Annotated in this window: 44 protein-coding genes and 5 pseudogenes (1 of these 49 running past the window's edge); 19 read left to right on the plus strand and 30 right to left on the minus strand. The window is 53.1% G+C overall.

Features of this window, described 5'->3' with window-relative positions; translation table 11 throughout:
* Positions 1–991: 991 nt before the first annotated feature.
* The 4 genes and pseudogenes from DK510_RS00710 to DK510_RS00725 all read left to right on the plus strand — a co-directional run.
* Positions 992–8,383, plus strand: a complete 7,392-nt coding sequence (locus DK510_RS00710) for a GAF domain-containing protein (RefSeq protein WP_160116417.1) — start codon at positions 992–994, stop codon at positions 8,381–8,383.
* A gap of 3 nt (positions 8,384–8,386) precedes the next feature.
* Positions 8,387–8,728 (plus strand): Hpt domain-containing protein, encoded by a 342-nt coding sequence (locus tag DK510_RS00715; RefSeq protein ID WP_109310482.1) that lies wholly within the window; start codon positions 8,387–8,389, stop codon positions 8,726–8,728.
* Positions 8,721–9,746: an adenylate/guanylate cyclase domain-containing protein gene (locus tag DK510_RS00720; RefSeq protein WP_109310483.1), complete on the plus strand. Its 1,026-nt coding sequence runs from the start codon at positions 8,721–8,723 to the stop codon at positions 9,744–9,746. Before DK510_RS00715 ends, DK510_RS00720 begins: the two co-directional genes overlap by 8 nt.
* Positions 9,747–9,869: 123 nt before the next feature.
* Positions 9,870–10,067: pseudogene (locus tag DK510_RS00725) on the plus strand (transposase); the annotation flags it as partial.
* 44 nt (positions 10,068–10,111) lie between these two features.
* Here DK510_RS00725 and DK510_RS00730 read toward each other — a convergent pair.
* The 8 genes and pseudogenes from DK510_RS00730 to DK510_RS00760 form a co-directional block, all read right to left on the minus strand.
* Positions 10,112–11,002: a DUF2950 family protein gene (locus tag DK510_RS00730; RefSeq protein ID WP_109310484.1), complete on the minus strand. Its 891-nt coding sequence runs from the start codon at positions 11,000–11,002 to the stop codon at positions 10,112–10,114.
* Between the two features lies 1 nt (position 11,003).
* Positions 11,004–12,332 carry a DUF3300 domain-containing protein gene (locus DK510_RS00735; RefSeq protein ID WP_109310485.1) on the minus strand — a complete coding sequence of 443 codons (1,329 nt, stop codon included), beginning with the start codon at positions 12,330–12,332 and terminating at the stop codon, positions 11,004–11,006.
* 322 nt (positions 12,333–12,654) lie between these two features.
* Positions 12,655–12,795 carry a hypothetical protein gene (locus DK510_RS22705; protein ID WP_160116418.1) on the minus strand — a complete coding sequence of 47 codons (141 nt, stop codon included), beginning with the start codon at positions 12,793–12,795 and terminating at the stop codon, positions 12,655–12,657.
* A 200-nt stretch (positions 12,796–12,995) separates the two neighbouring features.
* Positions 12,996–13,271: pseudogene (locus DK510_RS23055) on the minus strand (IS6 family transposase); the annotation flags it as partial.
* A 64-nt stretch (positions 13,272–13,335) separates the two neighbouring features.
* Positions 13,336–13,788 (minus strand): GNAT family N-acetyltransferase, encoded by a 453-nt coding sequence (locus DK510_RS00745; RefSeq protein ID WP_109310486.1) that lies wholly within the window; start codon positions 13,786–13,788, stop codon positions 13,336–13,338.
* A gap of 54 nt (positions 13,789–13,842) precedes the next feature.
* On the minus strand, positions 13,843–15,909 hold the full coding sequence (locus DK510_RS00750; RefSeq protein ID WP_109310487.1) for an NAD(P)-binding protein: 2,067 nt from the start codon (positions 15,907–15,909) through the stop codon (positions 13,843–13,845).
* 74 nt (positions 15,910–15,983) lie between these two features.
* Positions 15,984–16,667, minus strand: a complete 684-nt coding sequence (locus DK510_RS00755; RefSeq protein ID WP_109310488.1) for a TetR family transcriptional regulator C-terminal domain-containing protein — start codon at positions 16,665–16,667, stop codon at positions 15,984–15,986.
* A 158-nt stretch (positions 16,668–16,825) separates the two neighbouring features.
* On the minus strand, positions 16,826–17,155 hold the full coding sequence (locus tag DK510_RS00760; protein ID WP_109310489.1) for a DUF6614 family protein: 330 nt from the start codon (positions 17,153–17,155) through the stop codon (positions 16,826–16,828).
* 78 nt (positions 17,156–17,233) lie between these two features.
* On the opposite strand from DK510_RS00760, the gene DK510_RS00765 reads away from it, so the two are divergent.
* Complete coding sequence (locus DK510_RS00765) at positions 17,234–18,001, plus strand: FAD-binding oxidoreductase (RefSeq protein WP_109310490.1); 768 nt, start codon at positions 17,234–17,236, stop codon at positions 17,999–18,001.
* Positions 18,002–18,017: 16 nt separating this feature from the next.
* Positions 18,018–18,227 (plus strand): hypothetical protein, encoded by a 210-nt coding sequence (locus DK510_RS00770; protein WP_109310491.1) that lies wholly within the window; start codon positions 18,018–18,020, stop codon positions 18,225–18,227.
* A gap of 18 nt (positions 18,228–18,245) precedes the next feature.
* On the opposite strand, the gene DK510_RS00775 is transcribed toward DK510_RS00770, so the two are convergent.
* A complete protein-coding gene (locus DK510_RS00775; protein WP_234998836.1) occupies positions 18,246–19,547 on the minus strand; it encodes an MATE family efflux transporter in 1,302 nt (433 codons plus the stop codon).
* 78 nt (positions 19,548–19,625) lie between these two features.
* On the minus strand, positions 19,626–20,264 hold the full coding sequence (locus DK510_RS00780; protein ID WP_109310493.1) for a TetR family transcriptional regulator C-terminal domain-containing protein: 639 nt from the start codon (positions 20,262–20,264) through the stop codon (positions 19,626–19,628).
* Positions 20,265–20,403: 139 nt separating this feature from the next.
* On the opposite strand from DK510_RS00780, the gene DK510_RS00785 reads away from it, so the two are divergent.
* The 4 genes from DK510_RS00785 to DK510_RS00800 are packed head-to-tail and all read left to right on the plus strand — an operon-like array spanning position 20,404 to position 26,135.
* Positions 20,404–22,041, plus strand: coding sequence for an NAD(P)/FAD-dependent oxidoreductase (locus tag DK510_RS00785; RefSeq protein WP_109310494.1), 1,638 nt, complete (start codon positions 20,404–20,406; stop codon positions 22,039–22,041).
* Positions 22,038–23,570, plus strand: a complete 1,533-nt coding sequence (locus DK510_RS00790; protein WP_109310495.1) for an NAD(P)/FAD-dependent oxidoreductase — start codon at positions 22,038–22,040, stop codon at positions 23,568–23,570. Before DK510_RS00785 ends, DK510_RS00790 begins: the two co-directional genes overlap by 4 nt.
* Complete coding sequence (locus DK510_RS00795; protein ID WP_109310496.1) at positions 23,567–24,742, plus strand: aminomethyltransferase family protein; 1,176 nt, start codon at positions 23,567–23,569, stop codon at positions 24,740–24,742. Before DK510_RS00790 ends, DK510_RS00795 begins: the two co-directional genes overlap by 4 nt.
* Before the next feature lie 13 nt (positions 24,743–24,755).
* On the plus strand, positions 24,756–26,135 hold the full coding sequence (locus tag DK510_RS00800) for an aminotransferase (protein WP_109310497.1): 1,380 nt from the start codon (positions 24,756–24,758) through the stop codon (positions 26,133–26,135).
* 33 nt (positions 26,136–26,168) lie between these two features.
* On the opposite strand, the gene DK510_RS00805 is transcribed toward DK510_RS00800, so the two are convergent.
* Positions 26,169–26,948, minus strand: coding sequence for a class I SAM-dependent methyltransferase (locus tag DK510_RS00805; protein ID WP_109310498.1), 780 nt, complete (start codon positions 26,946–26,948; stop codon positions 26,169–26,171).
* A 187-nt stretch (positions 26,949–27,135) separates the two neighbouring features.
* On the opposite strand from DK510_RS00805, the gene DK510_RS00810 reads away from it, so the two are divergent.
* On the plus strand, positions 27,136–29,595 hold the full coding sequence (locus tag DK510_RS00810) for an FAD-dependent oxidoreductase (RefSeq protein WP_109310499.1): 2,460 nt from the start codon (positions 27,136–27,138) through the stop codon (positions 29,593–29,595).
* Positions 29,596–29,619: 24 nt separating this feature from the next.
* Here DK510_RS00810 and DK510_RS00815 read toward each other — a convergent pair whose 3' ends face one another.
* From DK510_RS00815 to DK510_RS00835, 5 genes are all read right to left on the minus strand, one after another.
* Complete coding sequence (locus tag DK510_RS00815; protein WP_109310500.1) at positions 29,620–30,252, minus strand: TetR/AcrR family transcriptional regulator; 633 nt, start codon at positions 30,250–30,252, stop codon at positions 29,620–29,622.
* Between the two features lies 1 nt (position 30,253).
* On the minus strand, positions 30,254–31,096 hold the full coding sequence (locus tag DK510_RS00820) for an ABC transporter permease subunit (RefSeq protein ID WP_109310501.1): 843 nt from the start codon (positions 31,094–31,096) through the stop codon (positions 30,254–30,256).
* Entirely contained in the window at positions 31,097–31,990 is an 894-nt protein-coding gene (locus DK510_RS00825) for an ABC transporter permease subunit (protein ID WP_234998847.1), read from the minus strand.
* 65 nt (positions 31,991–32,055) lie between these two features.
* Positions 32,056–33,198 carry an ABC transporter ATP-binding protein gene (locus tag DK510_RS00830; protein ID WP_109310503.1) on the minus strand — a complete coding sequence of 381 codons (1,143 nt, stop codon included), beginning with the start codon at positions 33,196–33,198 and terminating at the stop codon, positions 32,056–32,058.
* A gap of 87 nt (positions 33,199–33,285) precedes the next feature.
* Positions 33,286–34,395, minus strand: coding sequence for an extracellular solute-binding protein (locus tag DK510_RS00835; RefSeq protein ID WP_109310504.1), 1,110 nt, complete (start codon positions 34,393–34,395; stop codon positions 33,286–33,288).
* 309 nt (positions 34,396–34,704) lie between these two features.
* On the opposite strand from DK510_RS00835, the gene DK510_RS00840 reads away from it, so the two are divergent.
* The 3 genes from DK510_RS00840 (at position 34,705) to DK510_RS00850 (ending at position 37,731) form a co-directional block, all read left to right on the plus strand.
* Positions 34,705–36,075 (plus strand): aromatic ring-hydroxylating dioxygenase subunit alpha, encoded by a 1,371-nt coding sequence (locus DK510_RS00840; RefSeq protein ID WP_234998837.1) that lies wholly within the window; start codon positions 34,705–34,707, stop codon positions 36,073–36,075.
* The gene (locus DK510_RS00845; protein ID WP_109310505.1) at positions 36,072–36,353 is read left to right on the plus strand and encodes a hypothetical protein; all 282 of its coding nucleotides are present in this window, start codon (positions 36,072–36,074) and stop codon (positions 36,351–36,353) included. Before DK510_RS00840 ends, DK510_RS00845 begins: the two co-directional genes overlap by 4 nt.
* A gap of 112 nt (positions 36,354–36,465) precedes the next feature.
* Positions 36,466–37,731, plus strand: a complete 1,266-nt coding sequence (locus DK510_RS00850) for an NAD(P)/FAD-dependent oxidoreductase (RefSeq protein ID WP_234998838.1) — start codon at positions 36,466–36,468, stop codon at positions 37,729–37,731.
* A gap of 513 nt (positions 37,732–38,244) precedes the next feature.
* On the opposite strand, the gene DK510_RS23555 is transcribed toward DK510_RS00850, so the two are convergent.
* The 3 genes from DK510_RS23555 to DK510_RS00865 all read right to left on the minus strand — a co-directional run bounded on the left by DK510_RS23555 (position 38,245) and on the right by DK510_RS00865 (position 39,872).
* Entirely contained in the window at positions 38,245–38,400 is a 156-nt protein-coding gene (locus DK510_RS23555; RefSeq protein ID WP_160116420.1) for a GNAT family N-acetyltransferase, read from the minus strand.
* Positions 38,401–38,960: 560 nt separating this feature from the next.
* Positions 38,961–39,044 (minus strand): LuxR C-terminal-related transcriptional regulator, encoded by an 84-nt coding sequence (locus DK510_RS23060; protein ID WP_370246093.1) that lies wholly within the window; start codon positions 39,042–39,044, stop codon positions 38,961–38,963.
* A 600-nt stretch (positions 39,045–39,644) separates the two neighbouring features.
* Positions 39,645–39,872, minus strand: coding sequence for a hypothetical protein (locus DK510_RS00865; protein WP_109310508.1), 228 nt, complete (start codon positions 39,870–39,872; stop codon positions 39,645–39,647).
* Between the two features lie 215 nt (positions 39,873–40,087).
* Here DK510_RS00865 and DK510_RS00870 point away from each other — a divergent pair, with 215 nt between their 5' ends.
* Complete coding sequence (locus DK510_RS00870) at positions 40,088–40,546, plus strand: hypothetical protein (RefSeq protein WP_109310509.1); 459 nt, start codon at positions 40,088–40,090, stop codon at positions 40,544–40,546.
* 242 nt (positions 40,547–40,788) lie between these two features.
* Here DK510_RS00870 and DK510_RS00875 read toward each other — a convergent pair.
* Positions 40,789–41,394: pseudogene (locus DK510_RS00875) on the minus strand (IS6 family transposase); the annotation flags it as partial.
* Positions 41,395–41,678: 284 nt separating this feature from the next.
* Here DK510_RS00875 and DK510_RS00880 point away from each other — a divergent pair.
* Positions 41,679–42,470: an inositol monophosphatase family protein gene (locus DK510_RS00880; RefSeq protein WP_109310510.1), complete on the plus strand. Its 792-nt coding sequence runs from the start codon at positions 41,679–41,681 to the stop codon at positions 42,468–42,470.
* Between the two features lie 6 nt (positions 42,471–42,476).
* Here DK510_RS00880 and DK510_RS00885 read toward each other — a convergent pair whose 3' ends face one another.
* The 7 genes from DK510_RS00885 to DK510_RS00915 all read right to left on the minus strand — a co-directional run bounded on the left by DK510_RS00885 (position 42,477) and on the right by DK510_RS00915 (position 52,923).
* Entirely contained in the window at positions 42,477–43,043 is a 567-nt protein-coding gene (locus DK510_RS00885; RefSeq protein WP_109310511.1) for a histidine phosphatase family protein, read from the minus strand.
* A 1-nt stretch (position 43,044) separates the two neighbouring features.
* Positions 43,045–44,118 carry an ABC transporter ATP-binding protein gene (locus tag DK510_RS00890; RefSeq protein WP_109310512.1) on the minus strand — a complete coding sequence of 358 codons (1,074 nt, stop codon included), beginning with the start codon at positions 44,116–44,118 and terminating at the stop codon, positions 43,045–43,047.
* On the minus strand, positions 44,115–46,331 hold the full coding sequence (locus tag DK510_RS00895) for an iron ABC transporter permease (protein WP_109310513.1): 2,217 nt from the start codon (positions 46,329–46,331) through the stop codon (positions 44,115–44,117). The genes DK510_RS00890 and DK510_RS00895 overlap by 4 nt, the downstream gene beginning before the upstream one ends.
* Positions 46,332–47,357, minus strand: a complete 1,026-nt coding sequence (locus tag DK510_RS00900) for an ABC transporter substrate-binding protein (protein WP_109310514.1) — start codon at positions 47,355–47,357, stop codon at positions 46,332–46,334.
* 914 nt (positions 47,358–48,271) lie between these two features.
* Positions 48,272–49,657 (minus strand): aldehyde dehydrogenase family protein, encoded by a 1,386-nt coding sequence (locus DK510_RS00905; protein ID WP_109310515.1) that lies wholly within the window; start codon positions 49,655–49,657, stop codon positions 48,272–48,274.
* Positions 49,654–51,327: an acetolactate synthase large subunit gene (locus tag DK510_RS00910; protein WP_109310516.1), complete on the minus strand. Its 1,674-nt coding sequence runs from the start codon at positions 51,325–51,327 to the stop codon at positions 49,654–49,656. Before DK510_RS00910 ends, DK510_RS00905 begins: the two co-directional genes overlap by 4 nt.
* A gap of 87 nt (positions 51,328–51,414) precedes the next feature.
* Positions 51,415–52,923 (minus strand): FMN-binding glutamate synthase family protein, encoded by a 1,509-nt coding sequence (locus DK510_RS00915; RefSeq protein ID WP_109310517.1) that lies wholly within the window; start codon positions 52,921–52,923, stop codon positions 51,415–51,417.
* Between the two features lie 829 nt (positions 52,924–53,752).
* On the opposite strand from DK510_RS00915, the gene DK510_RS00925 reads away from it, so the two are divergent.
* Complete coding sequence (locus DK510_RS00925; RefSeq protein WP_109310519.1) at positions 53,753–54,271, plus strand: hypothetical protein; 519 nt, start codon at positions 53,753–53,755, stop codon at positions 54,269–54,271.
* 60 nt (positions 54,272–54,331) lie between these two features.
* Here DK510_RS00925 and DK510_RS23065 read toward each other — a convergent pair whose 3' ends face one another.
* From DK510_RS23065 to DK510_RS00940, 3 genes and pseudogenes are all read right to left on the minus strand, one after another.
* A complete protein-coding gene (locus DK510_RS23065) occupies positions 54,332–54,985 on the minus strand; it encodes a LysR substrate-binding domain-containing protein (RefSeq protein WP_109310520.1) in 654 nt (217 codons plus the stop codon).
* Positions 54,982–55,566, minus strand: a complete 585-nt coding sequence (locus DK510_RS00935; RefSeq protein WP_109310591.1) for an ANTAR domain-containing response regulator — start codon at positions 55,564–55,566, stop codon at positions 54,982–54,984. The genes DK510_RS23065 and DK510_RS00935 overlap by 4 nt, the downstream gene beginning before the upstream one ends.
* Positions 55,567–56,330: 764 nt before the next feature.
* A pseudogene (locus DK510_RS00940) lies at positions 56,331–56,955 on the minus strand (IS6 family transposase); the annotation flags it as partial.
* Between DK510_RS00940 and DK510_RS23070 the strand changes: the two are divergent.
* Positions 56,924–57,368: pseudogene (locus DK510_RS23070) on the plus strand (tyrosine-type recombinase/integrase); the annotation flags it as partial. The pseudogenes DK510_RS00940 and DK510_RS23070 sit on opposite strands and share 32 nt — an antisense overlap.
* 84 nt (positions 57,369–57,452) lie before the next feature.
* Positions 57,453–57,671, plus strand: the 5' end (the start) of a protein-coding gene (locus DK510_RS00950; protein WP_109310592.1) for an NADH:flavin oxidoreductase. Its footprint extends 1,809 nt past the window's final position; only the first 219 of its 2,028 coding nucleotides appear in the window; the start codon lies at positions 57,453–57,455; the stop codon falls past the right edge of the window.

A 57,671-nucleotide genomic window follows, 5' to 3' on the forward strand; every position in this document is an offset into this window, starting at 1 on the left:
AGCCTCCAACCGATCATAAACAGTTGGAGAGCTTCCTTGCCCAAACAACCGCCACTTGAATTGCCGATCTGCAAGTAGATTAAACTTCGCAGGCGAACCTAAGCGCGCTACCCTCACGCGTTTTTGCATTAGGCACCAAGCGTCAAACGCTGCGTCGCCACCTTCCCCCCCCTTTATGTGATGGCCGGCTATCCACTCGCAACACCGGATGCATCGCCTAGTGCATTTACTCCATAAGTCCTAGTGGGAAGGAGTGTTTGTCCTTGGACCCGGCTACTCAAATCACTTGGCGAGGCAACGGCGGCTTTGCGCTCAATACAGACGTATAAAGAACTTCGCCCAAGGTCCACTTTGCGGACAATACATTCAACAAGTATGACCCTGGATTGTTGCATCAGCTTCCTTAAAGCGGCCATTCCGACATTTGCAATATTTCCTTTGCTTCGATGACCGAGATGGGTACATGTCTGCCGTCCTTTTAAGCGAGCAGTACACTTCGCGGTGCATCTTCCCAGAGAGTTCACAGGGGCTTGCGTACCCAGCACATGCTGCCTTTCGCCAACAGAAGTCTGGGTTTAAGCAATGACGCTCGGTGGAGCGCTTCAGAGATCGAACGTCCTGACGTTTTCGAGGCGCATATGGAGTGCCAGAACAGTAAGGCTTATAAGTCTATCCAGCGCTTTGGCACTACACTGTTGTTTCATCGCGCTGACCAGCTGGATGATCCGAGCCAAGTGAGCCTTGCTCGCGCGTGGATGAATGCAATGGGCATCATCCGTGAAGAATTCCAGTGACTTCTATTACATGCTCTCTAAACTCCGGGCAGTTGTTAGTCAGAATTAACGTGGGAGTTTGAGCTCAGTTGGGCGACAAAGAGGCATCAGGGACCCCGATAAGTCCCGCGCCATCATCTGCGCCAAGTTCGGAGTTAAGCGCAGCTGATCAACAGGCGCGGTTTGAAGCCACCGCTCAGGTGATGCAGGCGATCTCTGTGACCAAGGACGACGTTCAGCCGGTTTGCGATCTGATTGTTGAGCTTGCCAAAGACCTTTGCGACGCGGTTTTTGCTGGTCTGGTTCTTGGGCGAGAAGGCGACGCACTTCAGCGGCTCGTGGCCAGTGATAACCTGCACCCTGACATTCAGCAACTCTGGCGCGACGGCAAATACACGATGGAGCCGGGCAATTCTCTGGTGACTGAAACCATCCTCAGCGGCGAGACCAAACGCGTTGTGGATATGGGAGACACTGATTTCCACAAATCCGGCGATGAACGGTTCAAGTTGATTGTCGACAAGCATGGGTGCCGCAGCAATCTGTTTGTTCCTCTAAAGGTGGATGGCGGTGCAATCGGATGCTTGATGTTGGCGCGAGACGAGGTGCGGCCCTATACCGACGATCAGGTTAAGCTCGTCGAAACCTTTGCCGCCCAAGCAGTAATCGCCATTGAGAACGTTCGCCAATTCCGCGAATTGCAAATCCGCCTGGCACGCGAAGGCGCCTCGCGTGAAGTTCTTGAGACAATTAGCCAATCACGAGAAGATGAGACGCCGGTGTTCCAGACGATCCTGGAAAACACCGCCCGGCTTTGCGAAACAGATGTCGCCACATTGAGCCTTTTGAATGAGGCAGGAACCCACCTTGAATATGCGGCCCATTTCGGTGATCAGTTGGCGACCTACGAGGTAGGCGTAGATCGTTGGTCACTGGACTCACATCTCCAGATTGCGGAGTCCGTGCGCGAGGCACGCGTTATTCACAATGTCGATTTGCGCCTGACTGACCAGTATATCAAAGGCGACCCATGGCGCCGTCAACTTGTAGACGAAGAAGGTGTCCGGTCATTTCTGACGGTCCCATTAATGTCGGCAGATGGCACGCCCGTGGGCGTTATCGGGATTTACCGACGTGAGGTTCGGGCCTTTACAGACGACGAGATTTCTCTGGTTGAGGGCTTTGCCGCCCAGGCCGTGATCGCCTTGGATAACACGCGACAATTGAATGAACTGCACACGCAGTTAGAGCGTCAGACGGCAACACAGAAAATTCTAACGGTCATTAGCCAAAGCCGTGATGACGATGCGCGCGTCTTTGATTCAGTGCTTCAGCAGGCCACCAGGGTATGTGATGCAGATCAGGCGGTACTTATTTTGATCAACGCTGCAGGGACCCACGGGCGGTTGGCGGCGAATTGGGGGCATCAGAGAACCAAATTTGATGTTGGAGACGAGTGGCAGTTGGATGAATCGATTCCCATAGCCACTGCGATACGAACAGGTAAGGTTGGTCGCATCGATGATTTGACCGACACGGATTTTTATCGCTCGGGCCATCCTACAGCTGCCATGATGGTTGAGATCGAAGGCATTCGGTCACGTGTTACAGTCCCCCTGATGCAAGGAGATCAGGCTATCGGTGCCATCGCGGTCAGCCGCCGTGAGGTGCGGCCATTTGCTGACCCTGACGTGCAGTTGATTGAAGAATTCGCCAAACATGCAGTCATTGCCATCGAAAACACGCGTCAGTTTCGTGAAGTTCAGGAACGACTTGAACGGGAAGAAGCGTCTCGCGAAATCCTCGAAGTCATCAGCCGCAGTCGCGATGACGATAGCCCTGTCTTCAATAGCATACTCAAAAATGCCAGCCGTTTGTGCAAAGCCCCACTGGCCTTTCTGTGTGTCGCCGATCACGAACGTGGCCTTGCAACAATTCCGGCCAATATCGGTGCGCGAACGGATTTTGATGAGGCCCTGAAGGGGTTCGTGGAGCCCTTGACCCGCACGGAACTCGTTGCAATCCGCCCTATGTTCGATGGCCAGGTCATCCGGCAAGACGATATTGCAGATGATCCGCTTTATTATCAGGATCGCGATCCAAAACGGGTTCAGATGGTTGAAGTCGAAGGGGCTCGCTCGGTCCTTGCGGTGCCGTTGATGAAAGACGACAAGGGTCTTGGGGTGATCGTTCTCTATCGCCGTGAAGTTTCGCCATTTTCGGATGATGATGTCGCTCTGGTCCAAACCTTTGCGGCCCAAGCCGTGATCGCAATGGATAACGTACGCCAGTTCCGAGAGGTGCAGGACCGTACCGCGGAAGTCACGCAAGCCTTGGAGTATCAGACTTCAACATCCGAAGTGCTGCGTGTGATCTCAGCGTCTCCCAATCAACTGTCGCCTGTTCTGGACGCCATTCTTAAAGAAGCGTCGCGCATCTGCGAATTGCAGGATGCCTATGTCGCAATGCTCGACCCGGACGATGGGCTTTTTCATGTGCACTCGACGCTCACACAAGACACGGCCTTTGCAGAGTACGTCAAAGCTCACCCGATTTCGCCAGCGGAGAACGGTGTAAGCGGGCGTGCAATCTTGTCGAAACGCACAAGCTATGTCGAAGATGTCGAAGCGGATGACACCTACACCTGGTTGGAAGAAAGCGGCGTGGGTGATTACAAATCATTGCTTGGACTTCCGCTTGTCAAAAACGGCGAAGTCGTAGGCGTTATCTCTCTTGGGGCGCCAATGGTCTCGGGTTTTTCCGCCAAACAGATCAAACTGCTGGAAACTTTTGCGGATCAGGCGGTTATCGCGATTACCAACGCAAACCTTTTCCACGAGTTGGAGGAGCGGACAGAAGAAGTCACGCAGGCGCTGGAGTATCAGACCGCCACGTCAGACGTATTGTCGGTGATTTCGCGATCTCCGAATGAGCTGGAGCCGGTGCTGACGGAGATACTGAGAGTCGCCAGCCGGATTTGCGAGCCAAAATATGCGGCAATCTCGATTCTGAATCCCCAAGACAACCTTTACCATACTGACATCATGCTCGACTTTGACAGTGATTTCATGAAGTTCATGAAGGCACACCCAGTGCCGGCAGGTCATGGGAGCGGCATTGGCCAAACAGCTGCACGAGGAGAAACAGTCTACTACGAGGACACTGAAGCTAACGAATACGCCTGGAAGGAAGCCGCACGTATTGGCAAGTATCGCTCGCTTCTGGGTGTCCCATTGGTCAAGGATAAGGTTGTGGTCGGTGTGGTCGTGCTCTGCCACGACAAAGTTGCACCATTCAATTCAAAACAGATCGCGCTCTTGGAAACGTTCGCCTCCCAAGCGTTGATTGCTATCAATAACACTCGGCTTTTTGAGCAAGTTCGGGCGCGCACGGCCGAGGTCGAAGAGGCATTGGTGCGCGAACGTGCCAGTGCTGAAATCTTGCACCTCATCAACGAAGCATCGTCCGACATCCAGCCTGTGTTTGACCTTGTCGTGCAAAAATCCGCTGAGCTTTGTGGGGCGCAGTTCTGCGTTCTCGAACGCTTTGACGGCAATCTCTATCATTTCTGCGCACAATACGGGTTTCCGAAGGTTACTCTGAAGGCACTGACTTCGGACTATCCATTGGAAGCTTCCAAGGGTCATCTGGCTCCATTGGTCGTGGAAAGCGGCGAAGTCCAGCATCTAGCAGATGCACGGGGGCCCGAGTATTTCAGCCCAGAGCTTGCCCGAAAGGCTGGGTATCGGCGCTTGATGGCCGTACCGATCCGGGCAGAGGCGCGGATTTGGGGCGTCATAATTGTCGGTTGGGCCGAGGCCGGACCGCCGCAACAAAACAGCGTCGAACTCGTTCAGGGTTTTGCCAATCAAGCCAGCATCGCCATCGAGAACGCACGGCTATTCCGGGAAACTCAGGAACGCACTGCTGAAGTCGAGGAGGCGCTGAAGTATCAGACGGCGACGTCCGAAGTGCTCGACGTCATCTCGCGTTCACCTAACGATCTTCCACCGGTTTTGGACGCCATCCTGGAGGTTTCGTCGCGTATCTGTTCACCGGAATACGCGTTCTTTGCAATGAAGGATGCTGACGATGGCTTATACCGCGTGGCCATGTCCCACAATGTGAGTGATGCTTTTCTCAAATTCCTGTCCGACAACCCTATCGCGCCAGAAGAGGGGTCTTGCATCGGGCGCACGGCTCTGCAAGGCAAGACGGTCTATATAAAAGACACCCGTAGGGATCCGACTTACACATGGAAAAAAGCGGCTGAGATCGGGGACTATCTTACTACTCTTGGTGTCCCTTTGGTCAGCAATGGCGTAACCGTTGGCGTTATTGTTATGGCGCATCGGCAGGCAGCTGCGTTTAGCGACAAACAAGTCAGCCTACTCGAAACCTTCGCGTCCCAGGCCGTGATCGCCATCAACAATACGCGACTGTTCAAAGAAGTGCAGGCCCGCACTGCAGAAGTTGAAGAGGCACTGGGGTATCAGAAGGCGACATCCGAAGTGCTCGAGGTGATTTCCCGTTCCCCTGACGCTTTAGAGCCGGTTTTGGAAGCGTTGGTAGCGGTTTCGTCGCGCATCTGCCGCCTACAGGATGCTTTTGTGGCGCTAAAGAAACCCGAGGACGGAAAATTCCATTTCTTTGCCGGGCACAATCTCACAGAGAATTTTGCCAAATTCCTCGAGTCGCACCCATTTGAGCCGGGGGAAACGTCGGCGACCGCCCGGGCGCTTTTGTATGGGCGCGCCGACTACGTTGAGGATACTCAAGCGGACCCTAACTATGATCCGGTCATTAGGTCCAACTTGCAAGGATACAGGTCGGTTCTCTCTGTACCTTTGATACGCGACGGTGACACGATTGGTGTCATCAGTATGGGCAGCCGAAATAAAGCCGCCTTTGAGGACAAGCAAATCAAGCAGATGGAGACTTTTGCCTCGCAGGCGATCATAGCGATTCAAAACTCTAAATTGTTCAACGATACGCAAGTCGCACTCTCTCGCCAAACGGCAAGTGCGGATGTTCTCAGAGTGATCTCGGAATCCCCGACAGATACCAAACCGGTTTTTGAGAAGATTGTCGGACTGGCTACAGCTCTCATCGATTGCGACTTGTCGATTGCCATGCAGGCTAACAAAACTGAATACTGGCAAGTGGCGGCCGCAACTCCGGATGGTTTAGAGGAAATCACTTGGACTGAGCGCCTGCCAATTGATCCCGACGACAACCTGCCATCCCGCGTCATCCAGAGCGGCAAGACGCTGCAATTGGATGAATCGCGCTTTGATGAACTATCTCCGCGGGACACGGAAATCGTTGAGCGACAAGGATTCAAGTCGTTCTTGATGGTACCCTTGATGCGAGGGAAAGACTGTTTCGGCACTCTCGTCTTTATTCGGAAAACGTCGAAGGCTTTCAGTGTTGACGAAGTAGCCATTGCCGAATCTTTCGCGGATCAGGCTATCATCGCGCTGGAAAACGTGCGTCTGTTCAATGAAACTCAGGCTTCCTTAGCGCGACAGACTGCCAGTGCTGATGTACTGCGGGTGATCAGCCAATCGCCTTCAGATACCACACCTGTTTTTGAGGCGATTGTAAATTCCGCGACACGGCTTGTTTCATGCGACATGGCAGGCGCCGCTTTGTCAGATGACAGTTTCTGGTGGCAAGTGGCTTTGGCGACGCCAAAAGGCCTATTACGCGATTTCGGACGAACCCGACACCCGTTGGACCCGAAAGATAATTTTCTGTCGTCCGTGTTACTGTCCGGGAAAACCATGCATGTACACGATTTGACGTCGCAGGGCTTACCTCGGTTAGCAAAGAAGCTTCACGAAGAAAACGGATTTGAAGCTTTCCTTGGCATACCGTTAATGCGCGGAGACAAGTGTTTGGGCGGACTCTATTTCATAAGGAAATCAAAAATACCGTTTTCGGACGACGATATTGCTATGGCTGAGTCTTTTGCGGATCAGTCTGTTATTGCCATCGAGAACGTGCGCCTTTTCCGCGAGGCCGAAAAGGCCCGTGAGGTGGCCGAGTCTGCTAACGAAGCAAAAAGCGCGTTTCTCGCCACCATGTCCCACGAAATCCGTACACCGATGAATGCTGTTATCGGGATGAGTGGGCTCCTGATGGATACCAAGTTAGATGCCGAGCAAAGCGACTATGCCAACACGATCCGCGACAGTGGCGACGCACTACTGGGCATCATCAACGAAATTCTCGATTTTTCGAAAATCGAAGCCGGGCAGATGGACATCGAGAACAATCCGTTTGACCTGCGTGAATGTATCGAAAGCGCGCTAGATCTGATCAGCGGCAAGGCCGCCGAAAAGCAGCTCGATCTGGCCTATGAATTTGACGACGCTCTGCCCCTTGCGATCAGTGCTGACCTGACCCGGTTGCGGCAAATTCTGCTCAACCTGCTTTCCAACGCCGTGAAGTTTACCGAAAGCGGGGAAGTGGTTTTATCTGTTGAACAAACCACCAAGAAACGCGGATCGCTTGAGCTAACTTTCACAGTCCGCGACACTGGTATTGGCCTGAGCGAAAAAGGTATGAGCCGTCTGTTCCAGTCCTTCAGTCAGGCAGACAGCTCAACAACTCGTAAATATGGCGGCACCGGACTCGGCCTGGCAATTTCCAAGCGTCTTGCGGAACTCATGGGCGGCACCATGTGGGCACGAAGTGACGGTGAAGGGCATGGTTCGACCTTTATGTTTACGATCCGGGCCAAACCCTCCAAACCGGTCAAATCATCGTCGCGCGATCTGGTGGGCGTTCAGTCCGAGCTTGAAGGCAAACGCATCCTTATGGTGGATGACAACGCCACCAACCGTAAAATCTTGTCGCTCCAGACCGAGAAATGGGGCACTAAAACCACTACCTGCGAAACCCCGTCCGATGCGCTGGCCACACTCGAGAAGGCTCAAAAGTTCGATCTGGCAATTCTCGACATGCACATGCCAGAAATGGATGGTGAGGAACTTGCCCGGAAAATTCGGGCCAAGCATCCGGACTTGCCGCTGATCCTCTTTAGTTCTCTTGGTCCGCGCGACATTGACCTCGAAGACGGCCTCTTTGCTGCCAACCTCACCAAGCCGCTGCGTCAGTCGCATCTTTTCGATACTCTGGTCACGTTGTTTTCAACCGAAGATACTCCCGTGAAAGCGACCAAACCCGCAGACAAACCCCAGACTGATCCACAGATGGCCAAACGCCACCCTCTGCGTATTCTGCTGGCTGAGGATAATTTGGTGAACCAGAAACTTGCGCTTCGCCTACTTGAACAGATGGGCTATCGCGCTGATCTGGCCAGCAACGGCGCTGAGGCGGTCGAAAGCGTGAACCGGCAAGCATACGATGTCGTATTGATGGACGTGCAGATGCCCGAAATGGATGGGCTCGAAGCCTCACGCTGCATAAACCAGGATTTTCCCGGAGAAGACCGACCGCGTATAGTCGCCATGACCGCTAACGCCATGCAAGGCGACCGCGAGATGTGTTTAGATGCCGGGATGGACGACTACATCGCCAAACCGATCCGCCTGCCTATTCTTATCGAAGCCCTTTTGAATGTTCCTAGGAAAAGCAAGTAATCCATGACAAACGGTCCAATTGATCTTGATATCTTCGCTGAACTCAAGGACGCGACAGGCGACGAATTTGCCGCCGAGCTTGTGAACACCTTCCTCGACGAAGCCCCTGGCATGATCGCAGAATTGAAAGCGGCTGCCGACGCGTCTGACGCTGATGGATATCGCCGCGCGGCTCATTCCATTAAGTCGAATGCAAACACCTTTGGTGCGACTGCACTGGCCGAGTTGGCCAGAAAAATCGAGCTCGGGGACATACCAGCGACTGGCGACCTTACAGATGCGAAAGCTCTGGAGGCCGCTTTCGCCAAAGCTGCTGCGGCCCTGCGGACCCTGAACAATGACTGATACACCCGGCCATCTCCTCATCGTTGATGACAACAAAGTCAATCGGCTACTCCTGTCTCGCAATGTTGAACTGTTGGGGCACAAAGCCTCTGTCGCGGAGAACGGCCTCGTCGCAATGGAGATGTTGTCGAGTCAGTCTTATGACCTGCTTCTACTCGATATCGAAATGCCGGAAATGGACGGGTTTCAGGTTCTGGAGGCAATCAATGCGGACCCCGACCTGCGCGAATTGCCGGTGATTGTGACCTCCTCTGTCGAAGGGCTCGACAATATTGTGCGCTGCATCGAGTTAGGCGCAGAAGACTATTTGCCCAAGCCGGTGAACAAGACGCTTCTCAGCGCCCGCGTCTCCAGCGGCCTTGAAAAGAAGCGATTGCGGGACGAACAAAGACGCCTGCTCGAACGTTTCGCGACCACCGAAGTTGCACAAGACCTGCAAGAGTCTGGCTTTGCCATCGGTGGCAAACGTGCAAACGCAACGGTTCTTTTTTGCGACATTCGCGGTTTCACAGCCCTTTCGGAAAACCTCGCGCCCGAGGCAACAATTGATCTGCTCAACACCTTCTACACGTTGATGTTCGAGGCGGTGACCAGCAATGGCGGCATTGTCAGCCTGATGCTGGGTGACGGGTTGATGGCTCTCTTCGGCGTTCCACAACCTCTTAACAATACTGCGCAAAGTGCGGTAGCTGCGGGGCATGAAATGCATAGCATGATCGAGATGCTGAATCATGACCGGCTCGCGGATGGAGAACGGAGTCTCAGGATCGGGATCGGTATCGCCACAGGCGAAGTCGTCGCGGGCTATGCCGGCACTGACAACCGAGCGACCTATACCTGTATCGGCTCCGCAGTAAATCTCGCAGCCCGATTGGAAGCGGAAACCCAGAACACCGGAAGCCGGATTTTGGTTGATCAAGAAACCCTGGATCTGCTCGACGGAGTTGATATTCAGGAGACATTTGGCGGGACCCAGATCAAGGGCTTCTCCGATCCATTGGACATTCACGCTTTGTGATCTTCCGACACGAGTATCGTTTCTCCGATATCATTCCCTGAAAATTCGCTTAGGATCAAAGCACCCCGCCGTCGCAGCAATTCAATCTCGCTTCGCGAAAACCCGCACAGGTCGATGGTTAAACGTTCCTGCATTCCTGGCCGAAAGCACCAAAAGACATCCATCAAATACGCCAAGCACATATACAAACGACGCAACAGGATCTAGCTCATGTTCAGAAGGCTTAAGGATTGGCGGCGAGTGGCAACCAGCTACAACGGGTGCCCCAAGATCTTTCTGTCCGCAATTGCTCTCGCCGGAACCGTCATGTTCTGGCTATGAAACAAAAACGAGTCCTGACCCTAAGCGTCGTCGCCGATCTAAGTTTACTCGATTGGTGACCAATTAGTGTCGGGATTGTAGGCGAAAATTTCCTCTGAAACACTAAGTGTCTTCGGGCCAAAATCAGCCTCGTAAACAATCCCGTTTTCACCAACCAGAAAGGAATGGATACCAGTTTCTCCGTATTCAGAAGGTACTGCCAGCAAGGCATGCCCCGCGACGAACCGATCGCCGACAAAGTAGGAATAGGCACCACCCGGGGCTTTCGGTCCCTGCCCCTGCAAAATTGTGAAGTAGTATCCGAGGAAAGGTTCGGGTTCGTAATCGGCCGCACCGTCGCTCCACCCCGAGGCGGCGGCGCGGGCAAGCGCTGCTCCGACAAAACTGTCTTCTTCTGGCCAGAAGAGGCCGTTCCGCTTCCCTGGATCGGAAATGATTGACTGAGCGAATTCCATGACGCCATCACCGTTGTGGTCCACAAGGCGGAATGCTGCCTGAAGATCAACATAGGCCTCAAGCAATTCGATCACTTCCAATTCATTCAAACCTATTTCGCGGGCTGAGAGTTCCTCGATCCCAGCTTCTAGGTCAAATTGCCAACCTTCTTCTGCTCGCTGAATTGGGATCGGGAAGGGCCAACTGTCTTCCCCCAGAAGAAGTACAACCCCATCATCCTCAGGCTGAAAACGGTACCCCTCGGCGTACATACCAAGCACTTCTTGCCTTCTTTCTTGATCTTCCGCCGGATCACCCGTTCCAACCAAATCCTCGGCTTCGGGACCGAAAATTTCGAGCAACTTGCTCTGATCGTTGGCCTGCAAAGCACCGACAAAAGTGTCCAGTGCGGTTTGAGGCGTATCAAATTGGGCTCCGTCCGACAGCGCCGGACTTGTGGTCGCAGCGAGCAATAAAAAAGAAATTACCGATCTACGCATCTTACCGTCTCCGCTTGCCTTTGGCGGCGTGCCCACGTTTGGACGCGCTTTGAGTTCTGTTGCCGGACGCTTTTTTCTTCATCGCTTGCCCTTTGGCCGCCGAGGTCTTGCGCTGAGTTGTTGCGGCTTTCTTCGCCTGCGGCTTCTTGGCGGTCTGCGGTCTTTTTGCGACAGGCTTTTTCGCCGTGTCCGGACGCTTGGTGCGGTCGATAGCCTGCTGTTTTGCGGCAGCCCTATCCTGATCAACATTGCCCCGATTCACCTGCGGCAGGGATTTGTTTCCGTAACCCCGATTTGCCAAAGCACCGCCAGCAACAGCCCCTGCACCTGCGCCCGCAGCGACTGCCCGGTCCTGACTAATGTCTGCGGAACCGGACTCGCGGCTCAACTTTGCGCGCAGTTCATCCGTACGACCCTCAGGGCGGTTGACTGGCAAATCGCCACGTCCACCTTCAGGTCTTTTGTGATCTGCGATTTTGTCTCGGGCTTCCTGTTGACGGCCAGCATCGGGTTTCCATCCGATATCCGTACGGTCGCCCAGATCTATGTCATTGCCAATATTGACGTTGCCATCGACATCTATGTCGATATCAGGGTTTCTGTATATCGGACCACCTCCCCAGCCACCGCAATTTCGGCACCCCCAATAGTCGTACCAATCGTCGTCATCGTCAAAAATCTCGTCAATCAAGGCCACGGTGCCAAACGTTAACAATGCCGCACCCACAACATCGCCAGTCGAAGGTCCAGTGTACACTGTCTCTGGATTGTATTGCGGAACGTACACTGTCTCGGGTTCTGTCGGCGAAATTACAATTGTGTCGTCATTGGACACCTCGACGGTTTGTTCGGGCCCGGAAATAAGAGCACCGCTGTCAATTGCCTGATCCCGCATGACCTGCACCGCATCCATCACATCATCGGACTGGGCCAGCATGGCTGTGCCGACTGTCTCGGTCCAATCGATATGGGTAGCCATCTGACCAACGACGTCTGGGAACGCAGTCGCCAATACACTGACAGAAGGGTCCCAGCCCATGGCTTCGATTTCCGGTTCAAGCTCGACGGGATCACGGTCGGTGTTATCCAGCAAATACCGTTCAGCCTTTACTATCTCCAAGGGCTGTGTGGCAGCGACAAAAATCTGTATCAGCAATGTGTCGGGGTAGAGAGCTACCGGGGCTACCAAAGTCTGCAATTCTGCATCAGTTAGTAGGACAGATGAAGTCGCCGAGGTATCTTCCGTTGCAGCGGCATCATCGGATGCCTCTTGTGCGAACAGGACAGTAGATGCGCCAATGCTGAGAGCAATTATTAGGTATCTAAACATATTGCGATCCTTCAATTTATCGAAGGATCACCTAAGAATGTGATTCTGGCAACCGGGTGGTGCCCATGCTGTGCGGCGGTTTGGAATCTTGGGCTTCTGCGGCAATTTTCACGCTGCAAGTCCGCGCAGCAAAAAACCAAATTCACGATTAGCTTGAAGTGGACGTCCTGCGACGCGAGTGCGCACTATGAGGTTCGCGTGGCTTCGACTGGCTGCATCCCAGATAAACGAGTCTCCAGCCACCGGATGTAGCCGTTGAGGTCTTTCGGGACTGGTCCGTAGAAGGGCTTTTTGAGCCTTTTGTAACGGGCGTGGAGGGAGTTCACGTTCCGGATTTGATAGCCACCTGAAGCCAAGCGCGCCCCGGTTTACTGCCGACCACAAAGTGTTCGAAACCGCCCACCGCGGCTAGGTCCTCACAACCGTTTACCCCGTCCGAACAAACTTCGAACCAGAGTGTCATTGCGCGCTCCCGTGTCGATCTCTTTCGGTTCGGCAGGCGCTGAATAGGACGTGCTCCGCCGCGGTAAACAACCGTGAAAATGGGAAGCTGCCCCTTTGAAAGACCCGCATCATCTTTAATCCCCGCATCAAGCAGCCCTCCCGCCGGAGGCGTGGCAGCTGTGGGACACTCCGCGGATCAGCGAAGTACCCGGCCGATTTCTTGCCATTCACCTTAACAAAAACCTCGTCCACATGCCACTTCCATTTCAAGAATGCACGTAGTGTTTCACCCGCTTTCGTTTGATATTAGAGGCAAACATCGGACGAACCTTTTCCATCAGTAGCGGACAGTATCGTGGCTGACATCGACCCCATACTGGTAAAGCAGGTCTTCCACATTTCGAAGTGAAAGCGAATCCGAATATACGTTTTCACCACCAGACGGATGATCTCTGGGCTAGTTTTGAAGTTATTGAAAGTGGCAGGTTTGGTCATTCCCAAATGCTACGCAACCGCCCTGCCCCGCTTAAGCGAAGTTTATCTGACAAGACCCCACCGATCATTCGTCTTTTTCATAAACAATAAATTGCGTTCTTCTAGCCAATTTGTCGTATAATAATCGGCCTTTGTAATTGAATTCTTGAGTTGTCCAATAGGTGGTTGGAACACCGTGCTGTTTGGCGATCTGAAAAACAGATTCGATTAGAGCTCGACCAACACCTTTTCCCCTAACCTGCGGGTCAGCAAATAGGTCCATTAGATAACATGTATCCTCCACTGACCACATAAACCTATGGTAAAGGTAGTGCGCTATTCCAACCGGTTTTCCTTCTAACTCAGCGATGAAACAATTGTATTCACCTGAATCCGTTGACAACAACCTGTTGAACGAAACCTCATAAACTTCTTCTGATACAGAGGTATCGTAGAAATCCAAATATGCCGTCCATAAGCGGCGCCACTCTTCGTGGTCTTTCAATTCGAGATGGCGAATTACTAGGCCTTCCGGCATGGATGATTTCTCCTACGTTTTTTAAGAGCGTACCGCAGATTTCGAACAGCGCAGTCAGATGGGTCGCTGGCCGACGTCTACACGATCATGTTTAAGTGGAATGTCGTCATCCACTGCATCGTCCAATTCCTGAGCGTATCGATGACCTGCATAGATGGCTGCCGCAATAATCGCCGGGGCATCGCAATCTCCAATGCGACGAAGGCTGAACTGCAAATCCTCAGAATTCATCCGGCCCAGCAAACCCCTGTAAAGGCCATCATTTGGCGTCCGAGCGGTAACCATGACAACGTTGGCAACTGGCACAGTCACACTTGGCCCGCCATAGGCGCACCCTAACTCCGCGATTTCACCACTAAAGTACTCAAGCGACTTTGACGGCAGGACTTCGACCCCTAAGCGAAGCAAATGCGTTCGGATGCGCCAGCGCTCGGACGTTCTTCCCGCCCAATCAGAAACACTGTCAGACGGTGTGGCCAGAATTACGACATGCCCCTGCGCTCTAATTTTTTCTGCAATAACGCTGGCCATGTAATAGCCGTCACCATCAAAAACGAGCGTCGGTCCATTGGGTAGCTTTCCATCCATGATGTCATCGGGGGTAAAAACGCGAGTTAGAGCGGCTCCTTCTGCGACCGGGACGAAACGTTCTTCGTCAAAAAACTCCTTTCGCCAAGTCGCACCGGTCGCAATTGCGACGTGGTCGGCCTCAACGGCCATGATATCGTCAACTTTCAGCGGACTTTCGCGGTAGATTCCAACGTTGGGCATCTCAATCAATTGCTGCTCGCGATAGTCTTTGACGCGAATGTACTCGCTCATTCCAGGCAGGGCCGCTTCGCGCGACACCCTGCCACCCAATTCACTAGAAGCTTCTGCCAAGAGGACATCATACCCACGCACACCAAGTGCCCGTGCAGCTTCAAGTCCGGCAGCCCCTGCCCCGACAATCAGAATGCGCGCATCTGAAGATTTCTTCCGAATGACTTCGGGGTGCCAGCCTTTACGCCACTCCTCTCCCATTGTTGGGTTCTGAGTGCATCGAATAGGCACACCGATCGAGTCGCTGGCGTAGCAGACATTGCATCCGATACATTCGCGGATCGCAGACAAATGCCCTTCTTCGATCTTTTTCGGAAGGTATGGATCAGCAATCGATGGGCGCGCTGCACCGATAAAATCCGTAACCCCCCGTCTGACTTGCGAGGCCATTGTATCGGGTGACGTGAAGCGACCAACAGTCACGACGGGCTTATCTGTCACGGACTTGACCCAATGCATGTAGGGTTCAAGAGCTGCCTCTTTGGTAAAACGGGACACACCCATCTCGACCGAGTAGTCTGCAATGTTGATATCCCACAAATCCGGAAGATCAGAGAGCATCTCAAACATTTCTCGTCGCTCACCATAGATGGGCTGGCCATCCTCGCCGATCTCTTCGTCTGCAGAGAAGCGGACAGCCACGGCGCACCGATCCCCAACGGCGTCTTTGGTTTCCTGAATCAGTTCTCGGGTCAGACGCACCCTGTTTTCCAACGTGCCGCCATATTCGTCAGCGCGTGTGTTCACGCGCGGATGCAGAAAGTTCGATATCAGGTAACCGTGCGTTGCATAAACATAGACAACGTCAAATCCGGCGTCTCGTGCCCTCAATGCCGCCTTTCGATGCCAGCGACGCAAGTCTCGAATGTCCTGCTTGTCCATCGCACGCGTCTGATATGGATGTCCTTTGGTGTTTGGCCGGCTGTCGACATCCATGCTCGGCAACCGGGAAAACAAGTTGTTCGAGTTAGCGCCTCCGTACCATAGTTCAGCACCTGCAAGGCTGCCGTATTCGTGCACCGCGTCCGTCATCAGTGCGTGTGCCCGAACGTCGCTATCATCCCAAAGCGACGCGTAGGGATGCGGCAGGTCGTCAGAAGATGGATGGATTGAGTTATACTCCGTGCATATGACGCCCCATCCACCTTGCGCCTTCACTTTGCGCATCGCGGCAAGTGTACGGGGGTATTGCCAACCCATACCGGTACAGTGCGGAACCTGATAGAATCGGTTTGGCGCAGTTACTGGCCCGATTTGGACTGGTTCGAAAAGAATGTCGTAGCGAGAGTCCCTGCCCATAATTTTACCCTAAGCTGGCTGCGCCGCGCGCTGGCTGATCTTGTCTGGCATGTCCGGTCTGAAAGCCGCTCGTTTCAATCACCGTTGATAAACTCTGGCATTCGAAAGTGGCCCGGATAGACTTTGGAAAGGAAGGCGGTGATGTGATCCCGCGCTTCGGTACGTCGAAAGTTTTCTGGGTAGGTCAAAAGCTCCAACCAGATCCCGTCGTAAAGTGCTTCGAGGATATTGGCGACTTGCCTTGGCGGCATGTCCATGTATTCACCGTCCTCGGCAATCTCTGAACATAGTCGTCGTGCAATGTTGTACCGTTCCTGATCGATATCATTGATCAGGCTGCGGTAGACTTTGCGCCGCCCTGCCTCTCCAAAAAACGCAAACCAAACGGCTAGCTTCTTTGGAGTACAAATCTGCGGGTGGAAGTGCGCGTCGACAATAGCCAACAGTTTCTCTGGCGCTGACAGCCCCGCATTTTCAAAAGCTTGCAACCACTGTTCATGATGCTCCTTTGCAAGAAACAGCAACGTTTCTTCCAGCAAGTTCTGTTTGCTTTTAAAGTGGAAGTTGACGATGCCCAGCGACAAACCGGCAATCTCAGTCACGGTGGACATGGTCGTTCCACCAATTCCGTTTTGAGCAATCGAGTCGATTGTCGCATCGATGAGTTGTTGACGCCTCACTTCCTTGGACTCGGTACGCCGACGCCCCTCAGGGTTTGTTTTTTCGTTTGTCGAATGTCTCACCCGACTACATCCCATCTATTAGAGCCCTCCATCGGTTTTGCCTGCCTCCACGGCCAAACTTCCCCAACCAGAGCGCATTTGACATCTAAGGGATATATGTCATTGATTGAATAATCATTCAATGGTGAAGAAGAAAAGATGTGAAAACAAACCGGGTGTTCGCAATCGTCATTCTAGAGTTCCGACCAAAAAGTGAAAACTGGCTCATGCACCAAAGAAATAACCTTGCGATGCAAAGCTCCCAGAGGCTCAATGCGATCTTCAATCGCGACCCAAGCCGCGTCGGCCTGCAATTGATCCTTGAATTCGATAACAGCCATAAGCGTATGATCTCGCTGCTTGTCGGTATCATAACCACTTGCGGGGATGCGTTTACACAAAGGCGCCCCTTTCGTGGCCAGACCTGACTTGACCAAGTGTTCGACAAACGCGTTCCACGCCTGCTTGAACGCGTCGAGCTCAACAGTGGGTTTCAATTCGAATTGGTTCAAAAGTCTTGGCATTCTTCACGAACTTTCCGGCAAAGTATCACGCGCCAAACCTATGCAATTCCCCCCGCAAGACAAGCGCGAGGCCAATAGATGATCCGTAACGAAAACCCAGTCATCGCAAATAGCCTGTGGTCTTCAACCGCTAGCTATTCAGCAGAATACCCGCAGCTCGTTGGCGAACAGCAATCCGACGTAGCCGTGATTGGCGCCGGTTTCACCGGACTTTCGGCGGCACTTAATTTGGTCGAGCAGGGCGACAAAGTTGTTGTTATCGATGCCCAGCACCCTGGCTGGGGAGCTTCCGGGCGCAATGGCGGTCAGATCAATGTGGGCCTCAAGGACGGACCGACGGGCATCAAAACCAAATTTGGTGATCTCTGGGGAAACAGAATGATCCGAATGGCTGGTGAAGCTGCCGATCTTGTGTTCGACTTAATTGCTCGGCACGGCATTGAGTGCGACGCAAAACGTCCGGGTTGGCTGCGCGCAGCGCATACTCACAAAACACTCAGTGAATTACACAAGCTCGCCGAGGATTGGAACAACCACGGCGGGGGCATGATACAGCTTGATCAAAGCGAAATGCAGCGCCTGACGGGGACCGAAGCTTACCTTGGTGGTGTTCTGGATCGTCGCGGCGGTGCTTTGCACCCATTGAAATATGCGCTTGGGCTGGCCGAAGCAGGTCGCCGCAACGGTGTGGAAATCTTCGGCGATACGCCAGCCAACCAGATTACTTCAGAGGCCGACCGTTTTCGGATTGAAACTCCCAAAGGGACTGTCATCTCAGAGAAGGTGTTGATTTGCACAAACGCCTATTCTGGAGATCTGCATCCGCGGTTGTCCACACCTGCATGAACTCACTCCGGGGGTTATGACAGGTCTGGGATACAATGGGCGCGGCGTTGCCATCGCCACGGCAATGGGGCGCGTCCTCGCCAAATGGGCGATAGGAACCAAAGCGGACGAGCTGGAATTTCCGGTTACCCCCCTCAAACCATTGCCCTTCTCGTATGCGAAAGAAACTCTTGTCGAAGCAGAAATCCTACGCCTTAAACTCTTGGACAAGTTGGGCCTTTGGTGAGCTCGCAAACAACGCCGACTAGCGGTTTTTGGAGAAGAAGCGATAGGTCAACGCGATAGCCGCCAAGGAGAGACCTGAGCCGTACCCAATCCAAACTCCATTGGGGCCGACCTCAAGCCAAAAGCCCAGCGCATATCCAAGCGGCAATGCAAAGAGCCAATAGGCAATCAAGGTGATAGCAACGGGGACATGATTGTCCATCATGCCCCGAAAAGCGCCCAGCATTGTCCCCTGCACGCCATCTGCAATCTGCATTGCAGCAATCACGAGGAACATCGATATCGCGAGAGAAACGACTTTTGGGTCATCTGAAAGGCTATTGGCCAAAGGAACACAGCCTATCAAAATACCAGTAACGACAACGGCCATCCAACCAACAACGACCAATAGCGACGCCAACACAATCGGCTTGAGCCTATCTGTTTCATCCGCACCAATTGCCTGAGCTACGCGTATCGAAATCGCAATCGAAACCCCTAGCGGCACCATATAGACTACGTCGCTGACCGCGGAAACGATTTGATGCGCGGCGAGCGCGGCGGCACTAAACCATCCAAGCATAAGGCCGGCGACAGCGTAAGCGGCCCCCTCCCCCAGGTAGCCAACAGAAATAATGAACCCTTCTTTGACCTGCGCCTTAACCTCGGACCAATCAAAACCTGCGGTTTTTAGAAAACCCTCCTTTTTTCTCCACGCGCGCAAAATCACGAATGCCACAATTAACGGCACCATCTGAGACAACAGACTAGCGATCCCGGCACCGACGAGACCCAGACCCGGCCAACCAGCAACTCCGTGGATCAAAACATAGTTCGAAGGGATATTGAAACCGACCGCAAGGAACGCGAGGCCAACCCCAATCCACGGGCGATTCATGGCGTCAAACAGGGCTTTCAAAGCATAGAAAATCGTGAAGGGCACCAAAAGGAGGCTCATCGCGATCCAGTAGCCGCCAATCAGACTGACCACTTCGGGCGGCTGCCCAATCCAGGAAAGGGCAGGCTTGAGGCAGATCATTACAGCAGCCCCAACGACTCCAACGACCAGCGAAACGATAAGCCCAGCGCTTGTTGCCGATGCAAGCCCTCGTTCACTCGTTTTCCCAAAGGCTTCAGCCATCCGCACACCAATTGCGGAAACAAAGCCGTAGAGCGCTGAATAAAAGATGATCAGCACCGAGGCTGTGATCGAGACCGCCGCCAACGGAAGTGTTCCCAATGGAGCCACCATCACGGTGTCCACGACGCCAATCAAAGCAGCTGCAGCAAGAGAGATAACTATCGGAAGAGCAAGCCGCGCAAGGTAACGCGCCTCTTTCAAGATCGCGCTCCAAGATGGCCGAGGCTGCTGCGATGACCGCACGTGCGTCATTTTGTTGGGCCTTTCAGTCGTAATTGACTAAGCCGTATCCCCAAGTAATTCCGGGGCCAGGCGAACTAGGCAACCCCAGGCAGCGTGTTCCGCCTGCTTCCGGCTCAGGCCTTGAGGAGCGAGATGCAATCGTTGCCAATAGCCATCCGTCAATGTCTCCATCCATTCAGCCATTTGATCTGGTGAAGTGACCTCATCGTCGGGCAGCAATTCGTTCCAGATTACACGCAAGGTCTCTCTCCGACGTGTTTCGAAATGCTCGGCAACTTCATCGTACTGCAGTTGAAATCGAAGCTCGCCCCAAAACGCATACCAAAGGGGTAAGACATCCGGACCACATGCATCCGGGTGAAAGTCAGCTTTTATCAGAGCCCTTATTTTTTCGGCTGGCTTATCCCCTGCGCGCCCTAAAGAAGCTGTCCAGTGGTCTTCGTAGCGCTGGTAAAGGTCGCGTAAAGCTTCCGTTAGAAGACCAAGCTTCGACTTGAAGTAAAACGCCGCAACACCCTGAGAAAGCTCAGCTTCAGACGCGACCGTTGCGAGCGTCGTTTTTGCCAACCCATGAGCCAATATAGAGCGGCGAGCCGCGTCCAGCAGCTGTCGGCGACGACGATCTGCGTTCTCCTTCCGCTCTTTGCGGGGCCGTTTACGATCTGCTTCGACCAATTGCCGCTCCTTCTACGAATACAGCCATCTACAGCGCGCAAAAAAGATGCGTCAATAGCTTAAATTTTATTTGAGCGCTCAAATAAACTTTACGAACTCGAACCTGATCTGTAAACGAGAGAGAAAGGGATGGAAGAATTTGACGGTTGAGAACAGATACGACGTTATTGTGGCCGGTGCTGGTCACAACGGATTGACTGCCGCCGCCTATTTGGCACGTGCCGGCATGCGTGTTTTGGTGGTCGAAAAGAACGATTGGATTGGAGGCGCTGCAGTCAGCCGCTCACTGCACGATGGTTGGACGTACTCGAATTGCTCGTACGTTTGCTCTCTTCTGCGGCGCGAGATTGCCCGGGACCTCGAGTTACCGAAATACGGACTTCAGGTTATTCCGTATGAAGGTGGCGCGAGCTTTACGCGCGATGGGGATTACTTCGCCTATTATTCCGATCACAACGCCCTTAAACGCGAGATGGCGCGACATTCTGCAAAGGATGCCGACGCCTATCGCGGTTATTCGCAAGCCATCATGCGGCAATGCCGTTTTATCCGTCCATTTCTGCTTCGAGCTGCACCGGACCCGGCGTCTCTCCACCCACGTGATCTCGGCGAACTGGCTTATCTCGTAAAAAAAGCACACGAGCTGGGCAATCGGGAGCTCGGCGAAACACTGAAATTCTGGACAATGTCCATTGGTGACTTTCTGGATGAGCATTTCGAAAACGACCTGATCAAGGCCCATTTGGCTGGCTCCGGCATTATCGGTACCGGCCTTGGGGTGTACTCACCCGGCACGGCATATGTGCTGCTGCACCACTACATGGGTGACATTGACGGTGGCATCGGAGCATGGGGTTTCGCGCGTGGGGGGATGGGTGCAATTTCGAGTGCCATTGCAGCCTCTTTCAAGGATCACGGCGGTACAATCCAGACAGGTTCGGGGATTGAGAAAATCCTCACCAAAGATGGGCGCGTTGAGGGCGTAGCTCTCGAGGACGGCAAGGTTTTTTATGCCCCTGTCGTTGCCTCCAATATGGATATCAAACGCACGATTCTGCACCATATTGACTCGGCCGAGTTGCCGGATGATTTCACCAAGGCGGTGCGAAACTTCAAAATTCGCGGGTCTTCGGCGAAACTCAACATCGCACTTGACCGCTTTCCAAATTTCCCTGCAGCAACCGAGCACACCAGCTTCCTACGGGGCGACTTGCATGTGTCGCAGAGCCTCTTTGAACTTGAAAAGGCTTATGATGATTGGAAAGTCGGGCGTTGGTCTGAAAAGCCCTATATCGACATGCTAATCCCTAGCCAGATTGATCCGACTATGGCGCCGACGGGTGCTCACATGATGACCGTTTTCGTTCAATATGCTCCTTATAAGCTGGAAGTTAATGGCGTTAGATCGGCCCAGAATTGGGACGAAAAGCAGCGCAGTGCGATGGCAGAAACTGTACTCGACCAGATGTCTGTGGCGTGCCCAGACATTCGCGAGCGCATTGTTCATATGGAAGTGCGTTCACCATTGGAAATCGAACGCGAGGTCGGTCTGACAGAAGGCAACATTTTCCAAGGCGAACTGACTTTTGATCAGCTTTTCTTCAATCGGCCAGTTCCGGGTTGGTCTCAGTACAGCCTACCTCTCAAAGGACTTTATCTGTGCGGTTCGTCCGCCCATCCGGGCGGAGGGGTTATGGGAGCACCTGGTGCAAACGCTGCCCGCGCAATTCTGAAGCACGAAACACGGCATGGCCGAATGAAGGGGTATGCCGCATGAGCCAATTTGATGCGATTGTCATTGGCGGCGGTGTTAACGGTCTGGTTGCCGGAACACTCCTTAGTCGACGCGGCAAGAATGTCTGTATCATTGAGAAATCCAACAGGTTCGGCGGCATGGCGTCGTATTCCGTGGATGGCGGCCCGACTCTGGCCCATTCGCTATATAACCTGAGCCCGCGGACCTTGAGTGACATCGGCATAGATCCTCAACACCCTGTCCTGTCCGGCAAACCCGTCTCCACGGTTTCTTTGTCTGAGGATGGGCGGCATATCGTCTTCAAGAACGAAGGCGTTTTTTGGAGCGAGGGGGCAAAACACCCGGAATCCGACGCCTGGACCGATCTGACACAGCAGTTGATTACGTATGGAGGCATTTTGCGCCAACTCGCCGAGGCCCCACCACCCGGCGGTCAAAAAGCCATCCTTTCGCGGGGTGGGCTGAATGAGCTTTTGCGCCTGGCAAAACTGGGCATCGAATTGAAAAAGCTTGGGAAATCCGAGATGCGTCGTTTCTTGCAGGTCGTTTTGTCCAATGTCCACGACATTGTACTTGATGACTTGCCGGAAGGACCGGTGGCTGGAATGCTTGCTGCTGATGCAATCTGGGGGTCAGCCACCGGTCCAAGATCTCCGGGCACCGTGTTCAATCTAATTTATCGGCTGGGTCACGGAGGTAACGTCACACAACCAGCAGGTGGGATGTCCGCACTGACCGATTTGATGGTGAACGCTGCGCAAGAAGCGGGTTGCGTGCTGATGCCGGAAACTGAGGTGTCTCGCATTATGTTGCACGACGACACAGTCTCCGGAGTGTCAACTAACGATGGAAGAACTTTGACCGCACCCATTGTGCTCAGCAACCTTGCTCCAAGACTAACAGGCCGAATGACCGGACCCTCTGCTTTTGACATCGAAGCAATGCGGCGAGTTCGAAATATTCGAGCTCGTGGAACAGCGGCTAAGGTCAACCTACGGTTAAAAGACGACGCCACCCTGCCCGGCCTGCCTAGCGAATTAGCCCACGAACGACTGATCTATGCCCCTTCTGTGGAGTACGTCGAAGCTGCGTTTAATCCAGCTAAGTACCGTCAAATGTCTAAAGCACCGATGATTGAAGCGTTTAAAATGCAGACAGCCGATGGGGCAAACTGGCTGTCAACCATAGTGCAATATGCGCCATCTGACATTGAGGGCGGTTGGACTGAGACTGCCAAGGAACAGCTTGCGCAAATCACAGTTGAAACTCTTAGCCGTGCCCTGCCCGGCTTGGGTGATCAAACCGCAGGCAAACAGGTCATAACACCGAATCAAATCGAAAGCGCGACCGGAGCGCCAGGGGGGCACTGGCACCATGCGGAAATGTCATTGGACCAACTGCTGACACTTCGGCCCGCGAACGGGATGGCCAGATACTCCATGGGGCCGAAAGGGCTGTTCCAATGCGGCGCAGCAACGCACCCCGGTGGTGATGTCATGGGCCTCGCTGGTCGCAATGCGGCGCTGGCAGCGCTGGAGGCTCAGCCATGAGCATCTTTACCGATCCGAAACTAGGCTTGATCCCGGGACCTTTTCACAAAAAGCTTGAAGAGCAAAATCGCGCACAAAACTGGTATGATTGGGCGGGTTATTCCGCCCCGGGTGTTCTGGGCAGTGTCGAGTTCGAGTACTTCGCACTGCGCAATCAGGCGTCCTTGTTCGATATCTCACCAATGCACAAGTACCGGTTGACCGGGCCGGACACGACCGCGATGCTCAATCGCCTCGTGACACGGGACGTCCGAAAAATCGGCCTTGGTCGCGTGGGGTACGCAATCTGGTGTGATGAAGAGGGTATGGTCATCGATGACGGGACTCTTTTCCATCTTGGCGACAACGATTGGCGCCTTTGCTGTCAGGAACAAATGCTGACATGGTTACTAGACGCAGCGTGGGGTTTTGACGTTTCAGTAATCGACGAAACTCATAGTGTTTCTGGACTTTCGCTGCAGGGCCCGACCTCCTACGCAGTTTTGGAGGCCGCCGGGTTAGATGTCAGCCAGCTGAAGCCATTCGATCTTGCTCACGTTGACCATGATCTCATGATTTCGCGAACGGGTTTTACCGGTGATCTGGGCTATGAACTCTGGTGCGACTGGGACAAAGCAGAAGCGCTTTGGGACCGTATTTGGACAGGTGGCGCACATCAGGGATTGCGCGTGATTGGCTACGAAGCCGTAAATTTGGCCCGCATCGAAGCGGGGTTTCTGACCGCAGGCGTGGACTTTCAACCAGTTCATGCAACCGAGCGATTGCATCGGGGACAAACACCCTTCGAACTTGGTCTTAGCCGGCTAGTCGACTTCAACAAAGGTCATTTCAATGGTCGGCGAGAGCTGCTGTCCAAGCGAGAAACTCCAAGAAGCCTGCTCATGCGTTTCGACGTCGAAGGATTCAAACCCTCGGAAGGGTCATTGATCTACAACCGACGCAAAAAAGAAGTTGGGCACATAACGTCCGGAATATGGTCGCCGACCGCGAAACGCAACATCGCGTTGGCACATGTCCGTATGCCGGATGCAGGCCGGTCATCCGGCTTAAAGGCGGAAATCTACACTCTGCAAGAAGGCAAATGGGACACCAGGATGGCGCGCCTTACACCTGTCACCAAAGCCTTTTTCGCACCGCCCCGCGCACGTGCCACGCCACCGGCCCACACCTAAAGGAGAAACAGACGTGAATACTCTAGGGAATACACCAGCCGACGGCGATCTGATCGCTTGGGATCGCGACCATCACCTACATCCTTGGGCCGGAACCAACGGCTTTGGGTCCGACGAATACATGCGAGTAAATACAGCGGATGGTATCTACCTTTGGGATGCTGCCGGGAAGCGATATATTGATGGCCCCGGCGGTATGTGGTGCACACAGATCGGATACGGGCGTCAAGAGATGGCTGATACCATTTCCCAACAGGTTATGAAGATGCCTTACGCGTCGCCGTGGTCGTTTACGACTGAACCCGCGGCTATTTTGGCGCGCATGATCGCAGAACGCACACCGGGCGATCTGAACACAGTGCACTTCACCACCGGTGGGTCTACGGCCGTTGATACCGCACTGCGGACCGCGCTTTTCATGAATAAACGGCTCGGCCGGCCGGAGAAGAGGATCGTGATCGGCCGGGAAAAAGGCTACCACGGATCCACTTTTCTCGCCGCGACTGTCACTGGAAAAGAGCGCTTCGAAACAAGCTTTGAAAAAGCTCAGGATCTGGTGCGTTTCCTTCCAGACGTGAATCCCTACCACCGCCCAGAAGGCATGAGTGTTGATGCCTGGTGCGACGCTAAAGTCGCCGACCTTGAGAACCTGATTGCTGACATAGGCGCCGACCGCATCGCCGCCTTTATCGCGGAACCGATCCTGTGCTCCGGCGGTGTTATCGTTCCGCCCCCGGGTTATCACAAACGCACGCTTGAAATTTGCCGGGCAAACGACATTCTGTACATTTCGGATGAAGTCGTAACCGGCTTTGGTAGGTTGGGACATTGGTTTGCCTCGGAAGAGGTCTTTGGCATCGTACCCGACATAATTACCTGCGCAAAAGGTTTGACCTCGGGCTATCTGCCACTAGGCGCCTGCATAATCTCGGACAAAGTAATGAAACGCATTGCCGAAGCACCGGGCGACGATGTTTTCTATAATGGCTATACCTATTCAGGGCACCCAGTGAGTTGCGCGGCTGCAATCAAAAACATCGAAATCATGGAGCGCGAGGATATTTTAGGACACGTTCAACGCGTCACGCCCCATTTCCAGGAACGCCTACATCAAATCAAAGAAAAATTCCCAATAGTTGGAGATGTGCGCGGCGACGGGCTTCTTGGATGCATAGAATGTCGCCCCGGACTAAACGTCGAGAGCTACGAAGCGCATGTGAAGTTTGGGCAGAAACTGGACGATGCGTGCGAGGAGATGGGATTGCTCTTGCGTCCGTTTGGAAACATGGCCGTATTCTCGCCCCCCCTTATCATTACTCCGTCGCAGATAGACGAAATGTTCGACATCATGGAGGCTGGTATGGCGCAGGTCAGCAAGGACTACGACGCATAACAGTCAACGCGCTAAGACAAGAAGCCAGTCAGATCAGGCTGGTTTCCGACCACGGATGTGATGTGGGCAATGCTCTCCGGTTTTTAGCACGGGCTGCATAGCGTCCCAGATCTCGATTTGATGTTCGATAAACTCCGCACCATGCCGGGCTTCCCATTCAACTCGGTTGGGCCCGGTTAATTCCTCAAGCTCTGCAGCAGATACCTGAGCATACCAAGGGTTGCGGTTGACCAACTCTACGTCTTCAAAGCCCGCCAACTCCATAGCAGCACGGTACTTAGAAGGTGACGCCATCTGAAACTCCAAGGCTTCCATTTTTACGTAGTGCGCCATTTCGGGTGACATTTCCCCGTCGTGATTGGTCAACCAGTCAGAAGCGGCGAAATGACCACCCGGTTTGAGCACGCGATACGCTTCTGCGGCCATCGCTACTTTGTCGGGGATATGAATGATCGAGTCTTTGGAAAACACAACGTCAAAAGTACCATCTTCGAAAGGCATTGGGCCTGGAGTGACCTCTATGATTTCGATCTTTTCTTCCAGACCTGCCCGCCTAACTCGGTCTCTCGCAGCTGCGCATACTGGGGCCTCTACATCAATGCCGGTCACATTGGCAGCGCCGAGTTCCTGTGCCATCAACACCGCGATAGCCCCAGAACCACCGCCGATATCGAGGATATGCTTATCCCTCAGATCAATCCCCTCAACAACTCGAGCAACTTCTTCAGGGCCTCCCGGTGAAAGAAATCCCTCCCCCCAAAGCTCCTCCAGAAAGTTGACCACCTGTCGGTCGTATAGGATTTCGTCTGACATAGGATTTCCCCGCGTCTGATTGTCAGTCAATCACTGTAGTGAAGCCTTTTCTCCCTGTTCAGACAAGCTTTATTGCGCAATCGAAGGTCTGTGATATGGCTTTTATTGAATGATCATTCAGTCAATAGACATTAATCGTTTTGAATGATATTCGGAGAAATGAACGCTAAGATAGGAATTTCTTGCCATGGACGACCTCCTTCCGACGCATGTCCAAACCGTGATCATTGGCGGGGGATCTATCGGCGCGAACACGGCCTACCACCTTACTAAGCTCGGCCATACCGATGTCGTAGTTCTGGAACAGGGACAGCTGACATCAGGAACCACTTGGCACGCTGCAGGTCTGATTGTAGCCGGCCTTCTCAAGTCGGAGGCTGAGTGCGCCATCTACACGCATGGGCGGGACCTTTATGCCAACCTAGAGGAGGAAAACGGTATATCCACAGGTTTCCGCGACGTTGGATATCTACAAATTGCAACCAACGAGGAACGCCTGCATGAGATGCGCCGTGTCGCAGCCTTCATGCGGCGTTTTGGGATAAACAATCATGAAGTCTCGGTAAGAGAAGCGCAGGAGATGTTCCCTATTGGGGACCTATCAGACGTCGTTGGAGCATTCCTAATTCCGGAGGACGGTCGGGCCAACCCGGTGGACGTGACAATGTCTCTGACCAAGGGAGCCAAAAACAGAGGCGCCCGTTTCTTCGAAGGTGTGCGGGTCGAAGAGATTTTGGCCAGGAACGGCACGGCGACAGGAATTCGCACCGTGAGTGGTCATACCATAACAGCCGAAAACGTTGTGATCTGCGGTGGCATGTGGTCTCGCCAACTGGGTGCAAGACACGGGGTAAATCTACCCCTCCAGGCGGCTGAACACTACTATCTGATAACGGAAAGTATTCCGGGCCTACCCCGCGATCTACCCATTCTCGAAGACCCTTCCACGTACACTTATTACCGAGAAGAAGTTGGTGGGATGATGTTGGGACTTTTCGAACCGGGTGCTGCGGCTTGGAAGCTCGATGGCATCCCAAATGAATGGCAATTTGGAGAGATCGAGCCAGACTGGGAACGTGTTGGACCCGACCTGGAGAAGGCCTATTCGCGCGTACCTGACACCATGAACTACGGCGTCAAAAAACTATTCTGCGGACCGGAGAGCTTTACACCTGATCTTGCGCCGCTTGTTGGCCCAACGCCTGAACTGCGCAATCTTTGGGTTGCATGTGGGATGAACTCCCTTGGCATCCTGAACGGCGCGGGCACAGGCATGGTTTTGGCCCATTGGATGGTGGATGGCTTGCCGCCAATCGATGTCACCGGCATCAACGTCAATCGCTTCTCCCGTGAAATGGCGACACCAGCTTTTCGACGCGACAGAACACCTGAATTGCTAGGAAAGCTCTTTGGCCAGCACTACCACAACGAGAATTACAAAACGGCCCGGAACGTTAAGCGTTCAGTGCTCTACGACCGGCTCAAAGAGGCCGGAGCCTTTTTCGGCGAAGGAAATGGCTGGGAACAACCAGATTGGTTTGCTCCGACGCCCGAACAAGCCAAGGTCGAGAAATACAGTTGGTTTCGCCAAAATTGGTTTGATTGGCACGCTGAAGAACATAAGGCAGCACGCGAGGATGTCATCGTAATGGACATGACATCAATGGCGTGTTTCAACGTAGAAGGCCCGGACGCATGCGCACTCCTCTCTCGCCTGTCTTGCAATGACGTTGATGTTGAAGCCGGTCGCGTCGTCTACACGGCCTGGGTAAATGAACGAGGTGGATTTGAGGCTGACCTTACAGTCACCCGATTATCCGATCAGAGATACTTGGTCATCGTGGGTGAAAACTCGGCGGGTCACACCGAAATGCGCATGCGACGGCACATTCTGGACGATGAGAACGTTGTTATCACAGACATCACCGCAGGACGCTGCCAGATCAACGTTCATGGTCCAAAGTCACGCGAACTTTTGAGCAGAATATCTGGTGCTGATTTGTCCGATGAAGGTTTTCCCTTCATGACTGCTCGAGAAATCGACATCGGGTACGCCGTAGTTACGGCCTATCGCTTGACCTTTATCGGCGAGCTCGGCTGGGAGCTTCACGTGCCTGCCACTCAGGCAGTACAGACCTACGATCTGATAATGGAAGCAGGTCGTGATTTGGGCGTTCGCAATGCCGGAATGCAGACCCTTAACTCCCTTCGGCTCGAGAAAGCCTATCGTGATTTCGGAATTGATGTGGGCAACACAGACAACCCGATTGAGGCCGGTCTTGGCTTTGCCGTTAGATTGGACAAACCCGGTGGCTTCATCGGCAGGGAAGCACTAGCCGCGATCAAAGCAAAAGGCACGCCCAAGAACCGAATGTTGCAGTTCCTGCTCAAAGACCCAGAGCCTCTCATGTACGGCAACGAGATGATTTACCTAAACGGCACAGAAGTCGGATATATTCAGGTTGGCGGATATGGGCACACTCTCGGCGCTGCTGTCGGTATTGGTTTTGCGGAGATTGGCGAACCGTTGACTGCCGACGTAGTCGCAACGGGGCAATGGCAGATCGAAATTGCCGACGAGAAATACGATGCTACCGCCTCGTTAAAGCCGCTTTATGACCCCGACATGCGCAAGATAAAGTGCTGATGCATTATTGTTCAGTGCTGTATTTCAAACCGGAAAATGTTTTGGGAAAAACCGCGACAGCGAAAGCATGCAAACATCCCTGAATTCCCGACGATCAGCCACTTTGGGATAGAGCATCATGCTGAGCCAGGCCCCATCAGACATCGCCTCTACAGCCCGGGCTGTTTTTTCCGGATCGAGATCGTCGTAACCACCATCGACGATCAATTCACCACACAGCTGCAGAATTCGGCCGTATCTTTCGTTGTCATATTTATTATGTATTTTCAAGTAATTAGGGCGATACTTCGCTTGACCCCAGAAAGCAAACCAGACAGCCAAGCGCTTATGGGTGCAGATGCTTTTGTCAAAATCCGCTCGAATGATGGCAGCCAACCTATGTGCGGCAGTGGGTTTCGCAGCGTCGTAAGACTTTAGCCAATTCTCATAGTGTTCTTGCGCAAGAAAACCCAGCGCAGCGTCGTACAGTGCTTCCTTGCTGTCGAAGTGATAGTTCACAACGCCATGGGACAGATTGGCAGTTTCGGTCACATGTTTAAGCGTCGTGTCAGAAAACCCGCGCTTCGAGATCGAGTCGATGGCAGCCATAATCAACTGCAAGCGACGAACTTCAGGAGGTTCGGCGCGTCGTTTTTTCTGAAGCTCATGCGTCTCCAATTTAACTCTCCTCTCGGTCGGCCATCTGCCTGTCCAGCAAATCCGCCCTTTGTTGCCGGAACATAACAATAGCAGCGATAGCGACACAAATGGCGATCACAAGGATCATGATGGTCGCCAGCGCATTAATATCCGGCCTGAGGCCTAGTCGAATGCGCGAAAAGATCAATATTGGCAAGGTATTTGCACCTGGGCCAGTAACAAAACTTGCTATGACCAAGTCATCGAGGGACAGAGTAAACGCCAATAGCCAGCCGGAAATGAGGGCTGGTGTCAGCTGTGGGATCGTGATGGCAGTCAGAACTTTGAACGGTTTTGCACCAAGATCGGCAGCCGCTTCTTCCAAAGTTTGCCCCACGCCGGTCAAACGCGCCTGAATTGTCACCGCCACGTAAGCCATTGAAAAGGTAATATGCGCGATCGTAATTGTCGCAAAACCACGTTCTGCCGGCCATCCGATCAGCTGGTTCAGGGAAATAAAGAAAACCAACAAGGACAATCCGGTTATCACCTCGGGCATCACCAAAGGAGCAACCAACATACCACCAAACAACGTCCGCCCCTTGAACCGACCAAAGCGCACCATAGCCAGTCCTGCCAAGGTTCCGAGCGCTGTCGCAAAAGTAGCATTCACAACAGCAATCTGAAGACTGAGTGAAACAGCGCTCCAGACTTCAGCCGACTGAAAGAGTTCCTTATACCAACGTAGGGACCATCCTCCCCAAACTGGTACGAGTTTGGAGTAGTTGAATGAGTAAATGACCAACAGGATCATCGGGATGTAAAAGAATGCCAATCCCAAGGTCAGCATGATGGTCAAAAAGCGGGAGCGTTTGGCGTACATTTATTGCTCCTCCGATGCTTTGCCCTGGTAGTGCTGGAACACCATGATGGGCAGCACCAGAATGATAAGCAGAACAATCGCCACCGCGGCAGCAACTGGCCAATCACTGTTTCTAGAGAACTCATTGTAGAGAACGCGACCAATCATTTGCACGTTTCCGCCCCCCAACAGGTCGGGGATAACGTATTCCCCTGTCGCGGGGATGAAGACCAACAAAGAACCAGCGACAATACCGGGCATCGTCAGCGGCAAAGTAATTTTGAAAAACGTGTTCGTTGGCCGGGACCCAAGATCGGCAGCCGCTTCGTTCAGACTGTTGTCCAACTTCTCCATATTCGCGTAGAGCGGCAGGATCATGAATGGCATATAGGTATAAACGATCCCGATATAGACGGCGAATTCCGTGTACAGCATGCGGATCGGCTCATCGACTATACCCAGCGTTATCAGAAGATTGTTGATCGTGCCTTGATCCGCAAGCAGGCCCATCCACGAGTAGACACGCAATAGGAAGGACGTCCAAAACGGAAGAATTATAGCAAACAACAATAGCGGCTTCGCGACTGGCCCCGATCGTACAATTGCGTAGGCGATGGGGTAACCAAACAAGAGGCACAAGATCGTGGAGGTCACTGAAATCTTGAGAGAGTTGACGTAGGTGTCAAAGTATAGGCTGTCTTCCCAGATGTAGATAAAATTGTCGAACACCAGACGGATCGTCATGATCCCGTCGCCAGTCCAATCAATCAAACTGGTAAATGGAGGGCTTGCAATCGCCAGTTCGGCCAAGCTTATTTTGGCGACAATAAAGAACGGCGCTAGAAAGAAAACGAGCAGCCAGAGGAACGGCACAACGGTAACGATCTGTCGCCATCTGTATTGAATACGCCGCATGAACAGATGAAGCAGGGGCAGTCGTTTAACCGGAAGCGGTTCAGGCATATCCTCCGTGAAATCCGTCATGAGTGGAGCAACATGGCGCTAGACGGATCCCAGCTAATATTCACCTTGTCTTCCCAAGTTATTCGCCGTGTGGCATGCGTCGGACGAGATTGGTTGGGCATGGTGACGTCGAAGACTTCGTCATTGGGAAGCCTCACCTTGTAGGTTGATGTCTCTCCCAAATACCCAACGTCGTCGATGATTGCCGATGTCTGGTTAGAGCCTTCAGCGACCTCATCCGATTTCTCAAGTCGAATTTTCTCCGGCCTCAAAGCGACCCAAATTTTGCTGCCAACCATCACGGAATGACCGTGATCAATAAACACTTCGCAGAACGCGGTTTCGACCCGAACATGGTCGGCCCCATCCTCGATCACCCTTCCCTCAAAAATATTTGCGGATCCGATAAAGTCAGCCACAAAGCGTGATTCCGGGAACTCGTATATCTCTGTCGGAGTTCCAATCTGTTTGAAGCGACCCGCGTCCATAACAGCCATTCTCGAGGACAAGGTCATTGCTTCTTCCTGATCGTGTGTCACAACGATAAACGTGACACCGACCTTGTCCTGAATGTTTGCGAGCTCAAACTGCGTTTGCTTACGTAGTTTTTTGTCAAGCGCAGCCAAAGGTTCATCCAAGAGCAGCAGTTTGGGGCGTTTGACTAAGGCCCGCGCCAACGCGACCCGCTGACGTTGTCCGCCAGACAATTGCTTGGGTTTTCTCTTTTTGAAATCTTCCAGCTCAACGAGCTTGAGGATGTCGTGAACCCTGTCAGCTAAGTCGAACTTGGGGACATGGTCCTGCTCCAACCCGAATGCCACATTTTTTTCGACGGTCATATGCGGGAACAACGCATAGCTTTGGAACATCATGTTTGTAGGGCGTTCGTAGGCTGGCACATCAGCCATATCAACACCGTCGATCGTAATTGTGCCCGCATTCAAATCCTCAAACCCTGCAAGCATTCTAAGCAGTGTCGACTTTCCGCATCCCGATCCACCCAGAAGGCAGAATAACTCTCCTTTGTAGATGTCCAGATCGACGTTATCGACGGCGGTCACTTCACCGTATTTCTTGGTTACACCTCTGATTTGAACTAGGGGTTGCTGCTCTTTTTGCTCGAGCCAAGGTGCTGCACTGACAGTTGTGGAAACGGTCAATTTGGGCCTCGCAGTCTGCCAGTGTGGATTGGAGGGTGCAGTAGCGATCCGATAGGAACCGCTACTGCACTTGCTAGTGTGAGTGGATCAATTACCGGCCTTGAAGTCAGTCCAGGTGCGCGTCTGCAAACGCTCGACCTTGGGAGGAAGAACGGCAGTCGTATACATCTTGGCAACCTGATCCGATGTCGGAAAAGCGGCCGGGCTGGACGTGACGGCTTCATCAACCATTGGTTTGGCTGTCAAGTTGGCAGTCGCATACCAAGTGAAGTTACTATCATTGGCTCCAACCTCGGGTCGCATCATGTAGTTGAGGAAGAGATGTGCGTCTTCCTTGTTGGCAGCGTCCTGCGGGATCAGCCAGCCATCAATCCACAGCTGTGCTGTGCGATCGCCTTCGGGCAAAAAGAAGTCTAGCACGACACCAGTATCGGCTTCAGCTGCACCGGACATCGCAAGAAGACCATCCGGGCCCCAAGTGGTTGAAACACAGAACTCTTTCTGAGGCATCCGCTGATAGGCATAGTTGTCGAAGGTTTTGATGTACGGCCTAATTTCCGCCAGCATCTCCCCAACTTTCTCATAGTCTTCCTTGTTTGTGGAGTTCGCATCCAAACCCATATGCGCCAGAGCCATTGGAATGATGTCGCCCGGAGAATCCAAGAACGAAACGCCACACTTGGACAGCTCTTTCATGTGCACAGGGTCGAACACCATATCCATCGATCCGATCGGGGCGTCAGGATAAGTCTCTTTCACCAATTCTTCGTTGTATGTGACCCCGTGCGTTCCCCACATATACGGAATAAAGTGCTGGTTGCTTGGATCCCACTCGCTGGCCAGCTGTTCCAAAATGGCCGGATCAATGTGCTTAATGTTATCGAGCTTCGACATATCAAGCGGAGCGACGATACCCGCCTTAATCAGCCGAGCCGTATCACTGCCGGCATGACTAACCACGTCATATCCGCTGTTTCCTGCCAGGAGCTTAGCATCAATTGCTTCGGCAGAGTCATACGGATCATAAATGACCTTGATTCCGTATTCTTTTTCAAAGTTCGAAATTGTGTCTTCAGCGATGTACTCTCCCCAATTCGTAACCTTCAACACACGCTCTTGCGCGAATGCCGATCCCGAAATTGCAGTAGCCGTTACTGCTAAAACTGTAATCCCGGCAACTTTCCTGATTGAGCTCATGATTTCGCTTCCTCTCCCTGAGTGGTGGCTGCAGCAATTTCGCTTGCCTTGTCTGCTAGACACTATTTCCAATGATCGCGCCCTGCGTCGCGGGCGCGATCATTATGCACCCCATCCTCCTCCAGCCGCCATGTATTTATCTGACTGGTCATTCAGAACGGTAGTCTGATGAAATCTTCGCTGTCAAGCGCAGCCGGGAAGATTTTGATCAAATCCCCGCAACTGTTAAAATTGAACAAAACTTATGCAAATAGAGTGAAAATCACAATGCTAAACCGACTTCGAGATCTATTTCGAATCTACTTCTGAATGATTATTCAGTCAGAAATTGTTGACGCACAACCAAAACTGAGCGAAACCTACAGTTACTTGAAGGGGGGGCTGATCAAGTTGAACATTCAAGATTGTATGCTTGAGCTCGCCTACCCAGTTGAAACACTTACTTACCAAGTCAAAATTAAGCGGATTGCACAGATGCGCGACGAAGCCAGAAATACCGAAATTCCCGCCAATTGGGACCGGCGCGGGCTGCCCGGGTGGTGCTACCACAGCGCCGCTCTTCTTGAGCTCGAGAAGAGCGAACTCTTCAAAACTCACTGGCAAATCGCCTGCCATATTTCGGATATTCCGGAGCCCGGTAGCTTCCTTTGTTTTGACATGTGCGGCGAACGCGCTCTGATCTTGAAAGCTAACAATTCGGACATCCGCGCGTTTCTAAACGTTTGTCGTCATCGCGGTTCTCGGCTCGTGTCCAAAGAACAAGGAAAATGTGCGAACGCTCTGGTCTGCCCATTTCACGGCTGGGTTTACAATCTAGATGGAACGCTGCGTGGCGCCGCCCGCCCCGAGTCCTTCCCCGATCTCGACAAGCACGAGTTTGGCCTGAAAGAAATCGAAATGGAAATCTGGCAGGGGTTTGTCTTTATCCGATTCAAACCCGGCCCCCAGCCATCGGTAGCGGAACTTCTTGCCCCGATTGAACAGGAAATCTCTGCCTACAAAATGGCCGAACATGTTCCGACGGACGGGGTATGGACGGAGGAAACTCCGGTAAACTGGAAATCAATCAGAGATGTCGACAACGAAGGATATCATGTCCCTCTCGCCCACCCTGCCCTTCAGGACTTATATGGCTCGACTTACGCAGATGAACCATATGTCGATGGCATCTCACGTTCCGATGGAAAATTTACTCCGACGAAGGGTCGTCGGTGGGCCGTTCGCAACTACAAGAAATTCACAAAGCCACAGCCTCACTTACCTGAGCATTTGCACAAAACTTGGCTCTACTACGGCATTTTTCCGAATGCAGTAATAGCGGTCACGCCTGAGACAACCCTGTTTTATCAGGAGTTTCCAGTCACGACAGAAATGTCCATCCTTCGAAGCGCAACATACCGAAACCCAAACGAAGACCGCCAACAAAAAGCGGCGCGGTACCTTGCCGCTCGGATTGATCGAGAAACAGTGGAAGAAGATATTCAACTGACGATATGGTCAAACGAAGCCATGGCCTCAGAGGCTTTTGAGGGCTTCTATCTTTCTGATCTTGAGTACGGCGTGCGCTCCCACCACGACCATTTGAGGAAAATACTACCCATCTATAACTCTGAAGTAACGCCCGGAGAGGATGAAGTTGCCTCGCTGAATGATGAATTGTTGGCTGAGACGAAATCGTGACGAAAGGTGTTTTCAAATCGTCAGAAGCAGAAACTCAAAGGCAGTTCCTGACAACGACTATCGGAACGCCAGGTTCTGGCGCCACACGGTATGCTGCAGCGATGTATTTTTTTAAGATCGGCAAGCTTTCTGTCGAGATGCTGGAAATATACCGAAGATGCAGCAAGTTTGACACGGAAGATCCGCTCGATCTGGCTAGATATGAGGGCGTTTCAATTCCAAATTTTGTTTGCGATTTAAGCTCAAGCACCGACGCAAGACTGCTTCTGCGCAAATGACAAAACTCTTGGACAATTCAGATCCTTGTAAGGTCTCAAGAGGCCGAAGAAGAAGCGGAAGCTCACTCCGGAAATTGTCTCTCAAGTCACTTTATTTGTTGGAGCGAAATCATTGAGTGCTCATGACTTTGACGTCGTTGTCGTTGGTGCCGGAGCTGCGGGAATCGCGGCTACTCGCGCCCTCAAATCGGCAGGTCTAGCGGTTGTTTGCGTTGAGGCATCTAACCGCGTTGGAGGGCGTACACACACGGATACGGAAATCTTTGGTGTCCCGTTCGACATGGGAGCGCACTGGATGCACACCGAACATGTAAACGCTCTGAAAGCCCCGGGTCTCGCACTTGGTCTTGATCTCTATGCGGCCCCGGACAACGCGATGACTTATGGCTTGGAGGATGATGCCGTTCTTTGGGACGAAGTCGATGAAGTTCATAACGCGATAAATGAGGCGGCGCGCTTCGATGCAGAAATTGAGGCAAGCACCGGAATTCCAACAGATCGATCCCTGGCTGATATTTGGGAAAATAAAGGACCTTGGTCCTTTACAGCAGCGATGACATTTGCGTTGTCGATTGCCAGAGACTTGCCGGACACATCGCTGCGAGACATCAGTGCCTGGGAAGGCGGTGACGACTGGTTTTGCCGTGAAGGCTTTGGACATCTCATTGCATGCACTGCACAGGGTCTGCCAATCAAACTGGACACCCCAGTCACAACAATAAAATCTCTCGCGGATGGCGTGCACATAACGACGGCTAAGGGCAACATCAAAGCTCGTACCGTAGTCGTAACAGCTTCCGTTGGGGTCCTCGCCGAAAACACCATCCGCTTTGATCCCCCACTCGAATCTGACCGGCGCGCAGCGCTCGAGCTTATCACAATGGGAGATTACAATCACGCAGGCCTACTTTTCCGCCCTGGCACGTTGCCCGTGCAACCCGATACTTGGCTGACATACCTCTTAGAACCCGACTCGTCTGGAGTGGCCCGCGGTGGCGGTTTTCTTTGCAACATATCAAACACCGGTCTAACCAGCTTTGAAAGTTCTGGAAGCTTTTCCAAAGACTTGCAAGACGCGGGACCTGAAAGTGCTATAGAACACGCGCTCGATACTCTGGTTGACTTTTTCGGTACGGCCATCAGAAACGACTTCATCAAGGGGCACGCGACCTCTTGGCGAGATGAACCTTACATCCGCGGCTCCTACGCAGGAGCCAAGCCCGGAGGTCACAACCAACGGGCTGTGTTACGCCAATCTCATACTGAGTGGGTGCATTTCGCCGGTGAAGCGACACATCCTACCCAACAATGCTCGGTCAGCGGAGCCCATTTAGAAGGACTAAGAGCCGCGGAAGACGTATTGGCACAATTGCGCTGAAAGCTTAGCAATCAAATTGGTACAGCAAGTGGAATACCCTAGGACTATCAATCATACATTTCGAAAAGAACCGCAAAGCTTTTTACCGCTTTTCCGTGCTTGGCGACGAATTTGGATCGGGCCACCGAGTCACAGACAGATGATAATAGGTCAGTGGTTCAGGGGAGCAACAGGCAGTTACTTTTCTGAGGGTCATTTCAATTCGGCTAAATGATCTCTCTCCTGTAGTTTTCTTGGATGACTGCTAAGGTACGAACACCTGATTTAGTATTATAAAACACTTAAGTCTGCTTTGTGGTCAAAGTGATGGACATCTGGCTGGATGGAACGTCGGCATTGCCTCAAGGTCAGATTTGTAAATCGAGCGCTTGCGAATTTCTTGCGACCGACAGAGCTTATCAATTGTGGCGCTCAATCTTGAATCCAGGAAAGTGGCCTGCGATAGCGCGAATAGGGCCTTAATCCTGAAATCCACATTTCTTTAAAACGTTCTGAGAGGCGAGATTTTGACGATCAGTCGTTGTGTATAGTATCCATGGAAGATTCCAGAAAGGCGAATTCAACGAGGCGAGCACAAGCTTCTGTCGCATATCCTGCACCCCACGTTGACCGCTTTAGGACGAAGCCAATCTCAATATCTCGATCTGGCCATTGATACCTCTGGAGCAATTCAAACTCTGTATCCTCAGCGTCGATCGGGAGCGAGAGGAGTGCGGCGTGGCCAATTTTTCGTTTGTGGTCTTCTCAGTCAAACACCAAATGCCAATGCAGCCGCTACCAGCGCGCTTTGTCACGACGGGCATTAGTTCGCGGATTTCTTCGACAGTGGAAACCTCGCCCGTAATGAATCGAACGACCTCGGGGTCAGTCCAAAGTGCCAATTCAATATCAATATTGCCCTCGACGAGAGGACGGAAATGAAGTCGTTTGCTTTGGAACACCAATTTCATAGTCCTGACCATGCCCATTGTTGACCTTGTTGGAAAGGCTTCTGTGAATGCCCGAATCCAAAAGGGAAATTCGCCAAACCCAGACACTATTACCAATTTGGGCATAGTTAAGACGTTCGGCAAATAACCACCAAAGCAGCCAGACCCGTCATTCAATGCTTTGCAGAGCCAACCACACATCCTAAATCGGCCAACCGATTGCAGAATATGCCAAACGGCCCATTCCTCAGGGTTTCAATTTTCTTCCGGACCTAACAGTGCATCGATGAATCTTGAGAACTATTCACCCTGGGATCTCATCCTAAGCTTGGAATATGTGTTCCGACGGTAGATACGAACCGTTCCTGGAGAGATTCCCAGTATCCTGTTGTCTCTATGGGGCTTCCACTGTCTCTCCTTGTCTACATGGGTTTACGTCCTTGTAGAACGAAAGAGACGGCTTGAACTGGTCGGACGTTTCGCGCGCACCTCATTCGGAACATTTTACCTATATCGCTGCGCCTTTTTTGTGGCTCTCAATGGCTCGGGTATTCCGGGTCATTCCTGTGTGGTCGCTCTGGGGGCGTTTACCGCATCCAAGGTCGGAGTGGCCGTCGCAAAAATGACCTGTCCGTCGATGCAAGGCTTGGAAACCAGCCCGCTTCGTCTAGCACGAGAAGGCAGTACGCGTGCTAGCTGATGCTATGTCATCTTTGGAAACAATAAATGGCAGTCACGTCCGCTCACTTGCTTTTTGCCGCCTGGTTCTGAATTTCCGGAATGCTCGGTTTCAGAATTTTCTTCACGAGCAAAAACTAAATGTACGGTGAAAGTCTGGTATGGACTCTCACCCGACCCTCGCCACGCAACGCACGAACGCCCGGTTTAGGAGGAATGATCCTTCGCTGCACTATGTCCCAACTGGAAAGATGCCGGACAAACTACCATTCGGTATTCACAGATCAACTGAACCAATTCTGGAACTTAGCCACCTACGTAGACTCCACTCTTTGGCCTGTAAAAGATCTTCTGATCGTGCAATCGCCCTAAGAGATCCTGGATACGGCGCAGGTTTTTTTCCCTCTCTGCCTTGTTATCCTCGGTTTCGCCCGGCTGTTCATGAGACAGCGTTGACGATGCGCGTCGCAGTGACACCTCGATCAGGTCCATATCCTCTACCGAAAGTTCGAACATATCGTTGTACTGTGGCACTTCAGGACCTCCTGCCTGGGTGTAAGAACACAGAGTGCCCCACGTTCCCGCGAAAATCTACTTTCTCTTGGTGAGGCCGCGCAATCTGGATCATTCTGGGAATGAGATCGGCATGGCAGCCCTTTTGGTCAAGGTCTGCTTCGCGGACAAAATGGACAATTGCTTCGCCCCTCTAAAGCGTGCGTTTTGCCTCAATAAATAAAATGACATAGGCGATGGGCTGTATCAAAGTGCTCTTTGAGGAGAACTTTGTACCGGTTGTTTTTGACCGTATTTCAGATTGGTTGCAGAAATTAGCCTTCTTCGAAGGCAAGGTAGGTGGTCTGGTCGAGCATTTGAGCCAAAGGCTGATCGACGGCGGCGTGCCAGTTGCCCGGGTCTCTCTGGGTCGCCTCATGATGCACCCCGTCATTGGTTTGGTCGATGCTACTTGGGATGTATCAACCGACCGTGTTGAATGGACTGTCATGCCTCGCAGTTCGATCACGGTTGAACTTTTTGACAATGCTCCCTTTGGCGAAAACAATAAACTGTCAGATCAAGTGGCCAGCAGGTTTTTTCACCGAGAAATCTGGGACCGTGCCGATGGCCTTGTTAGCGAATTGGAAATGATGCCGCTTCTGCGTACCAACCTTACGGACCCATCAATCCGCGATAAATACCCGATATACTAAAAACTGGCCGCATCAGGTTTCACCGACTACCTCGCATTGTCCGTTCCGTTTAGGCACACGCACCGTATCTTTCGAAAATGGATCGGCGTGGGTGCTTGGTGCTTCTGTATCCTTTGCAACAAAGAGGCGCTCTGGCTTTACGAAACGGGAAATCGATGTCTTGCGCGTCTGTCCACACCGCTTTTTGGCACGGTTCGTGTTTATTCTGAGCAGTTCTTGGCAGCAGAATTGATGGAAGCCTAGACGGAGGAATGAACGGCGGTGAATTTCTGTAAACTTCGCATGCGCCTGAAACGCTGCATCGCGCGTTCGCGTCGTCGCAACGGGAGGTGCGAATTCTCGGCGCGGTTGTTGAACCACCTTCCCGTCTGTTGTTTCTCGAGCGCGCCCATTTCTCTGAGCGCAGACTTGTAAGAAGCGAAGCGATCCGTCACGATCTCTTCTGTACATCCATGGCGCTTCATCAATTTCTTGACAAATCTAAATGCTGCAGCTTTGTTTCGGCGTTTGGTGACAGCAGCTTCCAGCACCTAGCCTTCGTGATCCCCAGCGCGCCAGAGGTAGTGTCTCTTACCATTCACCTTCACGAAAACCTCGTCCAAGTGCCACTTCCATTTCGAGAATGCACGCAGTTGCTGGACGCGTATTTTTTTGATCTCAGAAGCAAACATCGAGCCGAAGCGGTTCCACCAATTCCGGGCGGTTTCATGACTGACTTCGATACCACGTTCGTGCAGCAAGTCTTCGAAATTTCGCAATGAAAGCGGAAATCGAACGTACAGCATCACCGCCAGGCCGATGATCTCAGGGCTGGTTTTGAAGTATTTGAAAGAGGCAGATTTAGTCATGAAAGAAAGCTATGCAACCACCCTACCCCGCTCAAGCTAAGTTATTCTGACAAGACCCTTCAATCGCTGCGATGCAGCGTTCTCTAAAGAAAGCCGACATTGGTCACTGGCAACGTGCGGCTCCACTGTGTGGAAGTGAATGAGTAGCATTAATGGGGATATTCTTTCGACAGAAACTCATTTGACGCGAAGAAAGTGGATTTTAGCCTCACAAACACTGTTTTGTTTTCCGATACCCCTTCCCTTAGATGTGGTGATGCATTCAGCAAGAAGTGAGCCGATCAATGCATAACATCATTGCAAGAAGAAACTTCGCCGTCGCGGTAGCCGAAGAGGCGGGTGCGCTTGCGCTAGAGTATTTTGCCGCCAGAGACACCTTGGTCATTGATAAAAAGGGCGCCCAGGACTGGGTCAGCGAGGCGGATCGCGACGTCGAAACCTTCATTCGTCAAAAGATTATGAACTCTTTTCCCGATGATGGGATTTATGGCGAAGAACACGCCGAAAAAGCTGGCTCCAGCGGTTTTGACTGGGTGATCGATCCGATTGATGGGACAACGAACTTCGTTAATGGTATTCCGGCCTGGACGGTTGTCTTAGCGGGTGTTTCGGACAGTCAGACGCAGGTCGGTGTGATTTTCGAGCCAAACGTTGGTGAAACTTACGTGGCGGTCCGAGGCGAAGGTGCCACTTTGAATGGACACGCCATGCAGGTTGCCTCAAGCGTAGAATTGACAAGTGGAACCGTCTCAATTGGCTATTCGAACCGGGTCGAAGCATCAAACGTCGTTCCGGTGATTGCGGCCCTTATCGAACGTGGCGCTCTCTATCATCGCAATGCAAGCGGTGCGCTTTCGCTGGCCTACGTCGCGGCGGGACGTTTATTGGGGTACATTGAAGAGCACATGAACGCCTGGGATTGCCTCGCCGGTCAGTTGATGATTGCCGAAGCAGGTGGCGAGATCGAGGATCAAGACGGCGACGGGATGATCCGGGACGGTGGTCGCGTGATCGCGGGTACACCGGCCGTGTTTGAGACCTTGAAAATGATCTGCGACGACGCTTGGAACGAATGACGTCTTTCAGGCAATCGGGCGCCACCCGAACTCAGGTTGAAGGGATTTAAAATCCGCGCGCCAGAAGTGGCCCTGCCCAGGTTGATCAAACCGCCGGTCAATTTCCTTCCCTGCCAGATGGCACCAAAGCAGGGTTCCGACCGCGCCGTGGGTTACAATGGCTAGGTCTCTTCCGTCGTGGTTTTTGACGATTGACAGGACTGCTCGAACGATACGCAATTGAGCAGCATGGGCTGTTTCCCAGCCGCGGTAGCTGGAATTGGGTGCCCCGAAAAAGGTGTCAGCGGCGGACTCGAATATCGAGGGAGGAAGGAACCCGGTAGCGCTTCGGTCGTTTTCTCCCAGTCCAGGTTCGGATTTCGCGACCAGCCCCAAAGGTTTTGCAAGGATAGCCGCTGTCTCGAACGCTTTTCGCTCGGTGCTGGACCATATGTCTGTCACGCACGACATGGTCTTACTTTGTGCAAATGTGTCAGCTCGGGCGCGGCCAATTTCACTCAAACCCCATTCGGTGACCGGTGTCTCTGGTTCGACGACGACCTCCGGGTGAGAGACGACTAAAAGCTTACCCAAATCACCCTTCCGGCAACAGAACGGGGCCGCGTCCGGCAAAAGACATTTTGACTTCCGAGCCGATTTCCAGCGGTTCGTCCACGTCGTCCTGCACAGCAAATACCTGCCCGAAGGCACCGGCCAGAGTGTACTCCATCCTCACACCAACATAGGTCGCCTTGGCAACTTTGGCCGGGATGCCGGTATCAGATCCAATCAAAATCCGTGACGGGCGCACGGCCAGGGTTGCTGGTCCTGGCGTTAGACCGCGAGAGGGGAGCGTGTGTTGATAGCTCTCGATCTCGATCGTGGCCAAACCGCCTTCTACGGATAGGATAGTGCAATTGATCAGGTTAGCCTCACCAATGAAATCGGCCACGAACCGGTCAACCGGCGCATCATAGAGTTTACGCGGTGTTCCGATCTGAGCGATAGCAGCGTTGCGCATGACGACAATCTCGTCTGAAACGGCAAGGGCTTCTTCCTGATCGTGTGTCACATATACGACGGTCAAACCGAGATCTTGCTGAATGGCACGGATATCTTCGCGCACTTGGCGACGCAGTTTCGCATCGAGGTTTGAGAGAGGTTCGTCAAAGAGCAAAACCTGTGGCTCCAAAACCAATGCACGAGCGACGGCAACGCGCTGTTGCTGCCCGCCGGAAAGTTCGCTTGGCAAACGATTGTCGAAGCCCTTCAGGCCAACCAAGTCTAACCCATGCAGCGCGCGCGATCGGGACTCGCGCTTGTCGAAGCCGGAAAAGGTCAACCCATACATGACGTTTTCTAGCACGCTCATATGAGGAAAAAGCGCGTAGGATTGGAATACCATCGACACGTCACGGTCGGTAGCGGGTAATTTGGTCACGTCTCGGTCGCCGATCAGAATTCGGCCCGAGGTTGCCATTTCCAGACCTGCGATCATGCGCAACGTCGTCGTTTTACCGCAGCCTGAGGGGCCTAACAGAGTCACCAGTTTGCCCGCTTGGACGTGCAGATCGATGCTGTCGACGGCCACCACATCCTTGCCGAACACTTTCGAGACACCGTCGAAACGAACAGGCGCGGCCTTACTTGCTATAGTCGTTTCGGTCATGTCGTTTTCTCTGCTCCGAGTTGTGTACGTCGCCCAATCTGAACACGGCCTACGAGGATTTGTAACATCCCGACTGCCGCCAACATCACGAAGATCAGCGTTGTGGAGTATGCGATTGCAAGACCGTAATCGTTGTTCTCGACCCGACCGATAATATAGCTGGTGGCCATGTCATACTCGGCGGAAACAAGGAATATCACCGCCGAAATCGCCGTCATTGCCCGGACAAAGCTGTAGACCAGCGCAGCCAGGATTGCCGGCCGCAAAAGCGGGAGGATCACTCGCCTGAATGTCTGCCACGAGTTCGCACCAAGCGTTAGCGAGGACTCGTCGAGGGATTTGTCCAACTGCGACATCGACGCGATACCCGCGCGAACCCCAACCGGCATATTGCGGAAGATAAAGCTGACGACCAAGATAACGCCTGTGCCGGTGATCTCGATTGGGGGCACATTGAATGCCAGAATATAGCTGACGCCAATAACGGTGCCGGGAATAGCGAAAGAGAGCATCGTGCCAAACTCAAACGCATTCTTTCCCGCAAAACTTTGCCGCGTTAGCAGATAGGCGGTGACCAACCCCACGGCGGCCGTCAGAGGCGCGGCAATGCCGGCGATGGTGATTGTGGTCCAGAAACTGTCCCAGGCGGCTCCGGTCCAGCGAATACCCTCTTCCTCGAAGCGGACCGAAAAGGCAGTGACGTAGTGCTTGAACGTCAGCGAGTTATCGACGCCCCACAGTTCGACAATACTTCCGTAGATGATCATCCCGTAAACCACAGCAGTGAAAACCGCCCAGGCAACTGCAATGCCCAGAACCGGTATGGCAAGGCCCCTTGGCATCAAGGGATGTACACCCGCGTCGCCTTTGCCGGAAACGGTGGTATAGCTCTTTTTCCCCAACCACGCGCGCTGCGCATAGAAGGCAGAAAGTGTGAAGAACAAGAGCACCATGGCTAGAACAGCAGCCCGGCCCTGATCGTACTGCGCACCGACGATGGCAAAAAATATCTCAGTCGAAAGCACATCGAAGTTTCCGCCCAAGACAAGTGGGTTGCCAAAATCGGCCATAGATTCGATGAACCCCAGCAAAAAAGCATTAGCCAGGCCCGGTCGCATCAGAGGCAGGGACACGGTTTTGAAGGTTTGCCAACGATTGGCTCGAAGGGTTTGGGCGGCCTCCTCCATCGATGGTGACACCCCTTCTACCACCCCGATCAAGACCAGAAAGGCGATTGGCGTAAATGCCAGCGTCTGAGCGATCAGCACCCCGGGCATGCCATATAACCAGCGCGTCGGCTGCACGCCAAAGATCTCGGCAACAAATCTGGTGACCGACCCGGAAAGCCCAAACAACAGGATCAGTGCCAGACCAATCACGAAAGGCGGCGTGATAATCGGCAAGACCGTCAACGCGCGCATCCCGCGTTTAAAGCGGAATCCCGACCGTGTGACGACAAGCGCAAAACAAAGGCCAAGCACGGTCGTGATGAAACCCACAAGAATTGCAAGAAACAGAGAGTTCCACGCGGCACCACATTTGGCACCGGCAAAACAACCCAAGCCCCAAAGTCGGTCATCAAAGAACTTCGAGGCAAAAACCGAAACTGAATAGGCACCGTCTTCAGTAACGAAGGCGGCAAACAACATCTTCGCAATTGGAAAGAAGACGAAAACTGTAACAATGGTGATTACGCCACCAATAGCGCTGACGACGAAAACGTCGCCATTGATGGCTCCGCGCGCCGCAATACCCTGAGTTAAAAGGAACAGGAACGCTGTGGCGCAGATCATCGCGCCGTATCCCATGCCGAACTGGCGGATCTTCGGTTCTCCGAACAGCGCATTCATCCAGTCGAAATTGAACCCGCGAATGCCAATTGAGAACCCTTGCGCAATCAGCCAGCCAAAACCCAAGGCACCAGCCAAAATCAGGATGCGCGCGTATTGCGGATCGGACTTCGGTTTGCCGAGTACCAACAAAGGCAACGCAAGCGGGACCAAAAGCGGCGTAAGCCACAGCTTTTCGCCTTGTCCGACCAGAAAAGCGGCGGGCGCATAATCTTCGTCGAACGGATATCCGTCGACCAGCCATACGAATGACCAAATGCCATCCTCTACCATAAACCATGGCAGCAGGCAGAAACCGATCCACCCGGCAACAATCCAGAAGATTAGAACCGGGTGGTTCGTTTTTGACGTGATTTCAGTCACTTACTGAGGTAGCACAGAGACCTCTTCGTCCCATTTCTGCAAAAGACGCTTGCGTTCATCTGACGAGCCATACTTTTTGAAGTCATAGTCGATCAGCTTGATCTGGCTCATGTCAGGTGCGCTTTCAGACGTTTCCGCATTTTTGTTGGACGGAACCTGGAAGGCGTTAACCTCAAGCGCAAGGTTCTGGGCCTCGGGGCTGAGCGCCCAGTCATAGAACTTTTTGGCTTCTTCTTCATTTCGAGCGCCATCAATGATCGACATCGAGCCGATCTCATAGCCTGTGCCTTCGCATGGGGCCACGACTTTGACCGGAAAACCTGATACGGCCTGCTTGACCGCATCATGCATGAAGACGATACCGATGGTGTTCTCACCCCGACCGGCGGCCTTGATTGGGGCTGAACCCGACTTGGTGTATTGGTTGATGTTCGAATGTAGGCCCTTCATGAACTCAAAGCCGTCGTCTTCGCCAAATATCTGAACCATCGAGGCAAGCGTCGTATAAGCGGTGCCCGAGGAATTCGGGTTCGCCATTTGCACGTGCCCTTTATACTCGGGCTTCAGCAAGTCTTTCCAACATGCAGGCTCAGGCAGGCTGTTCGCGGCCAAGAGGTCGGAGTTGTAGCCGTAGCCAAGTGCGCCTGAATAAATTCCGATGGTTTTGTTACCTGCACTTTCAGCCTGCGAGATCGCCCAGTCGTGAAGCTGGTCACGCGTCGGCGACACGTATTCCATCGTCAGGCCTTCTTCGGCAGCTTGCAAATGGGGATCACCGGTACCGCCCCACCATACATCGCCTTTAGGGTTAGAACTTTCCGCGCGAATTTGTGCAAACGTCTCGCCCGACGACTTGCGGGTCATATTGACATCTATGCCGGTGGCATCCTCGAAACTGCGCGCCATGAGTTGACACCAATCTTCCTGTGCCGAGCAGTAAAACGTCAGCTTCTCAGCTTGGGCCGCACTTACCGAAGCCGCAAATGCTATCAGCGATCCCGCCAGCGTTGTCGTCAGATTTTTCAATTTCTTTCCTCCCCTATGTGTCGTGCCGAAATTCCCAGCGCGATACTCGTCAATTCGTCGTTAGAGGCGGTCGCTCAAAGTCGCTAGTGGATCTAATTGCGTTGGCCAAATCAATATCCGACCAGCCTCCCAATGACAGAAACAATCTCAACACCGTACTGTTAGTTCTGCAAGGAAATTCCACGAGTACCATTTTTCTTGCGCCGCCAGCTTTTTGATCACCAAGCCAGTTTACAGCACCAAGTAAGAAGATCGGGAGTGTATTTTGATGCCGCATTGTTTAGATGGCCTTTTGCTGAAGCAACCTTTCTCTCCAATGTAGAGCAATCATCGTATTGCGAATTTAAGGTCTGGCTTTCGCCTGCAATCTGAGTCCCCGTTCGGCTGCTGCGAACTTCCGCTCTCCACCCATTCTTCCGGAGACATTTTTGGTAGCGGCCGGCCCTTTCCTGATCTAGGCACATATTGTTCACGGGCAAACCTTGATCAGAGGGACACCTCCCAATTTCGATGTCAATTCGACGTAGCAGGTGAATCAGGTGTCACCCAAGCGAACCCTGCCCCGCCCCTAGTCTGACTCATTTAACTACCGCCGTCTGACCCGCTCACGGCTGCACTCCCGTCGTTCGATGTTGATCTGGTGATTGCGACCAAGGGAATAATGCAGGTGGGTTTTATTTGCGATAGTTGCGGAACTGTCGAGCTTCTCCCGCAGAAAGAAAAAGACTTCGACCGAATGAACGAACGCAGCTGTGAAGTGCGTTTACGCTGCCCAGAATGTGGACGTCCAATTGAACGCATCGTTCTACCTGTAGAGTTTTTGAAGGGTCAGCAATAAGGAGCGCCTGATGTCGGCTCTGCGAACAAACCGTTAATTCTCTGGAGTTGCACCAATGACCGGTTTAACATTGACCTCATATCCTGATCACAGCCATCTTGTCCTGTGTCATGTCGTGCATCGTATAGCCGATCCCACCTGTGTTGTAGCCTGACTGTCGGCGGCCCGCGAAGGGCATCCAATCGACCCGGAACGCAGTGTGATCGTTGACTATAACCGCTGTGGCATCCAGGCGCTGAATGGCTTGCATCGCCGTGCCCAAGTTTTTGGTAAAGACCGCAGCCTGAAAGGCAAATGGCAAGTTATTCGCGGCCCTGTAGGCATCCTCCGGTGCGTCATAGCCAAAGACACAGACAACCGGCCCAAAAACTTCCGCCGTTGAGACTCGGGCATCAGAAGACGGATTCAGCAGGACAGTCGGGGCATAGGTTGTCGGGCCAAGTCGTTTTCCACCGGTCAGCAGCGTCGCACCGCCGTGAACCGCCTCGTCCACCCATTGTTCGACGCGGTCAACTTCGGTCGGGCGAATAAGGGGGCCGCAATCGACATTGGGGTCGGTGGCGTCCCCAACCGTCAGTGCCGCCGCCGCATCCGCTAGTTTTTGAGCGATCTCTACGGCTGATCCGGTCGGTGCAAAAACCCGCTGAACCGAAACACAGACCTGTCCGGAATGATAAAATCCCCCCTTGGTTAGGGATGGGATCATCGCATCAATGTCGGCGGTGTCATCCACAATTACAGGCGCAACCCCGCCATGTTCCAACGCACAACGTGTGCCGGGTGCCAGTTTGGAACGTAACATCCAACCCACCCGCGCCGAGCCAATGAACGAGAAAAAGCCGACGCGGGGATCGGTAATCAATGTCTCGGCCACATCATTTTGGCAGGGGGCAAAGCAACACCATTCGGCGGGCAGACCGGCCTGATGCAAGATATCCACAAAGGCCTGACAGGACATGGGTGTATCCAAAGCGGGTTTGACGATCACCGGGCATCCGGTGGCCACTGCCGGGGCAACCTGATGCGCAATCAGGTTGAGCGGGTGGTTGAACGCGCTTGCCGCAACCACGACACCAATCGGTTCGCGCTGCGTAAACGCGACACGTCCTGCCCCGGCATCGGTCAGGTCCATCGGGATTTCGCGCCCTGTCATCTGTCCAATCTCATGAATGCACAGCTCGACCCCGTCGATGGCGCGCTTGACCTCGACACGGGCATCGACAAGGGGTTTGCCGCCTTCATTGGCGATCAGAAACGCCAGTTCTTCGGCCCGGTCAGACATCAGCCGCGCGGTTTCTTTCAGAATTTCGATCCGCTGATAGGCGGGCAGCCAACCATCACGATTGCGGTGAAGATCCTGCGCGGTGCTTAACATGGGCTCGATCTCAGCCCACGAACGGGTTTCGACGCTGCCGATCGACTGCAGGCTGTATGGGTTTACGACATCTACGATACCGCTCATATCAAGCACACCTTGGCGGCCAGCTCGTCAATCAATACCCGTTGGTTTTCGCTGTAATCCACCGGCAGGTCGACCAGATGTACACCGCCAGCGGCAAATGCGGCCTCAAAGGTTGGAACCAGATCTTCGGTGCGTTCAATTCGGTGGCCAGTTGCGCCATAGCTGTTGGCATATTGCACAAAATCGGGATTGTTGAATTCCAGCCCCCAATCATCAAACCCGGCATGTGACTGCTTCCACCGGATCATGCCGTATGAACTGTCATTGAGCACCGTGACCACAAGGTTCAGACCTAGCCGGACTGCGGTTTCAATCTCCTGGCTGTTCATCATGAACCCGCCATCGCCGCAAATCGCCATGACCCGGCGTTCGGGATAGAGTTTGGCGGCCATCATGGCTGAGGGCAGCCCCGCCCCCATCGTGGCCAACGCGTTATCCAGCAACACTGTGTTGGGCTGATACGCCAGATAATTACGCGCATACCAGATCTTGTAGATACCATTGTCCAACGCGATGATGTCGCAATCGCCCATAACCTTGCGCGTATCCGCAACAAAGCGCTGCGGGATCACCGGGAATCGTGGATCATCTGCCCCCGCCGAGGTGTGCAGGTCGGTTTCCCGTTTGACGCGCTCAAAATAAGCGCGATCAAAATCCAACGGCCCGCCCAGCTTTTCGCCCAGCCGCGCAATCGATTGTGCCAGATCCCCGACCACCTCGACCTGAGGGAAATAGACCTGATCGACCTGTGCGGCCTTGTAGTTCACGTGGATCACCTTGGTGCCGCCTTCCTCCATGAAAAAGGGCGGCTTTTCGACCACGTCATGGCCCACATTGATGATCAGATCGGCTCGGTCGATGGCGCAGTGCAGGTAATCTCCGTCCGACAACGCAGCCGTGCCAAGGAATAGATCAGAGCGTTCGTCCACCACGCCCTTACCCATTTGTGTGTTGAAGAACGGAATCTGCGTGTCTTTCACAAACTGGCTGAGGGCACTGCGCGCGTGTTTGCGATTGGCCCCAGCTCCCAACAGCAGCAGCGGCATCTTCGCCGCCCGGATCAGATCTGCGGCTTCGTTGAGGACCGTGTCACCGGCCACGGCATAGTGGCGCGGATGTGGTTTCAGCACAGGTTCGTCGGTTTCCTCGGCTGCGATATCCTCGGGAAGTTCCAGCAGCACCGCGCCGGGGCGTTCCTCTTGAGCGACGCGAAACGCTTCGCGGATCAGGGACGGGATGGTGTTGCCGTGCACGATCTGCTTGGACATCTTGCAGATTGGTGCGAACAGGCCCACCACATCGATGATCTGAAACTGACCCTGTTTGGATTTCTTGATCGGTTTTTGACCGGTGATCATGATCAGCGGCATACCGCCCAGATGTGCATAGGCCGCCGGTGTGGCAAAGTTTGTGGCCCCGGGCCCCAGCGTTGCCATGCAGACCCCGGCCTTGCCCGTCAGGCGTCCATAGGTGGCTGCCATGAAGGCCGCGCCCTGTTCGTGACGCGTTAGCACCAGCTCAATCTTTGAGGTTCTGAGCGATTCCAGAACGTCCAGATTTTCTTCGCCCGGAACTGCAAAGATGTATTCAACACCCTCGGCCTCAAGCGCGGCGACCAACAGGTCCGAGGCTTTGGTTGGGATTGTTGCGATAGGTGTTGAAGGTGACATGTGATCTCCTGATGTTTGCGGGGTCAACGCGAATGGCCGCCCCGCAGGCAGCCGGGGCTGCCGTGTCCTTTGATTATACAGATAAGTTTATTCAGCTGCCTGCATTTGTTGTGGTTTCGGGTAAAGGTCATCCATCGATGCCGAGCGTCCGTTGTCCAGAACGATGCGCGCATGACATCGTTTCAGCAGACGCGGTTCGGCCACACCGCAACTGTGAGCGATGATCCCAATCTCTTTTTTCATGTTCTTAGCATAGCTGGCGACACGTTCCGCCTTGCTGACGGGATCAAGCCCGAATTGCAGTTTTGGATTGTGGGTCGTGATGCCCGTGGGACATGTATTCTTGTTGCACTGCAGGGCCTGAATGCAGCCTAGCGCGAACATGAATCCCCGCGCTGAGTTCACAAAATCAGCACCTGTGCAAAAGGCCCATGCCACTTCGGACGGGTTGATCATCTTGCCGCTGGCGCAGACCATCACTCGATCTTTCAGCCCGTACTTCCTGAGCATATCCACCGTCAGCGGAAGGCTTTCACGCAGAGGCATGCCCATATTGTCGATCAGGCTCATCGGGGCAGCGCCCGTGCCGCCATCAGAGCTGTCGATGGTAACGAAATCTGGTGCACTTTCTGGACCGCGCTTGAGAATTTCCTGGCACAGGCTTTCGAAGAATCCGTAAGCGCCGATAACCGCTTTGAAGCCGACCGGCTTGCCGCTCACTTCGCGCACATGGCTTATCATGTCCAACAGATCGCCCACGCTGTTGATTTCGGGGTGTCGGTTAGGGCTGATGGCATCCTGACCGACCTTCAGACCGCGAATGGCAGCAATGTCCTCGGTGACCTTGGCGCCGGGCAGAATACCGCCCTTGCCGGGCTTGGCGCCCTGACTCAACTTGATCTCAAACATCTTTATGGCGTCATGGGCCGCAACTGCGCGCAGCTTGTCTTCGTCAAAACCGCCTCCCGGTTTGCGTACGCCAAACTTGCCGGTCCCGATCTGGAAAACGATATCCGCGCCGCTTTCCAAGTGATAGGGCGACAGGCCACCCTCGCCAGTGTTGATCCAGATACCCGCCGCTTTTGCACCCGATGACAAAGCCCGCACGGCCGGAACCGAGATTGCCCCATAGCTCATGCCGGAAATGTTAAAGACGGAATCGGTAGTATATGGGTGTTGCGCAAATGGTCCGATGGTCACGGCTGACGGCTCTTGCGCGTCCTGTTCCAGCGTTGGAAACGGGCAATTCACAAAATAAACCGTCCCGGTAGGGCGCAAATCACGGGTCGAGCCAAAGGCCACGGTGGAATCCACGTTTTTGGCGGCACGGTATACCCAGGACCGTTCGGCCCGATTGAACGGCATCTCTTCGCGGTCCTGTGCAAAGAAATACTGACGAAGGAACTCGCCCATGTGCTCAAAGAAATAGCGGAACCGTGCGATCACCGGATAGTTGCGACGCAACGTGCCCTTGGTTTGGGTCTTGTCACGGAAATAAATCACCACGATCCAAAGCACCGTCAGACCGATGACAAAGATGAAGGCATAAGAAAGGGCTTGTAATAGCGTCAGGATCACACTCGACACTTGTGGCATCAATCATCGCCTCCAGGTTTGGTTATTGGCTGCAGTCAAGCGGGGCGTGCGCGTCATCCCGTCCATTCACTGCGATTGAGTTCACATTGGGGTCAAGGGGGGTTAAGTCCACGCACGAGGTGATCAATTCCTGGTGATCCATGCATTGGTGAAGGTGTAGAGTGCAAACGATCAATCTCACAGGGACGGATGATAAACTGTTCAACTGAAAGTAGATTCCATAGTAGTCCAACAGCAAATTGTTTAGTTTTTTGGTGTGTATCGGATCGTCGGCAATCATTGGTACAATGTGGCTGCCATGGTCGGTCAACGGCAAGCTCAAGCCTTTCAGCCGCAGCTTGAGGATACAGGTTAGAGTCTGATGCTGTTCGCGCAGTTCCAGCACCGGTTAAACATGTCAAAGCGCTTGACTGATCCAGAGTTGCAAATTGAGCAAGCATCACTTCTACATAATTAATGTCGACGGATTATAACCAGCTCAGCCGAAAGCCGTCATTTGTTGGCTTCAAGGGCAATCGAAAATTTGGACTCGATACTGACATTGCCCCCCGACCCTTCTTGTATCAAAGTTGGCGGAACAGACTTCCAAGAAAGGTGTCAACTCTTGATCGCAAAACGCATTTTCCCGTTTTTCGGCGGCCTCGCTGCCGCGATTGTTTCCTGGGTGTGTTTTGGGTCAACTGATCCGAACTGTGCCAGTCAATGCCTCATTGAAAGGTCTTATGATCGTTGCCTCGGCAGTCGTCGCGTTTACCTTAGTTAACAACGCCCTGTCAAAACGAGCTGGAAAGATCTCGGAAACATCCAATTCCAAGAAGAATACGAATTGATGCGAAGGAAACACATTTCTATTTTCGTGCTGGCAACTTCTTGGATCGGGAGCAGCGCTTGGGCTATCGATGATTGCCCTGCTGCGAACTACAACCTGAAGGGCGAATGGTACAACCCAACTCAGCAAGAGCTCGCTGCGAACGAATTTCAGCTGGCATTTGATAAACTCGATGCTTGTGTGTATGGCTGCTACTGGGTCAGAAATTTGATTGGACTGCAAGATACCCAGCCGGGAGAGGTGTATCTTGCTTTCATAGCGGGTGAAACTGAAGACAACATTCAGATACTCGTCGCCGCTTCGGACGGTAAGAATAACACTCCAGATGGCCGTCCAAGCTTACGGAGGGATGCATTCATCTATGCTTTGAGGTTGTCAAGATCCGGTTTGACCAATGACACGTTTGTGGATACGCGAATCCGTCTTCGTTTCCGCGGCCGCCACGTTCCAAGAAAGGTGCTAACGACGACTGAGCGGGCAAAGCCGACTTTCGCGGCAACCGAGCAAAGCTCTGCTTAGCGGTCGCGCGTTTCAATGTTAGACGGACACGAATGTTAATTGAGTTTCGTCACCCTTCTCTTAGGCCAGACTGCTGCGAAGTCTTTCTGCAAACATTTCTGCAAAGCGTTTTGTAGCAGCTGATCGAAACTGCGTGGGAGGATAAACGGCATAGATGCCTCCTGTCGGAAGCGCCCAGTCTCGAACAAGCCGGATCAATGTGCCGTTTTCGATTTCTCTCTTAGCAAAAAAATCCGGCAGAATGGAGATCCCGGCCCCTTCGATTGCCATTACCTTGATCGCTGGTGTTACGTCTGCTCGCAACGCGGGGTTCATTTTTACGTCACAGGTTTCACCGGTTGCTTTACTAAACTTCCAACTCAGTGGGTTTGGCAGGGCTCTGTGTTCGACGAACGGAAACGCTGCCAATCGTTCCGGATGGTCTGGCCGTCCAAGTTGCTCAACCAAATCAGGCGACGCCACTACGATTTGCTGAAAGTCGGCCAACTTGCGCGCAACGTTGGCGGAATTGGCAAGCCAGCCTATAGGTGACAACAAATGCGCCGCGTCCACATGCCCGAAGGCTAGCATATCGCGCAGAGAAGACCATGACGGGGCTGGTCGCAGGTCCAGCGACACGCCTTCGGCATGGTCGAACCCAATCTCGCGCGCGACAATCAACGGGGCCGCGTCAACCAAAGGCATATAGGCGACAGGCAAGGTTACAGTTCTCATGACAACAAACCCGAAGCCGTGACCAAGGCTTCAGCCACATCTGCAACCCGGCGGTTCTGGTTCATCGCTGTTTCTCGCAGCAGGCCGTAGGCCTCGTCTTCAGACACACCCTTGGCTTTCATCAACAACCCTTTGGCACGATCAATCACTTTGCGTTCTTCCAACGCACGGCGGGTCTCGGCCAGTTCGGTCCTCATCTGGCGTAGTACCTGAAACCGGGCGATGGCGGTATCGATCACAGGTTTGATGCGCTCGGCTTGCAGGCCATCGACTACATAGGCTGATACCCCTGCCTCAACGGCGGCTTTCGCTAATCCGCCCGCAGCGCCCGAGACGAACATTGCCACCGGTCGCTCCATCGGACCGGAGGCAACGGTCAACTCTTCCAGCATATCCCGCGATGGATTGTCTATGTCGATCAGAACGATGTCTGGGCTATGCATTGCAATTCTACGTGCCAGTCCGGAGAAATTGCCGATTACAGAAACGTCTACGTCTCCAGACTCTTTTAAGGCGTCCACAATTGCAAAAGCACGTTCTTGATTCTGCTCGACGACAACGACAGTAAGGTGTTGTTTCATAGGCACCCAAGTGAGCCCAAGCTTCATCGATCGCAATTCCAAGGCCACTAAGCGTTTCATCAGGCTGCCAGTTTGCCTAATTTATCAGCATATTTTTACATGCAGCGGAGCGTCTGCACAGTTTTTCTACTTGCCATCAAAGAAATCTGGCATCAGCGCTGGCGTGGCACATTCGATCGACTCTTTAGATTTTTTTTGGGCTAACCTCCTGATCTGGGTGGTCGAATTGCAATTCCATCGACGATGCGAAATCGAATGTCCACTTTGACAGCAAGAACCACGTGATTCCGCAATCGCAGGGAATGACCGCTTCCCGCCTTAAACGACAAATGCTGCGCTTATCACCTAAGTCGCCTTTGGATTCGGTGCAGACCTTCGATGCAATTTGCCCTAACGGCAGCTTTGCGCTTCATCGCTGTCGTATGAGTTCGAAGCTTTGATACCCACTCCCAGGTCGCTGGAAAGCGCTCTCGCGTTAAGTCAGAACCGCATGCGATCTTCCCTTCTTGGTCGTTCGGGTCGATAGTTGCCTTGGCGGCAACCGGTATAAAGAGCAGTGTCGAGATAAGTCTCTTGGCTTCGACGCATGTATTCGGCGAACTGGATTAGTGCATCCACCTGATCATCTTTGAGAGCATCAGGAAACGCCGGCAGTTCCCTGCGGAACTCATCAAACCAGGGCTTGCCCGTGGGGATGACTAACTTGCCAGGGTGCTGTCAGACGGGATTCGAACCAGTCTCAGTTAGGCCAGTATAGCTGCCCTTTATGCCATACCAAGTTCGCGCCACTCGGCGAGAGCGGCGGTGCGTGTCAGCTTGAATGTGTCTCCGCTGGTTAGTGATCTTTCCTGGTTGAAGTGGTTTTAGACGGAGGAATGGACGGGCGCGAATTTCTGCAAGCTTCGCATGCGCCTGAAACGCTGCATGGCGCGTTCTCTTCGTCGAAACGGCAGGTGCGAGTTCTCAACGCGGTTGTTGAGCCACCTTCCCGCCTGTTGTCTTTCGGTAGCGCCAAGCTTCCTGAGAGCGGCCTGATGCGAAGCGATCCGTGACGACGTTTTCCGCTTTACCGTGTCGCTTCATCAATTTCTTGAGGAGTTTCAGTGCTGCGGCTTTGTTTCGGCGTTTGGTGACAACGGCTTCCTGCACTTGGCCGTCGCGATCAACAGCCCGCCAAAGATAATGCCGCTTGCCATTCACCTTCACGAAAATCTCGTCCACATGCCACTTCCATTTGGAGTATGCTTTCAATTGCTGAATACGATTTCTTCGGCTCTCAGAAGCAAACACCGGACCGAACCTGTTCCACCAATATCGGACAGTTTCGTGGCTCACGTCGATGCCTCGCTCGTGCAGCAGGTCTTCGATATTGCACAGCAAGACGCAGAAACCTGTGCGCTTCGAGATATCCGAGAGCACCTGTGCCTCTGTCCAGAAATGGATGGAAGATGAACTCAAGGTCGTTTCAGAGTACCTTTGGCTTGGCGAATTCCACGAAAGATTACACATCTCGACGCGTCAAAAATGCGCGGATTGTTCGAGGTAAGTTTACATCGATCGGCCTGGAAGCAAGCGCAAACGGAACCCATTCAATGAGGCGCAAGAAAGTCACCCAAATCTAGGAGAAAACCGGCAACCTCAAAGCGGTCCAGCTCTTGCTAGGCCATACCAAGATGAACGGTACAGTCCGGTCTCCCTTGTCCGAAGAAGTTACTGCAATTGCATTTCTTAGTCTGGTCGTCATTTTGTGGATCAGTGTCGGAATTAGTGACCTCTCTCCCCGTACTTCCCAAGTAGCATAACTTTGACAGCAAACGTCGTCAGTCACAGAAGGCGGCAAACGGGCCCGACCCGGGGCTATGTGTGGTTACCGAAGGGAATTGATCATGGCGAAACTACTTGATCCGTTTCAGCTCAAGCACCTGACGCTGCGCAACCGCATCGTCAGTACATCTCATGCACCCAACTATGTCGAAGACGGTCACCCTCGAGACCGATACAGGCTGTATCACGAAGAGAAGGCTAAGGGGGGTGTAGCCCTGACCATGATCGGCGGGTCAACCAATATTGCCCCCGACAGCCCTTCGGTTTTTGGCCAGCTCTAT

The organism is Ruegeria sp. AU67 (genome assembly GCF_900312795.1).
Classification (GTDB): Bacteria; Pseudomonadota; Alphaproteobacteria; order Rhodobacterales; family Rhodobacteraceae; genus Ruegeria; species Ruegeria atlantica.

Bases quoted from the DNA above. Each gene is read 5' to 3' on its own strand.
- DK510_RS00840 (WP_234998837.1), top strand. From the start codon at position 34,705: ATGATTATTCAGTCAGAAATTGTTGACGCACAACCAAAACTGAGCGAA.
- DK510_RS00715 (WP_109310482.1), top strand. From the start codon at position 8,387: ATGACAAACGGTCCAATTGATCTTGATATCTTCGCTGAACTCAAGGAC.
- DK510_RS00835 (WP_109310504.1), bottom strand. From the start codon at position 34,395: ATGAGCTCAATCAGGAAAGTTGCCGGGATTACAGTTTTAGCAGTAACG.
- DK510_RS00910 (WP_109310516.1), bottom strand. From the start codon at position 51,327: ATGTCACCTTCAACACCTATCGCAACAATCCCAACCAAAGCCTCGGAC.
- DK510_RS00730 (WP_109310484.1), bottom strand. From the start codon at position 11,002: ATGCGTAGATCGGTAATTTCTTTTTTATTGCTCGCTGCGACCACAAGT.
- DK510_RS00745 (WP_109310486.1), bottom strand. From the start codon at position 13,788: ATGCCGGAAGGCCTAGTAATTCGCCATCTCGAATTGAAAGACCACGAA.
- DK510_RS00925 (WP_109310519.1), top strand. From the start codon at position 53,753: ATGCGAAGGAAACACATTTCTATTTTCGTGCTGGCAACTTCTTGGATC.
- DK510_RS23065 (WP_109310520.1), bottom strand. From the start codon at position 54,985: ATGAGAACTGTAACCTTGCCTGTCGCCTATATGCCTTTGGTTGACGCG.
- DK510_RS00805 (WP_109310498.1), bottom strand. From the start codon at position 26,948: ATGTCAGACGAAATCCTATACGACCGACAGGTGGTCAACTTTCTGGAG.
- DK510_RS00735 (WP_109310485.1), bottom strand. From the start codon at position 12,332: ATGTTTAGATACCTAATAATTGCTCTCAGCATTGGCGCATCTACTGTC.
- DK510_RS00755 (WP_109310488.1), bottom strand. From the start codon at position 16,667: ATGGGATGTAGTCGGGTGAGACATTCGACAAACGAAAAAACAAACCCT.
- DK510_RS00820 (WP_109310501.1), bottom strand. From the start codon at position 31,096: ATGTACGCCAAACGCTCCCGCTTTTTGACCATCATGCTGACCTTGGGA.
- DK510_RS00915 (WP_109310517.1), bottom strand. From the start codon at position 52,923: ATGCCACAAGTGTCGAGTGTGATCCTGACGCTATTACAAGCCCTTTCT.
- DK510_RS00750 (WP_109310487.1), bottom strand. From the start codon at position 15,909: ATGGGCAGGGACTCTCGCTACGACATTCTTTTCGAACCAGTCCAAATC.
- DK510_RS00765 (WP_109310490.1), top strand. From the start codon at position 17,234: ATGATCCGTAACGAAAACCCAGTCATCGCAAATAGCCTGTGGTCTTCA.
- DK510_RS00880 (WP_109310510.1), top strand. From the start codon at position 41,679: ATGCATAACATCATTGCAAGAAGAAACTTCGCCGTCGCGGTAGCCGAA.
- DK510_RS00760 (WP_109310489.1), bottom strand. From the start codon at position 17,155: ATGCCAAGACTTTTGAACCAATTCGAATTGAAACCCACTGTTGAGCTC.
- DK510_RS22705 (WP_160116418.1), bottom strand. From the start codon at position 12,795: ATGACACTCTGGTTCGAAGTTTGTTCGGACGGGGTAAACGGTTGTGAG.
- DK510_RS00770 (WP_109310491.1), top strand. From the start codon at position 18,018: ATGACAGGTCTGGGATACAATGGGCGCGGCGTTGCCATCGCCACGGCA.
- DK510_RS00795 (WP_109310496.1), top strand. From the start codon at position 23,567: ATGAGCATCTTTACCGATCCGAAACTAGGCTTGATCCCGGGACCTTTT.
- DK510_RS00810 (WP_109310499.1), top strand. From the start codon at position 27,136: ATGGACGACCTCCTTCCGACGCATGTCCAAACCGTGATCATTGGCGGG.
- DK510_RS00905 (WP_109310515.1), bottom strand. From the start codon at position 49,657: ATGAGCGGTATCGTAGATGTCGTAAACCCATACAGCCTGCAGTCGATC.
- DK510_RS00720 (WP_109310483.1), top strand. From the start codon at position 8,721: ATGACTGATACACCCGGCCATCTCCTCATCGTTGATGACAACAAAGTC.
- DK510_RS00825 (WP_234998847.1), bottom strand. From the start codon at position 31,990: ATGCGGCGTATTCAATACAGATGGCGACAGATCGTTACCGTTGTGCCG.
- DK510_RS00790 (WP_109310495.1), top strand. From the start codon at position 22,038: ATGAGCCAATTTGATGCGATTGTCATTGGCGGCGGTGTTAACGGTCTG.
- DK510_RS00935 (WP_109310591.1), bottom strand. From the start codon at position 55,566: ATGAAACAACACCTTACTGTCGTTGTCGTCGAGCAGAATCAAGAACGT.
- DK510_RS00870 (WP_109310509.1), top strand. From the start codon at position 40,088: ATGGGCTGTATCAAAGTGCTCTTTGAGGAGAACTTTGTACCGGTTGTT.
- DK510_RS00890 (WP_109310512.1), bottom strand. From the start codon at position 44,118: ATGACCGAAACGACTATAGCAAGTAAGGCCGCGCCTGTTCGTTTCGAC.